53 protein-coding genes (1 of these 53 running past the window's edge) are annotated in these 57,671 nt (G+C 51.4%); 33 read left to right on the top strand and 20 right to left on the bottom strand.

The annotated features are described in order from the left end of the window. Positions 1–26: 26 nt before the first annotated feature. Positions 27–1,097, bottom strand: a complete 1,071-nt coding sequence (locus tag ABYT30_RS01155; protein WP_373077454.1) for a Rieske 2Fe-2S domain-containing protein — start codon at positions 1,095–1,097, stop codon at positions 27–29. Positions 1,098–1,428: 331 nt separating this feature from the next. Here ABYT30_RS01155 and ABYT30_RS01160 point away from each other — a divergent pair, with 331 nt between their 5' ends. From ABYT30_RS01160 to ABYT30_RS01190, 7 genes are all read left to right on the top strand, one after another. After that, on the top strand, positions 1,429–2,220 hold the full coding sequence (locus tag ABYT30_RS01160) for an SDR family NAD(P)-dependent oxidoreductase (RefSeq protein WP_373077452.1): 792 nt from the start codon (positions 1,429–1,431) through the stop codon (positions 2,218–2,220). Positions 2,221–2,234: 14 nt separating this feature from the next. Further along, positions 2,235–2,729: a nuclear transport factor 2 family protein gene (locus ABYT30_RS01165; protein WP_373077449.1), complete on the top strand. Its 495-nt coding sequence runs from the start codon at positions 2,235–2,237 to the stop codon at positions 2,727–2,729. Positions 2,730–2,783: 54 nt separating this feature from the next. After that, a complete protein-coding gene (locus ABYT30_RS01170) occupies positions 2,784–3,698 on the top strand; it encodes a TIGR03619 family F420-dependent LLM class oxidoreductase (protein ID WP_373077447.1) in 915 nt (304 codons plus the stop codon). A gap of 30 nt (positions 3,699–3,728) precedes the next feature. Beyond that, on the top strand, positions 3,729–4,199 hold the full coding sequence (locus ABYT30_RS01175) for a nuclear transport factor 2 family protein (RefSeq protein ID WP_373077445.1): 471 nt from the start codon (positions 3,729–3,731) through the stop codon (positions 4,197–4,199). Between the two features lie 50 nt (positions 4,200–4,249). Further along, a complete protein-coding gene (locus tag ABYT30_RS01180) occupies positions 4,250–4,696 on the top strand; it encodes a nuclear transport factor 2 family protein (RefSeq protein ID WP_373077443.1) in 447 nt (148 codons plus the stop codon). 26 nt (positions 4,697–4,722) lie between these two features. Further along, positions 4,723–6,393, top strand: a complete 1,671-nt coding sequence (locus tag ABYT30_RS01185; RefSeq protein WP_373077442.1) for an FAD-dependent oxidoreductase — start codon at positions 4,723–4,725, stop codon at positions 6,391–6,393. A gap of 397 nt (positions 6,394–6,790) precedes the next feature. Further along, positions 6,791–7,552, top strand: coding sequence for an SDR family NAD(P)-dependent oxidoreductase (locus ABYT30_RS01190; RefSeq protein WP_373077439.1), 762 nt, complete (start codon positions 6,791–6,793; stop codon positions 7,550–7,552). A 67-nt stretch (positions 7,553–7,619) separates the two neighbouring features. Here the strand turns inward: ABYT30_RS01190 and ABYT30_RS01195 are convergent, their stop codons facing one another. Both ABYT30_RS01195 and ABYT30_RS01200 read right to left on the bottom strand, forming a co-directional pair. Further along, positions 7,620–8,525 (bottom strand): oxidoreductase, encoded by a 906-nt coding sequence (locus ABYT30_RS01195; RefSeq protein ID WP_373077437.1) that lies wholly within the window; start codon positions 8,523–8,525, stop codon positions 7,620–7,622. A 637-nt stretch (positions 8,526–9,162) separates the two neighbouring features. Continuing rightward, positions 9,163–10,257 (bottom strand): NAD(P)-dependent alcohol dehydrogenase, encoded by a 1,095-nt coding sequence (locus ABYT30_RS01200; RefSeq protein ID WP_373077434.1) that lies wholly within the window; start codon positions 10,255–10,257, stop codon positions 9,163–9,165. 232 nt (positions 10,258–10,489) lie between these two features. On the opposite strand from ABYT30_RS01200, the gene ABYT30_RS01205 reads away from it, so the two are divergent. Further along, positions 10,490–10,936 carry a DUF4334 domain-containing protein gene (locus tag ABYT30_RS01205; RefSeq protein ID WP_373077431.1) on the top strand — a complete coding sequence of 149 codons (447 nt, stop codon included), beginning with the start codon at positions 10,490–10,492 and terminating at the stop codon, positions 10,934–10,936. Positions 10,937–11,020: 84 nt separating this feature from the next. Here the strand turns inward: ABYT30_RS01205 and ABYT30_RS01210 are convergent, their stop codons facing one another. The 7 genes from ABYT30_RS01210 to ABYT30_RS01240 form a co-directional block, all read right to left on the bottom strand. After that, the gene (locus tag ABYT30_RS01210; RefSeq protein ID WP_373077428.1) at positions 11,021–11,251 is read right to left on the bottom strand and encodes a lipoyl domain-containing protein; all 231 of its coding nucleotides are present in this window, start codon (positions 11,249–11,251) and stop codon (positions 11,021–11,023) included. A 10-nt stretch (positions 11,252–11,261) separates the two neighbouring features. Further along, on the bottom strand, positions 11,262–13,295 hold the full coding sequence (locus tag ABYT30_RS01215) for a thiamine pyrophosphate-dependent enzyme (protein ID WP_373077425.1): 2,034 nt from the start codon (positions 13,293–13,295) through the stop codon (positions 11,262–11,264). A 588-nt stretch (positions 13,296–13,883) separates the two neighbouring features. Continuing rightward, entirely contained in the window at positions 13,884–14,720 is an 837-nt protein-coding gene (locus ABYT30_RS01220; protein WP_373077423.1) for a helix-turn-helix domain-containing protein, read from the bottom strand. A gap of 86 nt (positions 14,721–14,806) precedes the next feature. Further along, the gene (locus tag ABYT30_RS01225) at positions 14,807–15,694 is read right to left on the bottom strand and encodes an enoyl-CoA hydratase/isomerase family protein (protein ID WP_373077421.1); all 888 of its coding nucleotides are present in this window, start codon (positions 15,692–15,694) and stop codon (positions 14,807–14,809) included. Between the two features lie 23 nt (positions 15,695–15,717). Then, positions 15,718–17,181 (bottom strand): amidohydrolase family protein, encoded by a 1,464-nt coding sequence (locus ABYT30_RS01230; RefSeq protein ID WP_373094910.1) that lies wholly within the window; start codon positions 17,179–17,181, stop codon positions 15,718–15,720. A gap of 9 nt (positions 17,182–17,190) precedes the next feature. Beyond that, positions 17,191–18,540, bottom strand: coding sequence for a CoA transferase (locus tag ABYT30_RS01235; protein WP_373077416.1), 1,350 nt, complete (start codon positions 18,538–18,540; stop codon positions 17,191–17,193). A 155-nt stretch (positions 18,541–18,695) separates the two neighbouring features. After that, positions 18,696–19,376 (bottom strand): SDR family NAD(P)-dependent oxidoreductase, encoded by a 681-nt coding sequence (locus ABYT30_RS01240; protein ID WP_373077415.1) that lies wholly within the window; start codon positions 19,374–19,376, stop codon positions 18,696–18,698. A gap of 358 nt (positions 19,377–19,734) precedes the next feature. Here ABYT30_RS01240 and ABYT30_RS01245 point away from each other — a divergent pair, with 358 nt between their 5' ends. From ABYT30_RS01245 to ABYT30_RS01295, 11 genes are all read left to right on the top strand, one after another. Beyond that, complete coding sequence (locus tag ABYT30_RS01245) at positions 19,735–21,099, top strand: wax ester/triacylglycerol synthase family O-acyltransferase (RefSeq protein ID WP_373077412.1); 1,365 nt, start codon at positions 19,735–19,737, stop codon at positions 21,097–21,099. 34 nt (positions 21,100–21,133) lie between these two features. Next, on the top strand, positions 21,134–22,135 hold the full coding sequence (locus ABYT30_RS01250) for an alpha/beta hydrolase (protein WP_373077410.1): 1,002 nt from the start codon (positions 21,134–21,136) through the stop codon (positions 22,133–22,135). A 521-nt stretch (positions 22,136–22,656) separates the two neighbouring features. Beyond that, positions 22,657–23,931: a cytochrome P450 gene (locus ABYT30_RS01255; protein ID WP_373077408.1), complete on the top strand. Its 1,275-nt coding sequence runs from the start codon at positions 22,657–22,659 to the stop codon at positions 23,929–23,931. A 10-nt stretch (positions 23,932–23,941) separates the two neighbouring features. Next, positions 23,942–24,262, top strand: a complete 321-nt coding sequence (locus ABYT30_RS01260) for a 2Fe-2S iron-sulfur cluster-binding protein (protein WP_373077405.1) — start codon at positions 23,942–23,944, stop codon at positions 24,260–24,262. 113 nt (positions 24,263–24,375) lie between these two features. Continuing rightward, positions 24,376–24,969 (top strand): TetR/AcrR family transcriptional regulator, encoded by a 594-nt coding sequence (locus tag ABYT30_RS01265; protein WP_373077402.1) that lies wholly within the window; start codon positions 24,376–24,378, stop codon positions 24,967–24,969. 198 nt (positions 24,970–25,167) lie between these two features. Continuing rightward, positions 25,168–26,589: an SRPBCC family protein gene (locus ABYT30_RS01270; protein ID WP_373077400.1), complete on the top strand. Its 1,422-nt coding sequence runs from the start codon at positions 25,168–25,170 to the stop codon at positions 26,587–26,589. Positions 26,590–26,801: 212 nt separating this feature from the next. Further along, positions 26,802–27,404, top strand: a complete 603-nt coding sequence (locus ABYT30_RS01275) for a TetR/AcrR family transcriptional regulator (protein WP_373077397.1) — start codon at positions 26,802–26,804, stop codon at positions 27,402–27,404. A gap of 196 nt (positions 27,405–27,600) precedes the next feature. Then, complete coding sequence (locus ABYT30_RS01280; RefSeq protein WP_373077395.1) at positions 27,601–28,044, top strand: hypothetical protein; 444 nt, start codon at positions 27,601–27,603, stop codon at positions 28,042–28,044. Between the two features lie 20 nt (positions 28,045–28,064). Then, a complete protein-coding gene (locus tag ABYT30_RS01285; RefSeq protein ID WP_373077392.1) occupies positions 28,065–28,538 on the top strand; it encodes a nuclear transport factor 2 family protein in 474 nt (157 codons plus the stop codon). 22 nt (positions 28,539–28,560) lie between these two features. Continuing rightward, positions 28,561–29,280, top strand: a complete 720-nt coding sequence (locus ABYT30_RS01290; protein ID WP_373077390.1) for a dienelactone hydrolase family protein — start codon at positions 28,561–28,563, stop codon at positions 29,278–29,280. Positions 29,281–29,333: 53 nt separating this feature from the next. Next, on the top strand, positions 29,334–30,080 hold the full coding sequence (locus tag ABYT30_RS01295; protein ID WP_373077388.1) for a hypothetical protein: 747 nt from the start codon (positions 29,334–29,336) through the stop codon (positions 30,078–30,080). 19 nt (positions 30,081–30,099) lie between these two features. On the opposite strand, the gene ABYT30_RS01300 is transcribed toward ABYT30_RS01295, so the two are convergent. Together ABYT30_RS01300 and ABYT30_RS01305 are read right to left on the bottom strand one after the other, a co-directional pair. Continuing rightward, positions 30,100–30,510 carry a nuclear transport factor 2 family protein gene (locus tag ABYT30_RS01300; protein WP_373077387.1) on the bottom strand — a complete coding sequence of 137 codons (411 nt, stop codon included), beginning with the start codon at positions 30,508–30,510 and terminating at the stop codon, positions 30,100–30,102. Between the two features lie 52 nt (positions 30,511–30,562). Next, on the bottom strand, positions 30,563–31,348 hold the full coding sequence (locus tag ABYT30_RS01305; protein WP_373077385.1) for a sugar phosphate isomerase/epimerase family protein: 786 nt from the start codon (positions 31,346–31,348) through the stop codon (positions 30,563–30,565). Between the two features lie 315 nt (positions 31,349–31,663). Here ABYT30_RS01305 and ABYT30_RS01310 point away from each other — a divergent pair, with 315 nt between their 5' ends. After that, on the top strand, positions 31,664–32,035 hold the full coding sequence (locus ABYT30_RS01310; RefSeq protein ID WP_373077382.1) for a VOC family protein: 372 nt from the start codon (positions 31,664–31,666) through the stop codon (positions 32,033–32,035). Positions 32,036–32,157: 122 nt separating this feature from the next. Continuing rightward, positions 32,158–32,919 carry an SDR family NAD(P)-dependent oxidoreductase gene (locus ABYT30_RS01315; RefSeq protein WP_373077380.1) on the top strand — a complete coding sequence of 254 codons (762 nt, stop codon included), beginning with the start codon at positions 32,158–32,160 and terminating at the stop codon, positions 32,917–32,919. A gap of 30 nt (positions 32,920–32,949) precedes the next feature. Here the strand turns inward: ABYT30_RS01315 and ABYT30_RS01320 are convergent, their stop codons facing one another. Beyond that, a complete protein-coding gene (locus ABYT30_RS01320) occupies positions 32,950–33,870 on the bottom strand; it encodes an NAD-dependent epimerase/dehydratase family protein (RefSeq protein ID WP_373077378.1) in 921 nt (306 codons plus the stop codon). Positions 33,871–34,061: 191 nt separating this feature from the next. After that, positions 34,062–34,721: a TetR/AcrR family transcriptional regulator gene (locus ABYT30_RS01325; RefSeq protein WP_373077376.1), complete on the bottom strand. Its 660-nt coding sequence runs from the start codon at positions 34,719–34,721 to the stop codon at positions 34,062–34,064. A gap of 305 nt (positions 34,722–35,026) precedes the next feature. Between ABYT30_RS01325 and ABYT30_RS01330 the strand changes: the two genes are divergently transcribed. Further along, entirely contained in the window at positions 35,027–35,839 is an 813-nt protein-coding gene (locus tag ABYT30_RS01330) for a TauD/TfdA dioxygenase family protein (protein WP_373077373.1), read from the top strand. An 83-nt stretch (positions 35,840–35,922) separates the two neighbouring features. On the opposite strand, the gene ABYT30_RS01335 is transcribed toward ABYT30_RS01330, so the two are convergent. The 3 genes from ABYT30_RS01335 to ABYT30_RS01345 form a co-directional block, all read right to left on the bottom strand. Then, entirely contained in the window at positions 35,923–38,265 is a 2,343-nt protein-coding gene (locus ABYT30_RS01335) for a TonB-dependent receptor (RefSeq protein WP_373077370.1), read from the bottom strand. A gap of 184 nt (positions 38,266–38,449) precedes the next feature. After that, complete coding sequence (locus ABYT30_RS01340; protein ID WP_373077368.1) at positions 38,450–40,678, bottom strand: TonB-dependent receptor; 2,229 nt, start codon at positions 40,676–40,678, stop codon at positions 38,450–38,452. Positions 40,679–40,759: 81 nt separating this feature from the next. Then, a complete protein-coding gene (locus ABYT30_RS01345; RefSeq protein ID WP_373077367.1) occupies positions 40,760–42,430 on the bottom strand; it encodes an FAD-dependent oxidoreductase in 1,671 nt (556 codons plus the stop codon). A gap of 309 nt (positions 42,431–42,739) precedes the next feature. On the opposite strand from ABYT30_RS01345, the gene ABYT30_RS01350 reads away from it, so the two are divergent. Beyond that, a complete protein-coding gene (locus ABYT30_RS01350; RefSeq protein WP_373077365.1) occupies positions 42,740–44,434 on the top strand; it encodes a hypothetical protein in 1,695 nt (564 codons plus the stop codon). Positions 44,435–44,491: 57 nt separating this feature from the next. Next, positions 44,492–45,874, top strand: coding sequence for a hypothetical protein (locus ABYT30_RS01355; protein ID WP_373077364.1), 1,383 nt, complete (start codon positions 44,492–44,494; stop codon positions 45,872–45,874). A gap of 82 nt (positions 45,875–45,956) precedes the next feature. Here ABYT30_RS01355 and ABYT30_RS01360 read toward each other — a convergent pair whose 3' ends face one another. Beyond that, entirely contained in the window at positions 45,957–46,724 is a 768-nt protein-coding gene (locus ABYT30_RS01360; RefSeq protein ID WP_373077362.1) for a GntR family transcriptional regulator, read from the bottom strand. 399 nt (positions 46,725–47,123) lie between these two features. On the opposite strand from ABYT30_RS01360, the gene ABYT30_RS01365 reads away from it, so the two are divergent. From ABYT30_RS01365 to ABYT30_RS01400, 8 genes are all read left to right on the top strand, one after another. Beyond that, complete coding sequence (locus ABYT30_RS01365) at positions 47,124–48,497, top strand: aromatic ring-hydroxylating dioxygenase subunit alpha (RefSeq protein ID WP_373077361.1); 1,374 nt, start codon at positions 47,124–47,126, stop codon at positions 48,495–48,497. Between the two features lie 11 nt (positions 48,498–48,508). Then, positions 48,509–50,287: a thiamine pyrophosphate-binding protein gene (locus ABYT30_RS01370; RefSeq protein WP_373094913.1), complete on the top strand. Its 1,779-nt coding sequence runs from the start codon at positions 48,509–48,511 to the stop codon at positions 50,285–50,287. 171 nt (positions 50,288–50,458) lie between these two features. Then, positions 50,459–51,619 (top strand): CaiB/BaiF CoA transferase family protein, encoded by a 1,161-nt coding sequence (locus ABYT30_RS01375; RefSeq protein WP_373077356.1) that lies wholly within the window; start codon positions 50,459–50,461, stop codon positions 51,617–51,619. Between the two features lie 40 nt (positions 51,620–51,659). Continuing rightward, positions 51,660–52,826, top strand: a complete 1,167-nt coding sequence (locus ABYT30_RS01380; protein WP_373077353.1) for an acyl-CoA dehydrogenase family protein — start codon at positions 51,660–51,662, stop codon at positions 52,824–52,826. A 32-nt stretch (positions 52,827–52,858) separates the two neighbouring features. After that, positions 52,859–53,752 carry a CoA ester lyase gene (locus ABYT30_RS01385; RefSeq protein WP_373077351.1) on the top strand — a complete coding sequence of 298 codons (894 nt, stop codon included), beginning with the start codon at positions 52,859–52,861 and terminating at the stop codon, positions 53,750–53,752. After that, positions 53,749–55,020: an acetyl-CoA hydrolase/transferase family protein gene (locus tag ABYT30_RS01390; protein ID WP_373077349.1), complete on the top strand. Its 1,272-nt coding sequence runs from the start codon at positions 53,749–53,751 to the stop codon at positions 55,018–55,020. The genes ABYT30_RS01385 and ABYT30_RS01390 overlap by 4 nt, the downstream gene beginning before the upstream one ends. Then, positions 55,020–55,787 carry an enoyl-CoA hydratase/isomerase family protein gene (locus ABYT30_RS01395; protein WP_373077348.1) on the top strand — a complete coding sequence of 256 codons (768 nt, stop codon included), beginning with the start codon at positions 55,020–55,022 and terminating at the stop codon, positions 55,785–55,787. The genes ABYT30_RS01390 and ABYT30_RS01395 overlap by 1 nt, the downstream gene beginning before the upstream one ends. A 51-nt stretch (positions 55,788–55,838) precedes the next feature. Continuing rightward, on the top strand, positions 55,839–56,471 hold the full coding sequence (locus tag ABYT30_RS01400) for a carboxymuconolactone decarboxylase family protein (protein WP_373077347.1): 633 nt from the start codon (positions 55,839–55,841) through the stop codon (positions 56,469–56,471). Positions 56,472–56,853: 382 nt separating this feature from the next. On the opposite strand, the gene ABYT30_RS01405 is transcribed toward ABYT30_RS01400, so the two are convergent. Beyond that, on the bottom strand, positions 56,854–57,147 hold the full coding sequence (locus ABYT30_RS01405; protein ID WP_373077346.1) for a type II toxin-antitoxin system RelE/ParE family toxin: 294 nt from the start codon (positions 57,145–57,147) through the stop codon (positions 56,854–56,856). Further along, positions 57,147–57,386 (bottom strand): type II toxin-antitoxin system ParD family antitoxin, encoded by a 240-nt coding sequence (locus tag ABYT30_RS01410; RefSeq protein ID WP_373094916.1) that lies wholly within the window; start codon positions 57,384–57,386, stop codon positions 57,147–57,149. The genes ABYT30_RS01405 and ABYT30_RS01410 overlap by 1 nt, the downstream gene beginning before the upstream one ends. A 104-nt stretch (positions 57,387–57,490) precedes the next feature. On the opposite strand from ABYT30_RS01410, the gene ABYT30_RS01415 reads away from it, so the two are divergent. Continuing rightward, on the top strand, positions 57,491–57,671 hold the beginning of the coding sequence (locus tag ABYT30_RS01415; RefSeq protein WP_373094919.1) for a PaaI family thioesterase. Its footprint extends 227 nt past the window's final position; the window shows 181 of its 408 coding nt (coding positions 1–181); it begins with the start codon at positions 57,491–57,493; its stop codon lies off the right edge, out of view.

The raw sequence follows: 57,671 nt of genomic DNA on the forward strand, positions 1-57,671 counted from the left end.
GCCTATTTCAACCTACTCTCGACTGCTTATTCCGCGGTGACGTCCGTGACAGGGATTTCATTCGCGGCGGCTTCTTCGCGGATTTTTTTCATCATGATGCGGCGCGCCATGACACCGGCGGCATCGGCTTTCAGGATAATAGGGTTATGCTCAAGGAAGTTTGTCGACAAGCCCATATCACGCTGCTGGGCCTCAACCATTGGCCCGTCTTGCGTTTCGAAAACATTTTTCATCGTGGCCGCGATCATCTTGGTCATATCGTCATTACCATGAAGATAGTTACGACCTGACGCCCAAAAGTAGTGACTTGTTGTCTCAGTTTCCGGGGTGATTAAATGGGCATTCGGGGTTCTTACCCCCTCTTCGATATCGGTGCCGTGATCCCACCAAGCTGTATCAACAAACAGCACGCCTGGCGCGTCCCAGCGAGCATGACCTTGACCCTCGACATCCTCAGCATCGCCACTCATCCCAAAATATGGACGCTTAGCCGCATCGACATGGTAGTGATGACGCCACAACATTGACCAAACGGTATCACCCTCGCGCTTCACTTTATTGGTGAAATCAGAAAAGCTGGAACCCTGATGAATATCTGGGTGCAAATAGTGGATATGGCTAAGGTCGAGCAGATTGTCAGAGATGAGCTGGTAGTTACCCTTAATATAAGAATAACCCTGACAACAAGTGTACTTTTCCTTGTCCTCAAGAAATTCAAATACTGGAATATCATCCGGATTAGCCAGTGCCGGATCACCCATCCAAATCCAAATAACAGAATAACGCTCAACTGCCGGGTAAGCTTTGATACACGCTCGCGCCCGCTGACTCTCTTCATCGTGCGGGGCATCAACACAGGCACCGGTGCCATCGAATTTTAGACCGTGGTATCCGCACTGAACGGTATCACCAATACGCTTACCCATTGATAGCGGCACAAACCGGTGTGGACAGCGATCTAAAATAGCCGACACATCGCCATTGGCATTGCGAAACATCAAGACTTGTTCGTTGCAAATCTTGCGACTAACGAGGGCTTCGTCGTCAAGCTCTGGGGCATTGGCCGCGACGTACCATATATTCTTTAAGAATGGCATGATGCTCTAGCGCTCCTTAATTAGTGTTATCTGGGGGGGGCGTGAAGTGCACAAACTGGTGTGACACACCACATTCTATTTCGACCAATATTATGTCGAAGCACATCCAATTGCAATGATACTGGTGCATTCTTTTCGATCTTACCCCCGCCCCTGCAAACACGCAACTGATCTATACGCCTTTAATGATATGAGTCCTGTGCATTGCATATTAGCAAAGCTAAAGGTACAGTACTGTGTTGCTGGCATCCACAAAGTGCAAAGTTGCGTAATATCGCCGCGCCGCCTGGACCAGCATTAATCACTGCCTCGCACCGCACTGAGGGACAATATGAATAATAACGCGAATCGTTTAACTGGCAAGGTCGCCATTATCACCGGCGCAAGCACCGGCTGCGGCCCAGTCATGGCCAAGTTATTTGTAGAGCAAGGGGCTCGCGTAATACTGGCCGCACGACGAGAAGAGTTAGTACTCGAAGCTGCCGCCAGTATCGGCGAGGGCGCGATCGGCATGCGCGTAGACGTAACCAAAGAAGCAGACGTTGCCGCCATGGTGGACCGTGCCATGCAGGAATACGGTCAAGTCGATATCATGCTCAATAATGCTGCCGCCCCCGGCCAAGACAAGTGGGTATGGGAGCAAACCCTTGAAAACTTCAACGATACTATTGCTATCGACCTAACCGCCGCCATGCTGTGTACCCGTGAAGTACTCAATCGCTCCATGCTCGAACGCAAAACGGGAACGATAATTAATTTTTCATCAACCGCGGGCTGGATGGGCATGGTCCGCAAGACCCATTACACTGCAGCCAAGGCAGCGCTTCGCGCACTGACAAAAACCATTGCGCTAGAAGTCGGCCCGCACAATATCCGCTGCAACTGCCTCGTACCGGGCAGTATTGAAACAGAGCTGTGGAAGAACTGGGGCAAGCGCATGGCCGCAGAGCAAAATCTCGATTACGAAACGTGGAAAGCCCAAATATTAAAAGACTCGCCACTACGCGCTATCGCTCAGCCAATAGATATAGCCAACCTCGCACTATTTCTCGCCAGCGATGAAAGCCGGATGATCACAGGTCAATCTATCAATTGCGACGCTGGCGGCTATATGGTCGGGTAACTGGAGATCACCTTATGCAAACATCACCAAAACTGTCCGTGGAAGAACGTTTACTGGCTCTTGAAGATCGGCAAGCCATTTATCAAGTTGTATGCGGCTATGGCTACGCCGTAGATGGCCTAAACGCAGCGGCCGTCGGCTCATGCTATGTCGACGACGGCGTTTATGCGGTAGGTGACATAGGTAAAATGGAAGGCCGCGATACAATTGAAGCCATCACCCGTGACCCCGGCCACCTCGCCTATGTCAGCGCAGGCTGCGCCCATATGTCCACCCTGCCCTATGTAGTGATAGACGGCGACCGCGCGGTAGCTACCTGCCATACCATGGTCAATATGCATGGTGATAATGGTTTTTTCATCGGTCGCTTAAGTGCATCGCGCATTGAGCTGGCCAGACAAGAATGCGGCACGTGGAAAATAGTCCACCGCCAAAATTACATGCTTGACGGTAATCCCGAGGCGTCGAAACTGCTAGGCCGCTTAAATGATGGCCCCAAAGCAACCTAAGATAGCCCCGACCGTCATTAACAACTAGCACTGGCTAGAGATCAGGAGAAGCAAATGAAATTTACCATGGGCATGCCGCTGGGCGATATCACTGCAGGCGAATACCAAACACCCTCGGCAATCAAGGCGATCGCAAACGCGTTAGAAACAGCAAATGTTAACGCAGGATACTTGACCGACCATCCAGCCCCTTCCGCCGAATGGTTACACAATGCTGGCGGCCAGGGCCACGATGCCCTTGATCCCTTTACGACGTTTGGCTTTGTCGCTGCGGCAACGACCAAATTGATGCTGCACACTAATATCTTAGTCATGCCCTATCGCAACCCCTTTCTTACCGCTAAGTCTGCTGCCACCCTTCAGGTAATTTCCGAGGGGCGCCTCATTCTTGGCGCCGGTGCCGGCTATCAAAAAGTTGAATTCGAAGCCCTTGGCGTCGACTTTCACAAGCGCGGCGTTATTTTTGACGAAGCACTTGAAGTGATTCGCATGGCCTGGGCCGGTGGCAGTGTTGTTAAAGAAGGTCGCACATTTAACGCAGCCGGCAATGAACCTCGCCCGACGCCAGCAGTCAAGCCGCCAATTTGGATTGGTGGTGGCAGCGGCAAAGCCGTTGAACGCGCGGCCAAGTGGGGCGATGGTTGGAGCCCGTTCTTCTCAGCACCAACCATGTCTAAGGCCAACCAGGAATCAGGTATCCACACCGTTGCGCAACTGGGCGAAAACATCGACAAACTTAATGATATGCGCGCCAAGCTCAACAAAACCGGGCCTTTTGACATTGCCATCGGCGCTCAAGCAAAGCTCGACTTCAAAACCCGAGCCAGCGCCGACACGTATTTAGAATCCGTTGCAGAGCTCGCCGAAGTCGGCGTGACTTGGGTGATGATTGAACCGCCCCACCCAAACCGTGAAGCCTATATTGAAAACGTGCAGTGGTTTGGCGAAGAAATTATTGCGCGCCTTTAATCCCGCAAAACTTATTTGGTGAGGTAGGTAATGACAAATGCAACCCCATTGTCAGGTATCGACAAACTGAATGCACTAGAAGAAATTTACTTGCTAAAGGCCCGCCGCGATCGCGCGGCGGACACCAAGGATTGGGCGCTGTATGAATCTTTACACGCGCCTGATCATCGCTCAGATAATGGTGACTACGGCACCTGGTTATCTGCCGCAGAAATGATTAGCAATGTAAGTAAAAGCATGGAGAACCTGACCACCATGCACCACTCCCACTCCCCAGAAATCGAATTTGAGTCCTCAGTTAAGGCTAAAGGCATTTGGGCAATGACGGGACTGTCTATCTGGCAGCAGGGAAATACGGAGCATTGGTTCAGAGCATTTGGCCACTATTTTGAAACCTATGAAAAGCGCGGCAACAAATGGTTATTCACCAGTCGTCGCCTCACCTACTACCACACCAGCCGCTCACAAGGCGCTATCTTTCCGCCCAAGCTGGACAACTAATCGACTTTGATTAGTAGCAGCGCAATAAATATAACTAGGGGATAACAACAATGATTGAATTTTCTGTTTTAGACCAACTTCTCGCCAAAGAGGAAATAAAACTACTGAAAGCCCGCCGCGACCGCGCGGTAGACACCAAAGACTGGGACCTCTATCGCTCACTACACGCAGATGATCACGTTTCCCACAACCAAGGTTTCGAACGCTGGGAAACAGCGGATATCATGATCGAAAATGTTAAGGCCCTGCTCGGCGAAAACCGCACCACCGTTCACCACTCGCACACCCCTGAAATCACCTTTGAGTCATCGACTAAAGCCAAAGGCATTTGGGGTATGGAAGACTTAATCTTCGACACCGCTTCCGGTGAACTACTAATCCACGGTTTCGGCTTTTATCACGAGACCTACGAAAACCGCGACGGCAAATGGCTCTTCACCAGCCGCCAACTCAAGCGTACCCTAGTTAGAGAATGCCCAGAAACCAATAAAGCGTAAACCCACCGCACACAGAGGATGAGTACATGGAAAGCTTCGACGAAACCTTTGACTTTGTCGTGATTGGCAGTGGCGGCGGCTCGATGTGCTCCGCACTGGTGGCCCGCGAAGCTGGTAAATCTGTGCTCATTCTCGAAAAGACTCCGCTGATCGGTGGCACCACCGCACGATCTGGCGGCGTCATGTGGATCCCAAATAATCGCTTTATGAAGCGCGATGGTGTCGACGACAGTTTCGAAAAAGCCACTACTTATCTCGATGGGGTGATCGGCGACAGTGACGACACCCCCGGTGCCAGCCGCGAGCGACGTCACACCTACCTAAGGGAAGGCCCGCAAATGGTCGACTTTCTGGTGGGCCAAGGCATAAAACTCAACCGAATTTCTTATTGGCCCGACTACTATGACGACCAGCCCGGTGGATCAGAACAAGGCCGAACCGTGGTTGCCGAGCTGTTCAACATCAATGAATTAGGCCCATGGAAGACAAAACTTCGGCCTAATTTTTTATCAATGATGAGTACCTTGGACGAAATGCTAAAACTGCGTTTTCTTAAGCAGTCCTGGGAATCAAAAAAAATCGCAATGGGCGTTGCTCTGCGAACAATTGCCGCCGTGCTAACCGGCAAGCGCTATGTTACCGCTGGCGCCGCTTTGCAGGGCCGTATGCTACAAGCCGCACTCAAGGCAGGCGTCGAATTGCGCACCGAGTCAGCCGCTAGCGAGTTAATCGTCGAAAACAACGTGGTAACAGGCGTGGTCACAACAAAGGACGGCAAACCTCATCGCATCGGTGCCCGGCTTGGCGTGCTAGTGAACGCCGGTGGTTTTTCACACAATCAAGACATGCGCGACAAATACCAGCCCGGCACCTCAAGCAAGTGGACAATGACCGCAGAGGGCGATACCGGTGAAATGATCCTTGAAATGATGCGCCACGGCGCCGCCATCGCCCAGATGGAAGAAATGGTCGGCAATCAAATCTCCCTCGCACCGGGCACCGAAAACGACGCAGTCAAACCCGTTGTGCAGGGGGTCACTGCCGCACCCCACGCTATCCTAGTCGACCAGTCTGGCGTTCGTTATATGAACGAGTCGGGTTCCTACATGGCCTATTGCAGGGGAATGTTAGAGCGCAATCGCACAGTTCCCGCAATTCCAAGCTGGGCCATAATGGACAGCCAGTTCATCAAGAATTACATGCTCGGCAACACCATGCCCGGCGCTAAAAAGCCGGCAAAATGGTTTGAAGAAGGCTATTTACGCAAAGCGGATACTATCGAAGCCCTAGCTGAAATGCTAAAGATTCCTCCAGCCGCATTACGCGGCACAGTAGATCGCTTTAACGGCTTTGTTGCGAATAACCACGACGACGATTTTAAACGTGGCGATCGCGCTTACGATAGATGGTTGGGTGATAAATTCCACGCTAAAAATGCATCGCTGGGCGCCATTAGCGAAGGTCCATTTTACGCGGTTCCAGTCTTGCCCGGCGACGTGGGCACCTACGGCGGCGTGGTTACCGACAGCCAAGCACGTGTCTTACGCGAAAACGGTTCTGTCATTGAAGGCCTTTACGCGACGGGTATTTCAACGGCATCGGTCATGGGACGAGTCTATCCCGGTGCAGGATCCAGCGTAGGCCCCTCCTTTGTTTGGGGCTACGTCGCGGCCAAAAGTGCCGCCGCTAAGCCATAAGCTTTAAACCTCTCGCCCCCGGCGTCGTCGGGGGCCCTAGCCTAGACGCCAGATAAAGCGCTTAAATCCAATCATGGCGCAATATCTCGCGCTGAAACAATTGCAGAATCGACACCAAACTTTGAATTTAAGACCCTAGGTTCTCTCACCACATCCACCCCCGACCACCCAGACAAACATGGGAAAAGTCGGTTTCACCTGTTTGCAATATTGCCATCCAACGAAGGCCGTAGAGATTGCCAAAAATCCAAAGCGAATTTTTAAGATGCAATCGCTAGCGCATAAATTGACAACCCGTTAGTTTTTTAGTAGCTTAAAGTGTTAATTCGAAAATTACATCATGTGTTATTAAATAAATAATCCCACACATACTCATCATAGTTACAAGGATAACAGCGTGGAAATTTCTGGAAAAAAAGCCATTGTCATCGGTGGCGCCTCAGGCATGGGCTTGGCAACTGCAGACATTCTGATAAAAAACGGCGCCAGCGTCGCCATGCTAGATCTCGGTAGTTCTAATGGTGCCGAGTTAGCCAAAGAGCGCGGCGCTATATTCAGAGAGTGCAATATATTGGATTTTGAGCAAACCGAAGCATGTCTTCGCGAAGCCGCTCAAGCCCTTGGTGGGCTAAATATTGTAGTGACAACTGCCGGCGGAGGCATTGCCCAGCGCACGCTGTCCAAAAAGGGGCCGCACCCCATGGACAGCTTTATGCACGTCGTCAATTTAAACTTGAACGCAACGTTCAATATTTGTCGCATCGCTGCCGACATAATTAAGGATGAAACCCCGAACGAAGATGGCGAACGCGGTGTGCTAGTGAATACCGCTTCCATAGCCGCATTTGAAGGGCAAATTGGCCAGATCGCCTACTCTGCATCAAAAGCGGGTATCGCTGGAATGATGCTCACCATGGCCCGGGATCTAGGCAGCTTTGGCATACGGGTAATGGCGATTGCGCCCAGCCTCTTCTCCACCGGTATCACTGCCGGCATGCCAGAAGAAATGTCACTAGAATTAACTAAGGATGCGGCGTTTCCAAAACGCATGGGGCGCCCGCATGAGTACGCACTGGCAGCCAGAAGTATTATCGAAAATCCAATGCTGAACGGCAATACCCTGCGCTTAGATGGCGGCATCCGCTTCGCACCGAGATAATCTAAAGCGTGACAGCAAGCGCCCCAGCATGTCATTTCAAACAATGAAGTACTGGGGCTATAGTATATTAGCCTTCCGCCGATGAGAGGTAGTGGATACCACTCAAGCTCTCGGACAAAGTCCAGAGCTTAGCCGCGGCGGCGCCATCTTTTGCAGCAGGATTCAGCTTCGCTTTACCGGGTTTTCCGGCAATTTCAAATAGCCCACGCGGCCCGTAGTAGTCACCACCAGCAATATCATCGGCACAGGCAGCATGGAGTATTGGTCGGGCAGCGTCTGCTGCGGTCGGAATAATTTTCTCTAGCTGCGAGTTAAACCAAAGGCCTAACCCCGATTTGGGCTGAAGTGCGTCAGAACGTCCGGCGTTAGTATTAGCAAAGCCAGGATGCGCTGCCAAAGCGATAATATTGCTGCCGCTGGCGTTGAGCCGTTTGTTTAACTCCACGGTAAAAGTCATAAGCGCGATTTTACTCCGCCCATATCCCTTCATCTCTTTGTATTCTTCCTTCTCCCAGTTGAGGTCATCCAACACCAGTTTCGCAAAGCGATGCGCGAGGCTACCGACATTAACGATTCGGCACTCCCCGTCAGTCTTAAAATGCGGCAACAGCTGCCCAACCAAGGCAAAGGCGCCGAGATAATTAGTGGCGAACTGCATTTCGTGGCCAAGCTTATTGCGCTCAAAGGGCATCGCAACAATGCCCGCATTGTTAACCAAAAGATCTAGCTTGCCAACTTGCTCCACACAGCTTAAACAAAATTCACGAACCGAATCGAGATCAGATAAATCTAAACGAATAATTGTCGTCATCGCGGTCGGACATTCCGATTTCAACTCCGCTTCAGCGTCCTTGGCCTTGGTCAGGTTTCGACAGGCCATCACCACATGATAGCCCTTCGCCGCCAACACCTTAGCGATGGCTAAACCTAGGCCTGAGTTAGCCCCAGTGACAACTGCTACTCGATTAGACATATAAATTTCCCAGAAAATAATGTGGTGCGTGAGGGCACCAGTTCAAGAATTAACGAATTATCAGTTAAAATATACACGAGAAAGGAGGCGCTGGCACCTGCAATTTCGTGCTCATGCGCTCTGTTGTGCAAGGAATAAGGCAGCAACTCGGAATAGCAGCACGCAGAGCTAAAAATGACGATACTCCGCGGAATACTACCAACTACTAGCGTAATTTTATTCGCCTGAATAATGCCTACCATGGCACGGATATCGATAGTAATAGCGTCATCGCTAACATCGTTTGTGCCGGCAAAAATATCCACCGCGCGCGGACCTAGGACGACCACGCTGCGTTAGACCCGCAGCAAAATTTGGGGGCATACTTTGCCGCTGAAGCCACGATCGATCTTTGCGCATCAAAAAGCTGGCGTCGACAAGCTGTCACAGGTCCGTAATTGAGTCACCGAGAAAAACGACCTACAGGGCTTGGCTTGCTAGGCTAATCGCGCCATATTTGGGCGCAAGACGGCAGACACCTGGAACGTCCGTGATCTACCTTACCGGCTCAGCTTTTTTGAATGCCCAAAATTTTCGAAGAAAAATCTTGAGCATCTACCAGAATAATTATTCTATAGTGTAACCCGACAGCAAACACTTAACGCATAAGCAATACCGGCTTGACCACCTTGCCACTCAAGCTATCGTTAACTGCGTCATTGACCTGCTCGAAGGCATAACGCGTAACAAGCTTTTCCACTGGCAAGCGGCCCTCCTCATAGTATTTAAGCAGTGTGGGAATAAACGTTTTTGGCACTGCGTCACCTTCGATGACACCGCGCACTCGGCGACCAGTAAACATCAGCATATTTAAGTCTAAATTTATCGATGCACCGGGCTTTGCCACACCGACGCAGGCCAAACTGCCCTGGGACTTCAGCGCAGTAAACGCGCTCTCCACCACCGCCGCCACCCCGGTTGAGTCAAGCGCATAATCGACGCCACCGAGTTTCAATAATTCATCTCCGAGATCGGCAACCGAGCCTTGAACGACGTGAGTTGCGCCCAGCTCCTGAGCCAAGTTCAATCGGCTGGGCATTAAATCAACCGCGATAATGGGTGAACAGCCCGCAATTTTCGCCGCCATAATTGCCGACAAACCCACCGTACCACAGCCGAGTACTGCGATACTTTTACCAGCCTTTGCCTCCAGCGCCAGCAGCACGGTACCGGCGCCAGTCTGCACGCCGCAGGCCAAGGGCGCCGCTACCTCTGCCGGCACAGACTCCGGCAACTTAATCATATTTTGGGTAGAAGCAATGGCGTGGCTAGCCATACTCGACTGCGCAAAAAAATGTCCGGTAATCGGACTACCATTTTGGCTGATGGGGGAGCTACCATCCAAGCGCGTTCCATTCATTAGGAACACCCCACCGAAATGACAATAGCCCGGAGCATGATCGCGGCAACTTCCGCATTTACCACAGGAACCAAAACTCACCAATACTCGGTCACCGACAGCAAAATCGACAACACCTGCACCCAGTTGCTCAATGCGACCAACACCTTCGTGGCCCAGCACCGCGGGAAGCGGAATTGGGATATCCTGATCTCTCGCCGCGATGTCAGTATGGCAGACACCGCAGGCCTCAATTTTGATTAGGACCTCGCCGGCACCTGGCCCCTGTAAATCACAGGATTCCAACGCAAACTTCCCTTCTGCCTCATGTACGACCGCCGCGACTATTTTCATTGCCCTGCCATTTATAAATGTAAATGCGCAATTTCTAGGTTTTACGCTGTAGACACAATGGACCAGCACGACAATGTAGGGACTATGGCGCCAAAGCAATCCGCATTAGCGCAAACCGGTGTTTTTGCAGTATCTGCGACCACAAGCTGGCGCCTCAGGCACCCTCTCAGTAGATTCACTTTGCTATAGTTTCAAGATTACTCATCCATCCCCATACTCTTAGGAGACCGCAATGCCCGCAAGCAAAACACTTCTGGCCGATGCGACCGACAAAAAAGCACTGAGCATTGATCAACTCAATACCATTTATGATCAGCTGGACACGGTTTGCTGTGAAGCAATGATTGGTCAGTGGCGCGGCATGTGTTTTAACACTGGGCATCCTGGGGAACAGAAACTCGGTGCCATAGGCTGGGCCGGAAAAGAATTTCGCAGTCTCAATGATGTGTCGCCAATCATGTGTGCTGACGACGCCGGCAAACTGAGCCCTAGTTCGATTATGGGCGCAGCAAGCTTACGCATGGTTGAATTTCGCGGCTCGACAACCGCCACCATGGTTTACGACCAGCATCCCATCTTTGATCACTTTAAACGTATTGACGACGATACAGTACTCGGCGTAATGGATGCCAAAGGTGAGGCGCTACCGCTTTATTTTTTGCTGCAACGCTGTAAATAACGCCAAGCAAAGTTAAAAAGCGTATTCTTCGCCCATAAAAAAAGCGGCTAGATTGTAGCCGCTTTTTTTGTGCATCGCGTAAATTTACACGATTTCGCCAATCTCAGTACCAACCGGATAGGTTTCACCGGCCGCTAATTTCTGAGTCAGCTTACCTGAGGCAGGCGCTTCGATTTCCTGAGCTGACTTGTCTGTTTCCAGCAAGTAGATTGGGTCGCCTTCAGCAACCTCGGCGCCGTCATCGACCAGCCATTCTGCCAAAGTACCTTCAGTGGTAGACATCTGTAGCTTTGGTATTGTTAATGGAGTTGACATTCGTATCCCCTTATTTAAACAGTTCGCGCGCCCGTGCTGCGATCGTGCCAGCATGGGGTATTTGTGCGGTTTCAATGATTTTAGAGTAAGCAATTGGCGCGTAAGCTGCGCCGAAGCGCGAGGCCGGCGCTTTCAGTTTAGTGAAAAGCTCCTCGTTAATGGTACTCGCAATTTCGGAACCCAGACCACAGAACTCAGTAGCAGCATGAACCACTAAGGCCCGGCCAGTCTTTTCAACTGAAGCTAGAATACGATCGTAATCCAAAGGTAGCAAGGTGCGAAGATCAAGAACTTCAGCGCTGATTCCTTCTTTGGCGAGCTCTTCTGCGGCAGCTAAGCACTGCGCCACTTGCCAGCCATAAGTGATCAAGGTGATATCCGATCCTTCGCGCTTCACTTTCGCCACACCGAGCGGAATGCGATAGTCCCCAACAGGTACTTCTTCACGGGTGGTGTAAGTCAGCATCATAGACTCAAACTGAATACACGGATCTTCGTCGAAGATACAGCTCATCAACAAGCCCTTGGCTTCAGAAGGCGTACTTGGGTAAACAATTTTTAAACCTGGGTTGTGTAACAACATCGCCTCAGTTGACTGAGAGTGCTGTGCACCAAAGCCACCAATACCACCCCCGGCAATCATTCGCACGGTCATGGGTACGTGGGTCGTGCCACCAGACATATAGCGCTGTTTGGCCGCGTGGTTGGTGATCTGATCCATACACACGCCGACAAAGTCACAGAACATGATTTCAGCAACAGGGCGCATGCCAACCAGAGCAGCACCGGTCGCCGCGCCGATGATTGCTTGTTCCGCGATGGGCGTTGGGCGGATACGCTCACCCCATTTAGTCTGCATACCTTGAAAACATTTAAATACGCCGCCTGGATCGTCGCCGATATCTTCACCGAGACAGAATACTTGATCGTCAAGTTGCATCGACATATCAAGGGCGTCCTGAACTGCTTCAAACATCGCCATTTCACGAGTTTCACCGGTGTGAGGCGCTTCAGCTGCACGCTTTTCGCGCTGGCCACGGTGAGGCACTACAGATGCGTCACCGTATACGTCCAGCAGCATTTCGTCTTCGCCGCTGACTTCGCTCTTCATTGCCCATTCGATCGCTTCTTTGACTTCAGCCTTAGCGGCGCTGTCGATTTCAGCTAGCTCTTCTTCAGTACAAATACCCTCGGCCAACAACTTTGCTCGCGTTGCCGGTACTGGCCAATCCGCTTTTGCAGTAACCAGCTCCTCTTTATTGAGTAGGTGGCTCCAACCTACACCAGCATGAGGCCCTAAACGCAAGGTCATTGCTTCAACAAAAACGGGGCCTTTACCGTCGCGCACATCGTCAATAATCGACTTCATGCCATTGTGGAATTCAACTGGATCATTACCGTTGAGTTTTACGCCTCTGAAACCTAAGGCCTCAGCGCGGTCTGTGAAATTGGCACTCGCCGTGTACTCAGGGATCGGAGTGTACTCACCGATCAAGTTATTTTGGCAGAGGAATATAACCGGCAGCTTCCAAACACCAGCAAGGTTCATTGCTTCATGTATTGCGCCGATGCTAGTAGCGCCGTCACCGAAATTGACGATGGTCACCGCTTTGGTGCCGCGCATTTTACTCGCCAAGGCAAGGCCGTTGGCAATCGGCGCGCCCGCGCCAACAATCGCAGTAGTGAGCATCGAGCCAGACGACGGATCCGAGATATGAGGTGAACCGCCTTTACCCTTGTTCACGCCATCGATGCGCCCTAGCGCCTCAGCAAACAGGCCTTTCAGTGGTACGCCTTTGGCAACCTGGTCGTGAATACCACGGTAGATTGTAACCATGTGATCGTCATTCGTGATCAATGGTGCAATCGACGCAGGAATGCCTTCCTGACCGGTCATAGGCCAGTAGGTGAACTGGAACTTACCGCTCGACAAGCCCGCCTGAATACCTTTATCAACCTCATGGATCCGTGACATCTGGCGATAGATCTCGCGCAGTGTGTCGTTAGCTATATTAGTGTTATTGGACATAGTTTCAGCTCGCATCAATACGTCTCCTGGTTGACTTGGGTGTCATCTACAATTTAGTTTCATGCACGTATATTGGCCAGGTATCTATGTCGAAGCTCATTTACTTAGCAATGATTTCAACCTGGAAAGGGATCGCCCGCAATTATTCTTAGCCACAAACTATACAACAATGCTGTTCATGAGTATAGAAAGAATAAGCATCATATCGGTTTTTAGAGCAGCCGCAAGCAAGCTCTCAATAGCGTTTGAGGGCGGCTAGAAAGTCAGCTTGTGCCTAGCCCGACCTCACCTAATTATGTACGCAGTAAATCAGCGCTGCATACACCAACGCAATGCACATGGATCATAGCATTAATTGATTTAGCAACACAATTCCAGCAGCCAGATTGCGTAAACCATCCAAAAACCCCAGAAAAATTATTCTCTGCGGCGAAACCTGGCGATAGGACGCGACTCTTCCGAGCCCTATACCCATAGCGATGAGCAGTATAATTATTAGTTCACTATCGCGTAAATACACCAGAGTATGGTCGAAATATATAAGGAGCCCCAGGATATAAGCGGCGAAAAACCTAATATCGATGAAATATGATTGCGCTTTGGTTAATAAGAAAGCAAAGGGTGCTTCAGGACCTCATCTTTTAACAAACCGAAGTCGTAAACTTCATCCTCTGGATAAAGGGTGATAATACTGAGATGAGGCTGAGAGGCAAAGGCACTCGGCCCCAATGCCCCGGCCATGGTGCCTACGCTAAAAAATCGCTTTAACTCGCCGGCAACATTAATCTGCACTCGAAAACTCGCCATTGGCTCGGTATGTGCCGCCCGCAGCCGCCAGTCGACCGGCACACCTGGGTAGGCCTGCAAGCGCTTTAAAGTTTCTTCGGCGCGTCCATCACCCGTCAGCAACGCGGATTGCTGAATCGACATTAAGATCGCCGAGAGCGTATCGGCCCAACTGCCCCCCGCATTTTCTGCGCCGGCTTGGGCAAACAAAAAGTCATAAAAATTACTGACTGACGCCAATGCTTGCTCATCAACTACCTTGCCATAAAATTTAACCCAGCCGCGATTGACCATCAGAATATTGGCTGAGCCATCCACGACCGACGCAGGATAGGGATCAAGAGTACGCAAATGCATGGTCATCGCTTTGCGCAGCCATTTTAATTCAGGGGCATTGAAGTCGACCGGTTCCTCGTTCGGGGCATAGCCCGCCGCAATCAATAAGTGATTTAAATCTCGCCTCCCCAAGTTCAGAACCCGGGCAATATCCAGCACCAAACTTTCGCTGGCACGACTACTGCCATTTTCCAAGCGGCTGATATGACGAGGAGAACTACCTAAACGGCCAGCCAATTCCTCCTGGCTAACGCTATGCACGCTGCGCCAAAATTTCAAAAATCGGCCAAAAGCCAATTTTGTATCGTTATTCTGCATTTACATTTATACCCATACTTTAACGATCCCATGCACGCTGACTCGGTTACGAAAACACCAAGCGTATTTATACTTTTTCATTTGCGTCAACGATCTAGGATTTCGTCAATCAAGCCCCAAGCCAATGCTGTTTGTGCGTTGATCCGTCGCCCCGCCAGTACCATCCACGCCACGCGTTGCCTGCCGATACGCCGCGCCATACTTACCGTGCCACCAGCCCCGGGTATAAGGCCGAGCTGCAACTCCGGCAACTGAAAAAAGGATTTTTTGTGCGCAGCAACATGCCCGGCGAAAGCGGGCAGTTCAATACCCGAACCAATACAGGCGCCGTGCACGTCAAAACGAAGACGCGCACTTAAGGCAGCAAGCATTCGCGCCGGACTATGCACCGTCCTAACCCAATGCGCGGTGGCAGTATCCGGCGCAGAGCCAAACTCACGCAGCTCTCCTCCAACACTAAAACAACTGCCCTTTGCCCGAAAACGCAATTCTGTGATCGATTCATCAGCCTCAAGCAGCTGCAGCGCCTCAAGCCAAGCATCGCGCATTTCAACGCTAATCGCATTGCGGCTCGACACTCTATTCAATATCGCTTCGAGCATTGCGCCGTCGCGATTCAGCAATAGCGCATCACCCGCCTCTTGCAGGGGCATTGCTTCAGCTGTGTGAGCGACTTGCCACGCGCGAAACTCGGCGCCACCTTGCAGCGCAGCGTAAGCCATAGACTCGACATCCAATGCCTGAGCTACCGGCAGCAATTCGCTGGTACGCAATACTTGCACCAAGGTCATTGCGGCAATTGGCCAAGTATTGATTCGCTGCTCAAGTATTTTCGCCGCGGACAAATCCGCAACGATCACATCTGCAGATTGAGACTCGCCCTCACCATAAGCAATCACTGGGCAGGGCTGGCGCCCTAACCACAGAGGATCGCTGGGCAGTTCAGCCAATGATATTAAAATCGCTTTTTGCATATTTTGTTTCCGCCTGAGCGATCTTAGGAAGCCAATTGCGTTGCCGCGGCATCATAAATAATTTGACCATCACATAGTGTGAGCGCCACATGACGAGCGTCCAAGTCCAACTGCAATTGCTCCCAAGGTAGCGCCAACAAGCACAGGTCTGCCACTTGGCCGACTGCCAGTGCGCGAAGGTCGCCCCCTGGTTTCTGTAATTCGCCACCAAACAAATTCAAGGCTTGCAGTGGCGATAACGTTTCTTTGCGGCCTATCTCAACATCACTAGGGGTGCGGCGCGCGATGGCAGCGCGCATTGACGACCAAGGATCCGTGCCGCCGTAGGGCGCATCACTGCCCGCCGCTAATGCCACCCCCGCCCGCAAAAAGCTCGCGCCGCGATATAACAGCGGCACATCATCAACATCGACATCAACTAGGTATTGGTCGCCACGTTCAGCAATAAAATGGGGCTGAGTGACCACGGTTATACCCAACTCCGCCAGTGCGTCTAACGCGTAATCATCAGCGATGGCCGCATGCTCAATTCGGTCGCCGGCGCGCACGCCCGCCTCGCGCAGAGCCAATATCGCAAAATGCAGTTCCACAAGGCTCACGCAGTGAAATGCCGCCGATCGGCCATGTTGGTGCGCCGTCGCGATTCGCGCAACTAAGGCATCTAATTCCGGCAGAGTCACTTCGCGCAGGTAAATTTTAAGGGGACCGAGCGCCATTCGCTTGGGCTGCGTCGCCACCAACTCATGCAATTCTTCATTGCCCATCACTAATAAACGCTGACGCAATTCGCCCGCGTTCATCGCCGCTTCCAGCGCCGACCAACTCGCACGGCCATTTGTCGCGCCGGTATCGGTTAATCCAGTAACACCGAAAGCGGCTAACTCGTGCGACAGATCGCGCAAAATGGGACGAACCTTAGCGAGCCGCTCACCAAGCCAAGCATCAAGGTTGTAAAAACGACCACTTAACTGGCCGTCATCACCCCGTTCAGCGCCATCTGGCAATTCAATTTTTTCATCAATAGCCAACTCAGACAGTGCGCAAGAGTTCAATATCCACATCATGCCACTGCGGTGCTGAATACGAACTGGCCGATTACCACAAACACGATCCAACCACTGGCGGTCGATTCGCTTACTAACACTGTCGTGAAAACCCACGCCTCGCAACCAGGTCGATTTAGATTTACAGTGTTTCAGCAAAGCTGCTTCTAGCTCTACCTCATTATTGACCTGGGGCGGGCCACACACCACTGAGGCACGCGCTGCTGCCGTAGCGAACAAATGAAGATGGTGATCGTGCAAACCCGGCAGCAGCAAATTACAGCCCGCTTCAACTATGGATTCACCACTTAACGGGACTAATTGCTCAGCTAATGCCGTTATTGTACTGCCGCTAATTCGCACATCAAAAACGCCACGCCCCAATAATTGGGCACGTCTAATAAGTAGCGAACACTCACTCCTAGAATACAATTCCTGACTCACGACGCGCCCTTATAAAAATTCATTTAATACTTTCTCGGTATCCGCACCCAGCTCAGCGGCAGCCACCGTCACAGCGCGCGCCCAAGGCGGTGCGATATCACCTGCTTTTTCAGCTGCTAGCTTATTAACGCCACTCGCGAAGCTAGCGCCTGCCGTCACTACATAGTTCACGGTTCGATGTAGCGAAATATCCAGTAGCTCACCGCCGCCACACTGCCACGAAGAGTAGGCTAACAATGCCGCGTGTAAACCGGTGAGGGGATCGGCTATCGCATCACCACAAAATACCGGATCGCCATGTGAACCGCCCATTAACCAAGACAAGCCAGCCGCCACACCGGCGTCGTCACCGTAGGCAATCCAATCGCCCATCGGCGCCTCACGACCATAGCCAGTAATACTTAACCAGGTCATACCGGGGTTTTCCGCGATAAGCTCTGCCGCCACTATACCTAGCTGTAACAATGCGCGGGGGCGCGCGGCTTCAATCACAATATCGGCTTTCGCAATTAGCGCACGCAGTATTTCTTGATCCGCAGTGTCACGAAAATCCAGTGCAACACTCTCCTTCCCGCCATTCATTAAGTCAAAAAACTGCTTTGGCCCATTGCGCGCACCGTCTGGGCGGGAGCGGCTCTCTACTTTAATAACCCGCGCACCACACTGCCCCAATATCTGGCCACACAAAGGCCCTGCCCACAGACCACTTAAATCGATGACCAACGGGGGTTCGCTTCGCTTAGCAACAGCGGGCGCAAAGCGCTTAGCGTAAAACCATTGGTCACAGCGCACCGGTGCAGCCGCCGAGGCAAGCGCCAAACCCAATACCCGGCCGCGCTCCAATAAATAGCCCGTTTGATATTTGGCGAGCAATTCGCCGAGCTCAGCTTCCGCGACTTCGGCGAACTCCAACCATGCGGACAGTAATTCACGGTCGTCATCCCGCGCCAAATTTAGCGCGATGACACCGTCGGCAGTATCATAAAGGGTACAAGCGCCACCGGCAGCGCGGCGACCATGACGCTGTAAGTTTGAAATTGCGGCGCGCTCACCCAGCAAACGATAGGCGGAGAAGTGCGGATCCAGCTGCGGCACCAAACTCGCCAACGCCAACCACGCCCCTTGAGCGCACGCTGCAAGCGGCGCTGGGCAAACTCTCGGTAATTCATGGGCATAACCACTTAAGCACATGGCGCCCGACGCAGCCCACAGCAATCCAGCAAACCTATCGTCGCGTATCGGCAGCTGGATCTGATTGCAAGCAAGGGAATCTAACAGCCGTCTAGCGTAAATCTCCGGCGTTAGCTCTCCACCCGAGGTGGATCTACGATTTGTGGCATTGCGGGATTGCGAAGACATGCGCCATCATACTGACAAGGTGGCTAATGATTCAATCTGCCAGGTAATTGAAGCTCGCATACGATTAGCGCGTTGACGGGACATCTGAAGAGCGAAGAATGAAAGCGTGGTCAGCCCCCACCGTCTTGATGAGAGCTGAACCCAAGTACCGGAAATTACACTCGACCAGTGACCGGAATTAATGCACCAGTAACCGCTTCGGCCTGTTTACTGAGCAAGAACAGGATTACATCAGCCAGTGCCTGAGGGCTCACCCAAGCAGAGAAATCAGCATCCGGCATATCAGCGCGATTCGGCGCCGTATCAATAACACTGGGCATAACCGCGTTCACGGTGATGTTCTTAACTTTCAGTTCTTCCGCGAGAGCTTCGGTAAGACGTGCTACGCCAGACTTAGACGCCGCATAAGCGCCCATACCAGCGGCAGCCTTCACCGCCCCAGCAGCACTAATATTGACAATACGACCACCTGCTCCAGGAATATGTGCCAAGGCTGCCTTGCTAGCATTCACTGCCGTGCGCACATTCAGCTGGTACATGCGATCCCAGCTATCGATAGCGCCATCAGCCAGTGTTTCCCAGCAAAAACCGCCAGCAATATTCACCAGGGCGTCGATGCGGCCATGTTTTGCGGCAATCGCCGCAAAAGCCTGTTCAGTTGCTTTGGCGTCAGACAGATCTAAGGCCGGTGACGACAATACACCGGCAGCCGGTTCACCACCTACGCAGTCTACAGCGACGACAGTGGCACCAGTCGCTGCCGCAGCGGCAGAAACCGCTCGGCCCAAGGTGCCGAGGGCGCCCGTCACAACAATGACTTTATCTTTCAGCTCCATTATATACCTCTGTTTACATATAGATTTCAGGCCACATGACCTTAATTTAGTGCGGCGAGGGAGTAAAATTTAAACACCTCACCCGTACCCAAAATTCGCGACATTACCGCTGTTGGCTTAGATTGAAATCGGCATTATTTGCATATTCCTTAACTCGCCGAATTATACAACAATGCTGTACAATGTCCACCGAGTGACGACCACTACAGATAGCTGCAGCACTATGGAATTACGGCGCGTATCACGGCCACAAACCGGAGCATACCGCGCACTCATGCAACACCAGTACGTTAAACATCCGCGACGCAGCCCACCCAATCTTTATTTTTAACAAATGTGTTTATATGGATTTAACTTTATGAAACGACTTTCACTAGCTGACGACACCTTTTTACGCCTTGAAAGCCGCCAGCAACCACAGCATATTGGCATGTTGATGCTGCTTGAACCCGGAAAAGACGCCCCCGCTGATTTCGCTATGCAAATAGCGGAAAGACTGCGCCAATCCAACAAAGCCGAAGCCCCTTTTAGCCTTCGCCTTGAGCGAAGCAAGGGCTTACACTACTGGACGGAGGACAAGGAGTTCGACCTCGGTCATCATTTTACGCATATTTCGCTACCAAAGCCGGGACGGATTCGCGAGCTACTCGCCATGGTATCCCGCGTCCATAGCGGACACCTTGATCGCGCCTATCCATTATGGCGGATATACTTAATTGAAGGCCTTGAAGATGGCCGCTTCGCCGTGTATTTAAAAATCCACCACTCCATGGTTGACGGTGTATCTGGCATAAAAATGCTGCTTAAATCCATGGCAACAACTCCAGAAGCCTCATTGGCCTTGCCACCGATATGGGAAACCCCCACAAAAAAATCGCGCACCTCAGCCCTGCCTATACCCGCAGCCGCTAACAGAGGTTTATCAGCACTGCTCGCTGCCGCCCGCAGCAGCATCAGTTCCGCTACGCCGGTCTGGCGCGAATTTCGCACTAATATTCGCGACCTTAAGGACAAAAACCCCGACGTAGTAGTTGCTGGGCAAGCACCACGCTGCCTATTCAATCAAAATGTGAGCGCGACTCGCCGCTTCGCTGCCCAGTCTTATTCGACTCCGCGCATCAAAGCCGTAGCCACGCACTATGAGACCAGTTTAAACGATGTTGTACTCGCGATGTGCGGCAGCGCGCTGCGTCACTACCTTCAGGATCTCAACGCGTTACCCGGCAAACCATTGGTTGCGGCAGTGCCAGTGTCGATGCGCGGCAAAGGCTCTAAAAGTAAATCAAGTAACGAAGTAGCATTCACCCTGACTCAGCTCGCAACAGATATTGACGACCCTGAGCAGCGCCTCATAACCATCAAAAACTGTATGAACTACAACAAAAAGCAATTGCGCGAATTATCCCCAGGGCAAGCAATGGCGCACGCCACACTCAAGCTTATCCCTGGCCTCCGCTCATCAGCTGACTCCACCTTTATGAATTTAGTCATTTCACACATTCCTGGCCCACGGCGGGATATGTACTGGCAGGGCGCAAAGCTCAGCGGACTGTATCCGATGTCCCTACTCAATCATGGCGGCGCACTAAATATCACCTTGGTCAGTCGCTACGACTTTGTCGACGTTGGCCTCATTGCCTGTCGAAAAGCAGTACCCCATGTTCAGCACCTACTCAAATACATCGAAGACGGTTTGTGTGAGCTGGAAGCCTGCATTAAATAAACACACAAAATTCGGCCTGGAGGCCAACGACATTATGACAATAACAACACACCCAAAAAGCAGCACAGCGCCAGAAATTGGCTCCGGCATAATGTATAGAGACATTCCTATTTGCATTCGCAGTCGCACTACATTGTGGTTTCTAAAGTTGGTACTAAAGCCAATGATGCGCTTTATGCTCAGAGGTAGTACCGGCCGAATTGCCAAAGTACAGCTGCAAGTAGCAACGCTAACATGCCCTGACAGTTCAGGCTTACCACTGAACTACGATATCGTTGGCAATGTGCCAGGGCATGTCATTGGCAGCCTGGACGACACCAGTCGACCGGTAGTGCTATGGCTGCACGGCGGCAGCTTTTTACTGCCCGCCGCACCCAATATGCACATGGTGATGGTAGCCAAAATATGTAAACAGCTCGGCGCTGACAGCTTTCTGCCCGACTACCGATTAGCGCCGCAGGCGCAATTTCCCGCGGGACTGAACGACTGTGAATCCGCCTATCGCGCACTGCTTGAACTTGGCTACCCAGCTTCGAAAATTATTTTGGGCGGTGATTCCGCTGGCGGCAATCTTGCTCTAGGCTTACTACAGCGCATCCGCAAAGCAGAATTAGCCATGCCAGTATGCACCATTGCGGTATCACCGGTCACCGAAATGGGCCGCATTCACTCCCCTCCATCGCGCCCCAATCTTGCCAAGAAAGATCCCTTGCTGCCGATATCAGCCCTGCCCCGAGTTGCCGAGTTATATGCGGGCAGCTGGGACACCGCCGACCCAGAGCTATCTCCGCTGTATATGGATTGCACGGGCTTAACACCAATTTACTTTTTGACCAGCGACAATGAAATACTTATGGATGATACCGTGATGCTAGCCCAGCGAATGATCAAGGCCGGAGTAAATACCACCTGCCAAATATGGCCAACACTGCCCCACGCTTTCCCGCTGTTTGAAGCGCAACTGCGCGAGGGCGCCCACGCACGCAAAGACATTACAAACTTTGCCCAGCAGCAGCTAGATTCCGCTAAAAGTTAAGGCCACATTTTGTGGGCCATTAACACATAGCGGGAATGCGTTTACTAAACATATGCAAAAAAACGCCAAACGCCATAGACGCGTGCGGCGCTCCTGCAACGGCAATTAGCCGTTTATTCAAGCATAAATAAAGCCCTGCCATCGATAAGCTATCCCGCGCAGGGCAGCCTTGGGCAACGCTACTCCTTCTTTTGCTTACTCCAAGCTATCCACCTCAGATTATATTTTTTTATTTAAAATACAATCAGATACAAATATCTTGCCACACCGAAAATCCGCTCCCCGACCTTCATTTACTCGGTCTCAAAACGGCGGTCATCGGCGTCAAGATTAACACCCAGTCACAATTCTACCCTTGACACTGCAACCCCCTACGACCCTATAATGTGAACCATTGTAGTTCATAAGTTGTAGCGACCAGCCCCATCTCTCTACCGCATAGTGACCATAACAAAAATGAACCCAACGCTGACGTCATGCCCTGCGTCACCAAGATACTGTTGCGAATAAGGAATTGTATTATGAGTAATTTTGACACCATCGACTTCTTCACCGACCCCTCGCTCGTGGTTGACCCAATGCCCTACTTTGAATATTTGCGCAGCAAGGGACCCATTACCCCTTTGCCGCTGCGCAACACCATGGGCGTTACCGGCTATGAAGAAGCGGTTGCTATTATCAATGACCCCAAAACATTCTCTTCGGCCAATGCAGCCACAGGCCCGATCCCTGACTACCCGTTCACCCCCGAAGGCGACGACATCAGTGAAATGCTCGACGCCCACCGCCACGAAATGCTTGCTACAGGTATGGTCGTCGCCAAAGATGGTCTTGAGCACGCCAACCACCGCGCGCTCTTAATGCGCTTATTTACACCAACTCGCCTGAAAGAATCCCAAGAATATTTATCAACACTGGCCGGCGAACTCATTGACGACATGATTGATAAAGGCCACTGCGACCTAATCAGTGAATTCGCCACTCCCTACGCCACCATGGTTATCGCCAATTTACTGGGTGTGCCGGAAGATGATCGCAAACTGTTTTGTGAGAAATTAGGGCCACCGCCCGGCGTTGTCGGCGAAGACGTGAGCTACGAAGAAGTCACTGCTCAGGGCTTTATGTTTTTGTTTGAATACTTCGCGGGCTATATTGCCGAACGTCAAGCTAGCCCCTGCGGCGATGTGCTCAGTGACCTAGCGACATCCAAATTCCCCGACGGCACCACCCCCGAAGTGATGGATTTAGTTTGGCTTGCCGCCTTCCTGTTTGGTGCAGGCCAAGACACTACCGCACGTTTACTCGGTGCATCATTAAAGATATTTGCTGAGCATCCGGAGCTGCAGGAACAAGTACGTGCAGACCGCTCACTGATTCCCGCATTTATTGAAGAAGTCGTGCGCTTTGAAGGCCCCGTGAAATGCGCATCAAGATTAGCAGTGAAGACGACAACCGTCGCTGGCGTTGAAATTAAAGCGGGCACGACTTTAGCCATGTTTTACGGCGCTGCGAATCGCGACCCCCGTAAATTTGAAAACCCCAACGAATTCCGCCTAGACCGCCCCCGCAGCCGCGAGCATATTGGTTTTGGCCGTGGCGCTCACACCTGCGCGGGTATGGCCTTAGCCCGTGCAGAAATCACTGCCTGTCTAGAGCAAATTCTAGATCGCGTCGGCAATATTCAACTGTCTGAAAGCAAGCATGGTAAAGCCAGCGATCGCCACTTTAGCTACGAACCCATTTATACTCTGCGTGCACTGAAGAGCCTGCACCTTGAGTTTACAAAGATTAAATAGGAGTTATTTTATGCCGAAAATAACCGTTATTACCCGCAGCGGCGACTCCCAAGTGGTCGACGCAGAACTCAACCGCTCCCTTATGGAAGTGGTCAGAGATGATGGGATTGACGAGCTAATGGCACTTTGTGGCGGCTGCTGCTCCTGTGCCACCTGCCACATTTATGTTGATCCCGCTGACGCCGACCGGTTACCACCGATCAGTGAAGACGAAAACATTCTGCTCGACAGCTCCGAGCACCGCAAACCCGAGCAGTCACGACTCTCCTGCCAGATCCGTGTCACCGAGGCCCATGAAGGCCTGCGCGTCACGATCGCCCCAGAAGACTAAGGGCTTTTGGTATTTAGCTGCCTTTCGACTAGAATAGGCAGCTAAATACCTTTGCTAGGAATTATGAGAATGGTCATTTCCCTTGGGATTCCATTACTCAAATTTGATATTTAATGCCAAAAAAAATTTTCCGCCCCCAGTTTTCTACCGCAACCGATGCCCGCGTTCTGCAAACCCGAGACGCCTTGCGCCGCGCACTATTAGAACTACTTCAGCATAAAAGTATTGAGCAACTCACTATTCGCGAAATCGCCGCGAGTGCCGGCGTTGGCTACACCACCTTTTTTCGCCATCACCAAAGCAAAGAAGCGCTCCTCGACGATATCGCCGCAGACGAAATTAAGCGTTTAATCGAGTTTGCACTTCCGTCACTGGATATGGAAAACATCAGCTCAGCCTCACTGGCGCTGTGCAGTTATGTCGCTGATCATCGCAGTCTTTGGACCTCACTACTCACTGGTGGCGCTGCGGCAAAACTACGCGAGGAGTTTAATCGCATCGCCCTAGAAATAGCCGCGCCTGAAGATCATACCGGCAATTGGTTGCCCGCTGAGGTTGGTGTCATTGTGGTTGTTAGCGGCACTATTGAATTACTGACCTGGTGGCTACGCCAGAGCAAGCCCATTTCAGTAAAGCAGCTTGCTGCGATCCATGAACGACTTATCGCGTCCCCCACCGTACGTGCCAATTTACCCCCCGCAAATTAAGCCCCGCCATATACCCGCGATCACAGCACCCCACTCGCTAGACATCGCTATTTTGCACTAGGTGCAAAATTGTAGACAAATTAAGCAGTCGCACAGTAAGTGATAGACAGCACCCAAACACCGCCCTAAGATAAGACGCTACTAATCAACAATACTGTACAATAATAAGCGAGTCTGCGCGCTCTTTCGGAGATCCCTATGAGCCCCACCAATACCACTGCAAATAGCACAATTCCGGCACTAAACATTGATGAAACCTCGACGTGGCCAGACAGCTGGCTAACCATGCCTCACGGCATTCGCGTAGGCCGGTATATCGACCCCGCCTTTCAGCAATTGGAGTATGAAAAGCTATGGAGCAAAGTATGGCAAGCCGCCGCCAGACTTGACGAAGTTCAGGAGCCAAACGACTACACCGTCTATGAGATTGGTGACCAAGCCGTACTTATTGTTCGCGTTGACGAAAACACCATCAAGGCCTACCACAATGTCTGTCCGCACCGCGGCACGGCATTGGCCGAAGGCGCTGGAACCTTCCCCGGCGGTCGTATTATTTGCCCCTTTCACGGCTGGCGCTGGGATGCGGCGGGACAAAATCACTTCATTTTAGAGCAGCAGGAATTTCGCCAAGGAAAACTCTGCAATAGTGACGTATCACTTAAAGAGCTAAAGCTAGAGATTTACGCGGGCTTTATTTTCATCAACTTCGACGCCGCCCCCCAGCCCTTTGAGGAGTTCATCGCCCCAGTAAAACCGTTTCTTGACGGCCTCGCCATCGGCGAAATGGGCAACTACTGGTGGAAGTCCATTCCAATTCCGTCAAACTGGAAAGTTGCGCAAGAGGCTTTCTTTGAAACCTACCACGTACCCGCTACTCACCCACAGCTCGAAAAGCCCGCCGCCGCCGTAATTTACGGTGAAGACGAGGTTAAAGACTTCCCGTTTAATCACCGCAACGTGGCCTACGACGTCTACCCCAATGGTCACGGCCGCTTCTACGCCGGCGCAAACACCGCAATGGCAGGTAAAGTACAAGTCGAAAATGATGCCGATCCCGTCGACGTGATGGCCGATCGACTCCAGCTATTAGTCGACGGCATGGATGCGCAGGTACTGCAAGGCGATATCGATGTATTGCGCACCTTGCGTGGCAAACCGATCCCAGAGGGGTCAAGTCTGGGCGGCGAATACGTTAAAACCCTATACGCCCACGCCGCCGCAGAAAATCGCCCTATGCCGACACCAACGCCGGAAATTCTCGGCATGTGGGGCGGTGAAGTATTTATTTTCCCCAATATCATGATCCTACCCCACGCGGGCAATGCCATGATTTATCGAGTTCGCCCCAATGGCAAAGATCCCGATAGCTGCCACTTCGAAATCATGTCTACCAAAACCTATCCAGCCGCTGATAAGCCGCCCCGGGCTGTTATGACGCAAGTAACAGACCTTGATGACCCCGAGCAGGTACTGCTTATTCCACGCCAAGACTTGGGCAATATTCCAAGGATGCAAAAGGGCCTGCACTCACGCTCTATGCGCCAAACCTGGCTGGCTAGTCACCACGAAAAAATGATCCTTAATATGCACCAAGAGATGGATCGCTACCTGCAGTCATAAGCTGGACAAACTCCACCATCTTAATGTGTACTGAGCACCCAAAGCTCAGTACACATTTCACCGCCGGCGGCGATTTTAGACTTAAAAATGCTATTATCGCCGCATTTGGCCGGCGCCGATTTGGGTGGTATATCAAACCGCGCAAGCCCCGCTAAGCAAAACGCAATACGATACCGCCCAGTGCCGTATCGTATTGCCACAGGAGTCTGCCTATGAAAGCCGTGCGGAAAGTGGATGATAAAAATAAAACCCGCGAAGCCATTCTCAATGCTACCGAGACGATCATGCGTGAAGATGGTTATGCCGCCGTTAGCTCACGACGCGTTGCCGCCGAAGCCGGGTTAAAGTCCCAGTTAGTACACTACCATTTTGGTACCATGGACGAATTATTTTTGGCACTGTTTCAACGTGCCGATGCTCAGAACTTTGATCGTCACATGCAGCTTATGACCGCGCCAAACCCTTTGTGCGAGTTATGGAAATTAAATACCGACCGCAAAGGTATGGGACTTATATTTGAATTCATGGCGCTGGCAAATCACCGCGAAGCGCTACGTAAGGAAATCGCACGCGCCAATGTTCGAACCCGCAGCTTACAAATCTCAATACTTAAGCGCGCGCTTGACGAGAGTGGCGTCCCCCTCGATAAATTCCCCCCCAATGTACTGTCACTGTTAATGGCGGGCGCCGCCCTTGAACTCGTCACTGAAGCCAGCATAGGCGTCCATGACGCCCACAGCGACACCCTCAAATTTGTCGAAAACTTACTGCAAAGCATCGAGCCAATACACGCCACGACCAAAACAGTTGGTTAGTATTAGCAAAGTAAGTTAATTTTCTACAGTTAGCTGCAAAAATTTCGGCTCCGGCCCATGCTACCGGCGCTAGCTATGTCTTGCTTTTATTTAGGCGTTCGCTTAAATTTATTCAAGACAATTAAATAACAATAAATTAGCGCCAATAATAAATAGCACTTGGCATACCCCACCCGAGCTATACGGGAACATTGCAATGATGGATATCGACGCAATAAAAGCCAACTTTAATAAAGACATTGGCAATACCGAACTCTGCGCCAAAGTATTGGATTACTGTGACATTTTTAATCGCACGGTCAAACGCGCTAAACAAGCTGGATTTACAAAAGCGGCATGGGCACCCTTTGCCGAGCTCGTCGACGTTGCAACATTTCAACGCGTGGGCCATCAATGCGAAGTCATGAACTGGTCAGAATACACTGACTTTGTCAGCCAGTTTGCGGCGGCACTGGAGTGGGAGGGCAATTTTCGGCGAGTGCAGGAACGCGGCAATGTGGTTTACCTCGAACTGACCGAGCGCTGCTCCATTGGCGACCATGTCGATGTATCCAATACCATGACCGTTTACAAATTTAATGACCACGGCAAGCTGTGTCACCTAGATGTATATTTACAACAAAAGCCAGCCCAAGTTTAAACCACTATCAGGGCCTAAAAATGACCATAGACGAACTATTAGCGCGGGAATGTATCCGCCAGACCATGGCCAACTACACCATGGCGGGTGACCGTTTGCGCATTGACGATTTTGCCGCGGTGTTCACCGAAGATGCCATACTGGAATCTGACGGTGTGCCGGCCACCGACGCTTTTCGCTACGAAGGCCGCACTGCCGTTGCCAATTGGCTAAGTCGCTGGAGCGAGCCTCGTGAAGCCACCAGTAGCAGCCAACAAGCCAGCTTCGTTCGCCACCACCTTTCAACATCGCAAATCGAATTGACCGCAAGCAATGAAGCCAGAGCGCGCACCTACTGGGTTGCCTACACGGATATTGGGCCAGATCATGCGGGCTACTACCTCGATCAATTTCGCAAGTCAGGCGAGCAGTGGCTTATCGCCCACCGCAAAGTTAGGTTAGATTGGCGCTCTCCGCAGAGCCTTTTTGCGACCGCGGTCAAACGTACTCAGTAAAGCATCACCCCGGGACCCGAAAATGAAAACAAAAAAAATAGAATATCATCACAATAGCGTAAAGATGGTCGGCTATTTAGCCTGGGATGAAAACCAAATCGGACTCTGCCCCGGTATTGTCGTTTTCCCGGAAGCCTTTGGTTTGAATGATCACGCTCGCCAGCGCGCGGAACGGCTCGCCAAGCTAGGGTATATTGCCCTTGCGGCGGATATCCACGGCGATGGCCAAGTTTTTGATGACATGGCCAGCCTCGTACCGGCAATTCAAACGATGTATAACGATCGGAAAGAGTGGCGCGGCCGCGCCCACGCGGCGCTTACTGCACTACTCAGCCAAGCCAATGTAGATAAACACAACACGGCAGCTATCGGCTTTTGCTTTGGCGGCGCCTGCTGCTTCGAACTCGCCCGCAGCGGCGCACCCCTGGCTGCCCTTGCGACCTTCCACGCCGGACTTATTCCAGAGCAAGACGGTGACGCCCGCATCACCGCCAAGATTCTCATCTGTAATGGTGCCGACGACGGCGTAATCAATCGCGACGCATTAAACGCCGTCACTGCTGAATTAAGCCGCGACAAGGTCGACTGGCAATTAATTCATTACGGCGGTGCAGTACACAGTTTCACGGACCCTGATGCCGACACCCGCAACTTACCCGGCTTCGCCTATTGTGAACGAACCGAACAGCGCTCGTGGGCGCTCATGCAGCAATTATTTAGCGAAGCCTTTGCTCGCCACTAACGAGTTCCTAGAGTCGCAGATAGGCCACCAAGTTAATTTGTATAGGCATATACATGAGCTACCAACTCAAGGGCACACCGTCTAGCCAATTACCTGCGGTACAGGCTAGCGGCCAAGGAGATGTAAGCCGGATTTTTACGTCCATGGCGGCCCGGGAAAGTAGTGGGCGCGACGCCGACTATCTCGCTTGGCACTCCCTAGATCATCGCCCTGAGCAATACCGCATCGCGGGTTTGCGACACTCAATTCGCTTGGTCTCAACACCGGCCTGCCGTGCTGCCCGCGCATTTAGCGAGCCAGCTTATGATGCCGTTGATCACGTGATGACCTATTTTTTTACAGAAGATGCCGCCTTTGATAAATACGCCGCATTAAGTAAAGCACTTGAAGGTGATCGCCGCCCATTTCGCCTGCCGACGGTGAGTGCAAATTATTATAAGCTCACAGGCAAAGTGGCCTCAGAGAAAGCCATTGCGGGCGCCGATGTCATTCCTTGGCGCCCAGCGCGTAGCGTCTACCTAATATTGGAACAAGGCGAGGTTTCACCAGCACCTCTTTGTGCCACGGAAGGCGTAGCTGGTATTTGGTGGCATCGCGGCAGTCCGGCTCCCGCCCTAGGATTCCCTGACAATAGCGGACTGCAACTCAGTTATTGCTTTATCGATGGCGAACCATTGGCCACTGCTCAGCGCCTGCGCGAAATTCTCGCGAAGCGCTGGGAAACAAATCCAATTACACCACTACTCGCCGCACCGTTTCAGGTAGTGGAGCCCTTTTACTGGGACAAATATTTACCGTAAAAAGTCACGCAGATAAGGCCTATAAACCTTCCGCAGACAATAGCGGATAAAGAACTTCATCCGCTAATTTCGTGCAAAAATATTCATTTACTTGGCGAATCCTGCCGTCCCGCAGGGTAAACACCATACAATATTCATTACAATAGGACTCACCATTAAAGAGTACACCGTTGCCAACAAATTCCACTACGACTTTGTCGCCGTCGGCAATAACCGTTTTTATATCAGGCTCCATCCCGGCGGGCATTAATTTTCTAAATGCCCCTATGGTCGCGAGAATCGTATCGTGGGTTCGCACCCCAGCAAAATTACCAAAGCCTTTTGCTAAGGTAAACGTGTCCTCGGCAATACAAGGTGCAGCCGCAACGGCATCGCCTTTGCCCATGGCGTCGATAAAATTGAGTACGATCTGTTTATTATCATTTTGCATACATTGCCACCCTCATATTATTTTTTTAATTTCCATTTAACTCGACAGTATTTTACGTCAACGTCGCTATTAATTTTTTTGCACACGCTACCACATGACGAATACGCTCGTCAGCAGGACGACCAGCGTTTTGCGGAACCTCTAGCTCAATTAGCATATTGCTCGGCAATGCTGAGAGTATTTCAAACAAAGGAAACCGCCCCTCACCCGGCGCCAATCTAGCACCCATGGCTTCGGCTCCATAATCGCTACACGCCCTAAGATCTAGGCTGTCGCAGAGCTGGAAGTTATAGAAAAGTTCGGGGCTTAAATCTGCCACATCAGCGGCCGTACCACCAGAACGAATCAGATGTAACACGTCCACACTAAGGCCAAGATTAGGCGCATTCAGCAAGCTAACTAATTTAACTGCTTCCGGCAAAGAGTTCCACGCCGGAGACAACGCCATAAACTCAATTGCAACTCGCAAATCAAAACCCAAACTTCGCGAGCACAACTCGCCAAGCAACTGGCTCACCCTTTGCTGATCATTATCAAGTACAACAACAGAAATTCCCGCTGCACCAATATCGGCCGCAATATCTAAACCCGGAATTAGATCTTCAATTTTGGTATTAGGAAGAAGAATAAAAGGATCGACATTGCCGACTTGTATTGCGGTGTCACGAAGAGCGGCTTTAAGCTCAATGTTGTTTTTCGACGTCACAAGAGGAAACTGGTTTGGGTCACCGAAACCGAATAAGGACACGCTCTGGCAGCCATGCTTAGCAGCAGCCTTAACAAATTCGACTGGGCTTAACTCCATGGCCGTCATGTGATGAATACCAAACCGCCGCATTACCATTTCTCCAGTTAGTCAAAATTTAAGTCGCATGCACAAATATCAACATTAAGCCAGCGAAGCTCTGACCACGTACAATGCAGACTCAACAGCAAATAGCGAACGCAGATGCGGTAGTAATAACACGCAACAAAAGGTAAGCTCGATAGGATTGTAGCGTAAAATAATAAAAAATATTATTTATTATAATTAACAATGACTTAATTTTTAGTCGAACCAAAGAAGCAGGCTTTATTCTTATAAAATTGCCGTTTTACCACAATCTCACTAACTCATCCCACTTAAAAATACGATTAGGAGACTCACAGAAAAATGATTTCTCATTTTAACTTAGGCACCAATGATTTAGCCCGCGCAGAACAATTTTACAATGAATTACTGAGCATCTTTAATGCCCAGCAAGCCTATAAAGCCGAGCGAACTGTGCTCTACGCTTTAGGTGAAGGCAGTGCTAAACTCGCCATTAACAAGCCCTTTAACGGCGAACCCGCAACGGTTGGCAATGGCTCAATGGTCGCCTTTTCTGCCTCAGGGCCAGAGCAAGTAAAGGCCTTCCACAGCAAAGCGCTGGCCCTTGGTGCCACATCCGATGGTGAGCCCGGTGAACGTATGGGCGGCCATTTATACGCGGCCTATGTCAGAGATTTGGATGGCAATAAGCTCGGTATTTTTTGTTCGCCCTAATCAATGAACACATCTACCGCTACTGCGCTAGATGTTCCAAATGCGCAACTCACTTTCTACAATATAATGATATCGACCTAGGATGTGAGCTGTTACAGTTTTGCAAAAAAAAGACCTTCAATATGCAATTATTACTCGCCAAAAAAGTCGCTATTGTCACTGGTGGTGCCAGCGGTATCGGTCGCGCCACAGTTGAATTATTTACTCAGCAAGGCGCCAATGTCGTCATCGCTGACATTGATTCACACCAAGGTCAGGCCTTAGCCGCTGAACTTGGTGACGCCACAGTATTCAAGAAAACAGATGTCGCCGACCCCGAGCAAGTGAAAGCGCTAGTGGATTTTGCGATCGACCATTTTGGCGGGCTAGATATCATGTTTAATAACGCCGGTATATCTGGTGCCGTCCACTACAGTTTTCTTGAAGACGATCTCGCCGACTTTCACAAAGTGATTGATGTAAATCTATTTGGCGTCATGACGGGCTGCCAACACGCTGGCCGCTATATGGCCAAACAAGGTTCCGGCTCAATCATCAACACCTCTTCGATTGCCGGGCTGAAACCTGGCCTACCTTTAATTAGTTATCGCGCTGCCAAGGCCGGTGTTATTCATTTCACTAAGTCGATCGCGAGGGAACTCGGTGAATACAATGTCAGGGTCAACTGTATTGCACCGGGCCACATCCCTGCCGCCCAAACCTTTTATGACATGGCAGAAATGACCAGCCGCATGCAGCCATTACAGAGACAGGGACGACCCCATGACGTCGCCAATGCTGCACTCTATTTGGCCAGCGAACTGTCGGCGCAGGTCACTGGCTTAGTCTTGCCCGTGGATGGTGGCTCTAATTTAGGTGGCCCATTAGAAAAACGACAAAAATAACTCCCAAGGCCGGCGATTATTGTCTAGAGGCTAAACGTCAGTCGCTGACGCTTTTGCGGAAATGAGCCGATCGGGGTGACGGGCTTCGATCATTTTACGAAAGCCCTCGCGCCACGGCACTTGGGTGCGCCCCAATATTTCATGCATATAACTCATATCAGGCCATAACGGTGTGTGCGCCTCTGGCGTGTATAGAAAAATCGGTTTCACCCCAACCAACTCCCCCATATAAGTGCAGTAATCTTCTGCGCTCACCGTTTCACTACCACCCCAGTTAACGGTAATTGGCGGTAGCGCCGCAACTTCCATTGCCCTGATACCAAGCACAACATAATCATCTTCGTAAATCGGGTTGTAATTATTCGGCCGATCAGGGTGGAGGCGAATAGGCTTACCCTGCAATATCATGTCGAGACGATCACAGGGCGCACCGCCCTCAGGCCCATATGTTGAGCATATACGTATGATTGTGAGGGGAATCTTAAATTGATTTGCCACCCAGGTGCAGACCTGCTCCCCGGCTATTTTTGAGAAGCTGTAATTGGCACGCAAAGGTGCGCCTGGTGCATCAGCCTCCGTCAGTGGCTTCCCCTCATAGCGATAAACCGAGCCTGTTGAGCAGTACACAAAGCCTTTCGCGTTGCGGCAATGCAGTAGTAAATCACCTGAGCATTGCGCATTAGTTTGCACACAACGTCGCCAATCATTAGCTCCGGGATCTACTGCGGCATGAAAGACATAACTAAAATCCGCTGGCAGCGACGAAAAATCACCTAGCGAGATATCTAGCTGTATCGGCTTAATACCCGCCGCGATTAATTTTTCGCGATCACCTTCTTTACTGAATCGCGCCGCACCCCATACTTCATTTTGTTTAGCGAGCTCGCGAGCAATAGGAAAGGCAATTTTCCCCGTAGCACCGGTGATCAAAATTTTTTCACTCTTCAGCATAAGCCCCTCGCTCGCCGTTACTTATAATTATGCGACTGCTTAAATTGTAGGGGGCGGCCGAAAAAATGCAAACGGAATAGCGCAGAGGAATTCTTAAGCAAGACGATAGAGACTACCGCTATTGCGAAGTGAAATTTAGACCACCACAGAAACACTTAATTTGAGTTCTTAAATACATACCCGCGCCAGAATTACACCGGCGCTTTTTCGTCTAGCAATTTTTGTAGACTCGGGAAAGCTTCAGCCTTCAGCACGCCGTGCATAAATAAACGAAGCACTTCACGACGCATGCGCTCGGCCATGACTTGACGCTCTTTTTTTGTCTGCGCGTGGGAGCCAACCCAAACTGGCCACAAGAAATACCCTGCCAGCACAATCACCGACAAGGCCTCCACATCAATACCGTCTTGGCTGGATTCTGTTTCAGCCAACTCCTTGGTAGATTCTTTAAACTGTCTAAAGAATATATCTTGACCGGGATCGTCGGCGGACAAGACTTCGAACAACCAAATACGACAAAGCGACGGGTTTTCGACAGAAAAATCAACCAACTTGGCGATTGCTTCGTACACCGGCCGCTCTTCGTCACGCCCCTCCCAGTGACCGGTATCATCAACACCTAAATCGCCAAATACAGTAGTCGATAGATGCTCACTCACCCAGGCGACGGTTGCCTTAATCAGGTCTTCACGGGTTTCAAAATGCTGGTAGGCCGTACCACGGTTAATGCCGGCAAGATGCGCTACCTTTGACAAACTCAGGGCATCAGGGCCGTCAGAGGCCAACACTGTGCGCGCCGCCGCCAAAATTGCTTCCCGAGTTTCACTTTTATTCCGTCTACGAGCCACCATACCTCCAACAAATCATCGCCACTGTTGATTTCAGCGCAAATTGTGTGCCGATACACTATGCAAGTCAACAAACCATACACTTGCTACTGAACTTCGTCGTTTTTATAGGCAAAAGCATCTAATTTTCACAATTTAACGTGATATTCTCTAAAACCTTTCCGACCAAAATACCGCTTATTAAGCAAATAGATCCCCAGCAAAATTCAAACACCCCAGCACACACAATAAGCACCACTGTTGACTATAATATAGCTTTACACTACCGTTAATTCTCATAAATTTATCGAAATTTGCAGAGGGTCAAAATGAGCCTTATCACAAGTAATCTCACACCCAATATCGGCGCTGAAATTAAGGCGGATCTCAACACTCTGCTGGGCGGTACTGCCGCCGCTGAAATCCGCGACATACTTGAGCAGCGCTGCGTTATTGTCTTCCGAGAACTTGGCCTAAGTGATGAGCAGCAACTGGCTTTCACTGCCACCCTCGGCGAAGTCATTCTCGAAGGTGATGAGGGAATTTATAAAGTCACTCTAGACGTCAATGAAAACGCCCACGCCGATTATTTAAAAGGCGCATTTTATTGGCATATCGACGGCACAACACTAACCGTGCCTATTCTTGCGTCCCTTCTCAGCGCGTGGAAATTGTCAGAAACAGGCGGCGACACAGAGTTCGCCAATACCTATGCCGCCTACGATGCATTGCCTGAAACCGACAAAGAGGCGTACTCAAAGTTAAAAGTGGTCCACAGCTTGGAAAACGCGCAGCAGTACGTTCAGCCCGAGCCAAGCTATGCCGAGCTTCAGGCTTGGCGCCAAGCACCATCGAATACTTTACCCCTAGTTTGGAATCACAAATCCGGCCGAAAATCTCTAGTGCTTGGATCAACAGCGGCATATATCGAAGGAATGGAATATCAGGAAGGTCGCGCACTACTATGTAAATTACGGGAATGGGCAACTCAGCCACAATTTGTATATCGCCATAAATGGACCGTCGGTGACCTCGTTATTTGGGACAATACTGGCACCATGCATCGCGCAACGTCCTACCCTTTAGACAGCGGGCGGATGATGCACCGCACTAAATTGGCAGGGGAAGAGTCATTCGCTTAAACCAAGCAGCACTCGCGCTAAGTCAGCACGTACAATTCAGGCGTATTTAAACAGCGACTCGCCTAAACGGGCGAGCTTTTCAATTACCAACGATAAGCCAGTGATACCCCGTAGATACGATCAGCGCCAACTGGCAAGCTATGCACTATATCGCGACGGTCATTTGCCACCGACAACGGCGTCATCATCACCACGTAGCTTTGGGCAAATACATTATTCACGTAAGCCGCAAGTTCAAAGGCATTCTCCGCGCCAAGCCAGCCAAAGCGTAAATCCGTAATACCGTACCCCTCCTGGATTGTGGTCGGTTGCTGCTCATTGGTAAATTGAACATCATCCTGCCAGCGGGTATTAATCTGACCGTATAAAACATTATCAACATCAATGAGCATATGCTCGTAACGAGCATTGATCGACACTGTGCGCTTCGGCGCATTCGCTAGCACACCACCGGCGACGTCTTGGGCATCACAATTACCGTCGCCATCACTATCAATCGCGCCGCCCTCATCAGCACGCTGCCCCGCAAAGCACTGCGTAACAAATTCATTAAAAACCGCGCGGTTAAATAAGACAGCGCCGCCAACAGTAAGCGCTTCAAATGGTCGAGCTTGAAACTCGATTTCCACGCCGCGGGTTTCAAGCTCGCCAGCGTTATCCAGTCTGTGCGCCACTATCGAGCCGGTAGTTTGCAAGTCGCGTATCTGCGCTTGAAAATCCTCAAAATAGGTTAAAAATGCGGCGACGTTTAATTCAAGTCGATTATCAAATAAACGTGATTTAAGGCCAAACTCATAGGCAAGGGCCTTTTCTGGGTCGACAGGATTATCCAATGCCGCCTGTTCATCCTCCCCCGCCAAGTCAAACGTTGCCCCACGATAGCCGGTAGAAATTGAGCCATAGGCAGTAATGTCATCAGCCCAGTCATAAAGCAGGGCGATTTTACCGGTCACGGTTTTATCGCTAGTCGTAACGCTGGGGGAAGAAAAACTACTGCTCTGTAGTTCAGTTCCTGTTCCGGTGTAAGACAATTGCGCGCTGGTATCGAGCACCACAGCCACTGACTCATCGATGTATCTCGCGCCAGCAGTTACGTGCCAATCATCGGCAAGATGCCAGGTACCCTCGGCAAATAGTCCGAGGTTTTGAATCTCGACCACCGCGTCGCGAGTATCATAATTATTGACCGCATCGGCACCGCCAAGGCCATCGCCAATTCCGGCGGGAATCGCAATCGGCACAAATGTCCCGGCCACCAAAGTGGCGGGCAAATCAGTGATATCCCGATCGTAATCTTCCTTCACCCAGTTATCGAACCACAGCACCCCCGCGGTATATTCAAAGCGTTCATTATTCGCAGAGGTAATTCGAAATTCCTGGGTAAAGGTTTCGATATCAATTTCAGTTACATTTGAGCGCAAATGGCCACGCTGACCATCTAAGCCGTAAACCGTAATATTGTCATGGTTATTTGCTTCACGAAACGCTGTCACTGAGCTCAGAACAAAACTGCCGACATCCCAATCTACACTCAAAGAGGCCGCGCTTGTTTTAGAATCAGAGAAGTTATTCCCGTGACTGCGGGCCTGACGATTATGCTCACCAAATTCGATGGGGGCACTGCGTTCTCGCAAAGACGGATTGCCATCTCGGTAAGTCATTAAGCCAGAATGACCATCCTTAACCTGGTGCTCTAAATTTAATCGCAAGGTCAAAGCCTCAGACGGGTCCCAGCGCAATTTACTCCGAAGACCAAAAAAAACAGAATCTGGTTCATTGGTATTCTGCTGAATATCCTCTAGGTGACCGTTACTCTGCTTGCCGTAGGCCGTTACACGCAGCCCAAGCCCCTTACTGAGCGGGCCACTCACGCTCGTCTGAAGCTTCATAAAGTCACCGGGGAAATTTTCCGGTTGTTCAAAACTTGAGCGCACACGGGCCTCAAACTCCGGCGACGGGTCTCGCGTAATCACATGCACCAAACCCGCCGACGCGTTCTTACCAAATAAGGTGCCCTGGGGACCACGCAACACCTCAATTCGCTCAATATCAGCAAAATCAAAAGTAGCTAGGCTATTGCGCGCCAGCACGACACCATCGAGCATTACCGACACATTCGGCTCCACCGCCACACTATAAACATTGGTCCCAACGCCGCGAATATTCACCGCACTGTTGATATAGGCATCTGACGAAAAGCGTAGCGAAGGCACCACTTTAGTCAGGTCCTGAATACTATTAATTTCATTGTTCTCAATTAGCTCACGACCAATAGCGGTCACCGCCATCGGTACATCCTGCAGGTTTTGTTCACGCTTTTGGGCCGTCACAATCACTTCTTCGAGCTGGGCGCCCCCAGAATAGGCATCAGACGCAATGAGAAAGCTAAAAGCTAGGCATAGTTTAGAGTAATTTTTTTTTATCATTATAAGTCCTCAGCCTGAAACCACTGCTAATCACACATGCAAGCAACATGGTTCAGAAAATCGTCTAGTAATTGCGCTTCTAAGCTAACGAGTTGCGCTAATAGCTGAACAAAGCGGCAGACTGAAGCCTGCCACCGGATCGATTAAACCCACTAGCACCACTTAGAAAGAGTAAGCAAGGCCATTAAAACCTTACTTCAAAGTCCACCCCGTAGGTCATTGGTTCTGCATACATATTCACGTCGAATCCAAAGGTTGAATAAACATTTACACCATTTGTGTAGTAGGACTCGTCTGTAATATTTTTACCCCAGACCGCTATACGAAGCTGAGTATCGCCGGGGCCAGCAATATCATCTAGCGACACCCGCGCATTCCAAACTTGGTAGCTCTCCTGATCATTTCGCTCAGGCTGCGGCGCTAGGAAATTATAATTATCTTTAAACGCCCAATCCAAACGGGCCTTAAACAGACCAATATTTAATTGCGACTCATAAGCGGCAAATATATTGGCACTGGTTCTCGGTGTATAAGGGAAGTTCGTCACACCAGACAAGTCCAGTATTTGCGAGGGGTTTGCAGGATTTGGTGAGTCATACTCAACATAGTTAGGCTTGGTATAGCCCCAGTTAGCGCCGATTTGTACATCCGTGCTGATCTGCGCCAAGGCCTCGACCTCCGCCCCATAAATATCAACCACCCCCGCATTACGCACCGTATTACCGAGGGTCACTGCATCAAAATTATTTACGCGCTTATCGTCATAGTCGCTATACCAAAGTGCGGCATTGACCCGCACACGCTCATAAATATCTGCTTTTACACCAAGCTCATAGGCCAACAAAACTTCTTCGTCATAACCCCGATGAAAAGTAGTCGGCTGGGAATTGGTATCAACATTGGTATCGCGGACATTAAATCCCCCTGCCTGGAAGCCGGAGCTCACTTTAAAATAGCTCATAACCTCGTCAGTCCAGTCGTAACTAATTGCAGCCATCGGCGATATATTGTCAAATTTCTGCTGCGCCGTGCCAAACTCAATTGGCGCGGCACCGCCACCGGGTATGACCCGCTTAGTCATTTGCTGATCTTCTTCGGTATAACGCAGCCCTGCAGTTACATCTAATCGCGCCGAGATGTAGTAGGTCGCTTGGCCGTAGAGCGCCCAGTTTTTATTCGTAAAACTTGCCTGATTGCCATTTAGTGAGCCAAACACCTCTAAGCCTTGATCTACAGTGCCTTTTTCTTCCATGTAAAAAATGCCTGCGGTGTAATCCAGTTTACTATCCAAGGTCGCGCCGGTTAAGCGAAACTCCTGAGTGAATAAATCCACTGTTTGCTCATCGATGGTTTGCAAAATAGACAATGGTGAGCCGTCGGAATCAGCGGTCGAATAATTTTCCATCTCCCGTCGTGCCGTGATCGATTTAATCTCCATATTGTCGGTAAGACTGTAATCAATATGCAGCGCCTGGCCATTAACCTGTGTCTTTGCTATGTGCTCGCCGTTGACACTCACCGAGTCAGGTCGGTCGGTGTGGTAGCCAATGGCATACGGCGCCAGCATGCCGCCCGCAGTTCTATTTAAATTTACACCCGTGGTCCACGGTGTTCCCGGAGCTTCATTAATATTTGTACGATCAAAGGTATAGAGCACTTTCAATAAATCACTTGGGTCCCACAGCAGGTGCGCCATATAGGCTGCGCGATCTTTGGTATCCAGCTCGCGGTTCGGTGCGCCGACCATATCATTGTCAGTCAAACCATCACGATTTAATTTTGCCGCTGAGACTCTTGCACTCAAACCACCAATAGAACTTCTCTTATCGGTAAGCGGTATATTCAACACACCCTTTAAATCGTTTTGACCATAATCACCAACGGTCAGCGCCAGCTTCCCTTCAAATTCATCGGTGGGCTTTTTGGTAATGAAATTTACCGTTCCACCCATAGTGTTACGACCATAAAGCGTACCCTGCGGGCCACGCAAAATTTCAATACGCTCTATATCGATAACATCCAGCATGCTGCCAACGCTTTTCGACAACAGCACATCATCGATATAAAGCCCTATAGCTGGGTCGTAGCTAACGAGGGTTTCGTTTTGCCCCATGCCACGCATGTTTATACCGACCCCAGACTTACCGCCTTGAAAGGTATTTACCACTAAATTGGGTGCGAAATTACCAATATCTGAGGGGTTGCTTATACCCATGTCCTGGACGTCTTCTGCCGTCATTGCAGTAATGGAAATTTGGGTATCCTGAACCGACGCCGATCGGTGCTCAGCGGTTACCAGAATTTCTTCTAGTACTTTTTCCTCTGCACCCAACGCCGGATAAGCGCAAGAAATAGTTAGTGCTAAAAAAGATAACTTAAACGTAGAGTTAGTTTTTAAATTTTCTTTGTTCATAACGCTCCCTTTTTTAATTTTTATACTCAAATCACAAACTAAATCTTATTCCCCACCCTTAAAGCGAAAGGAATACCTTACTTAATTACTCCCCGCTGCGTGATTAGCAGCCACAAAGCCCCACACAAACGTCGGGCCAATGCTCGAACCGGCTCCCGGATACACACGCCCCATAACAGAAGCCGTAGAGACCCCTGTCGCATACAAGCCGGGAATCACTGAGCCGTCTTCCCGCAATACGCGTGCGGAGGTATCCGTTACCACACCACCGTAAGTGCCAACATCACCGGGCACCACCTGTACCGCATAAAACGGCGGCTTACTTAACTCACCAAGGGTTTGCGAGGGCTGATGACAGAAATCGCCAAGCCAATTGTCATAGGCGCGCTCTCCGCGCTGGAAATCTTCGTCATAATTATTTCGAACAAAGCCATTAAAGCGGTTTACGGTCGCTTCCAATTGCGCTGCACTCATACCTAGCTGCTCAGCCAAGTCGGCAACACTTTGTGCCTGTTTGAGATAGCCCTCGTCGTACCAGCTTTGCGGCTTTTTACTGCCCGGCATCGTTCCGGCCAGCATGTACTTTTTCATGTACTGGCTATCAAACACCGCCCAGCTCGGCACTGCTGGCACGGCTTTATTGCGTGCCAGCATTGACTTGCAGTACGCCATATATGAGCCGCCTTCATTCATATAGCGTTGGCCAGTCTGATCTACCAAGATAGCGTGAGGCTTGGCTGTTAGGCTTTGCGCTGGCGACTGAATCTCACCCTCCTGACTACCCGGAGGCAAAGTACATTGATTGCCGACCATTTCATCCATTTGCGCAATTGCGGCGCCGTGGCGCATCATTTCTTCAATCATTTCACCGGTATCGGTCGGTGCAGCACTGGTCCACTTAGTGGATGTACCTGGCTGGTATTTGTCGCGCATACGCTGATTGTGGGCAAAGCCACCTGCCGCCACCAACACACCAAGCCGCGCACTAATCCGCCATGGCTTGCCGTTTTTTACAGTGAGCACGCCGCGCACCACGCCGTCGTCGACAATCAATTCACTGACCGGCGATTCACTGCGCACATCAACACCCCTGCGCAAAACGGCTTGCAACATTCGCCCCTGCAAAGCCGCACCCGCAGATACAAACTGCTTACGCGCCACTTTCGCGTAAATCGTACGAGCAATAACTTTTAACAGCACCTTGGTCGACCGCCAAGCACGCTTGAAATTCGGCAGCAATAGCGCTTCTTCCAGGGTTGCGGGCATGGTCAAAAAACCGGGTCGAAGTTTTTCTCGCCACGGTCCTAATTCATTAAGATCAAAAAGATCAGCAACCACACAACGGCCTACTTCGAGACCACCCGGCCGTTCATCATAATAATCAGGCCAATAGGAAACGCGATTGAGCTTGATACCTTGCTCAAGTAAAAAGTCGACCATCTTAGGTGCTTGGCGCAAGTAGGTGTGGCGACGCTCCGGAGTGGAGCCGGGGGTATCTCCCGCCTCCGCGGCCAAGCCGTCAAAATACTTCGCGGCGAGTTCAAAGCTATCGTCAATGCCGTCGCGTTTTAAAAAGCGATTATTCGGTATCCACATCACACCACCAGCGCGCGCCGTGGTGCCGCCGACCAAATGGGACTTTTCCAACATCACAACGCGCTTGTTTTTCGCCGCCATCTGCAGGGCTGCGCACATTGCACCACCGCCACTGCCGACAATAGCAAAATCCACAACCTCATCGAAATCCGCCAACTTACACCTCGATTAACACTTTGCTTTGACTATTATTTTTACTGTGGCACTGCGCCCAACAGAAAAGCCGAAACAGCGATCCAGTTGAGTCATTTTGTTTGATAGGGAACCATTTATGCAGTCGCCTAGAAACCTTATTGCGCCCACGCCTACAAGTCAACACTGATGTGCACTTAAGGATGTGTAGATCCAGCCATTCACCGACACCTCGCCGTATTGCGCAACAGTGATGTCTACTTTATATTGAGGGTCACAAAAGCATAAAAAAAAACAAGGCCTGTGCCATAACAGGCTGCCGGAGAACGCCCAATGCGCATCACCACAAGCCCCAATACAGCACGTATAGCCAGCCTACTACTTGCCTGCGGTGTCATTTCCACCGCCCACGGCCAAGCACTGGACCCCAACAAATCACCAGCGCTGTGTGGCGACCAAGACTTGCCAGAGGCGGGCATTCAAGGTGATGTAAACACCGCGACGGTTAATTGCGGGCTAACACTATTGAGTAAAATAGACTTTGGTGGCAGCGCCCAAGGTTCAGGGTACTGCGCCTACGTGCGGGTGCCGGGGTCCATGCCCTACACTGGCAGCGCACTATATGCCTACAGCCTTGCCGACCCACTCAAGCCAGTTAAAACCGGTGAAGAACCGTCTATAGGCGGTTCGGAAAGTATCCGCGCCAAAACCGTCGGGGATCGCGCAGTATTAGTCGCTGGTAACGGAGTGTATGAAATTGGCGAAACCGGCAAAGGCGACTGCAAATTAGAGAAAAAAGGTGAAATCGACTGGCCTAGCGCGAATTCAGATCTTGGTCTTTATGTCGCCGCCACTAGCTCCCACGAAATTGCAATCAGCCACGACGCCAAGCGCGTGTATTCAGGCTTAGGGTTTGTCGTAGCCGATATTAGCAATTTAGACCTAAGCGAGACCTGGTCGGTCAGAAACTGGACTTGCGAAATGAATGCGCAAACGATGTTCGTCGCTGGGGGCCAACCCCCACTCTGCGAACAAGTCGCAGGCCCAGACTACCCCCGCCAATACTCTCACTCTTCTGACGACAACCTAGAAGGTACATTGTGGTATGGCGCAAACCAAGCCGGCGACAGCTTACCTGAGCTTATCGATACCCAAAACGAATTAGTACATCAACTTGGCGACATTGGCATCCAGCAGGCCGAGCCGCCTACCGCGCGCATTGTCGATATTTCAAATAGCCTCGGCCAAAAAGCAAGTCCACCGAGTATAGAAATCAAAGACACCCTCGTTTACTTTCCAGGCCACAGTATGAATTGGTGGCGCACCAAAGACGGCCGTGAATTTATCGTTGGCGCCAACGAAAATGTTGGCCAACCGGTCGATAGCTGCCAAAGCTATCCACGACCCACTTCACTGGGCAATAGTTTAGAAGCCTATATCGCCGAAGTTACCGGCGGCGTATTTGATAAAACCAAATACGAAAGTTATCGCGCCAACCCGCAACTCACCCTGGCCATTAACCGGCCTGAAAATTGCGAAGCCGCAACCGCGTCGGGGACGACCCCTAAAATTACCGAATACTCCCTCTACAACGAAAACGGCGCAGCCATGCTCATGGTGGAATACGGCTCAGGCGGACTGCGTATTTTTGACCTCCGCGACGGCGACAAGCCAATAGAAGTTGCCTATTTCAACGACGGCAACGGCCACGTCCACTCCGGTGTTTTTCATTACAACGACAAGAGCGGCATCATATACACCTCCGGCAGCCAAGCAGTGAATGTCCTAGAATTACAGCCCCAAGTCATTGCCGCGCTGGGCCTACCCTACCCGACTGACCCCGAATACCCGAGGAGCAGCGCCAGCGGCGAGACGCCTAAGCCTAATCCAGGCACCGGTACTGGCAGCACCGCCAAACGCTCATCGGGCGGCGGCTCCACCTCAATCGGTGCGGGGTTATTCTTGCTAATGGCATTGTTAGCACGCAATTTCGGCGCGCGCCGCAAACAGTGTAAGCACACGCGCTAAGTGCCCAGCCGCACCAAAAACACTATTTATTGTGCAGCCAGCCTTTCGCTGGCTAGCATGCCACTCCCGGCGATAGCTCACTCCTTCGGCAGCCTTTACACCTTACCGGTGCCGGTGTGGCTGTATGTTTATGGCGCAACAGCGGCACTCGCCTTGTCGTTTCTGATCATCGGCTATTTCGTTACCACACCAGCTCAGGCCAAGCGCAACTTCAGCGTATCTCGGTGGCGGCCAGTGCACGCACCGGTACTTGTCACCGCTCTGCAACTACTCAGCGTCGGGCTATTAGCCCTCACAATAATTAGCGGGTTGATCGGCAGCAACAACAGCTACCTCAACTTCAATATGACCTTTTTTTGGATCATCATTCTGTTGCTGTACACCTACTGGGTCGCGGTATTTGGCAATAGCTACAACACCTTAAATCCATGGCAGATAGTGACAAATAGTATCGATCGCGCCATACCCAATGCGTTTTCTGGACGCCGTCCCTACCCGCCAGCACTGGCGTATTATCCCGCGCTACTGCTGTATATGGCACTGATTTGGATCGAACTATTTGGCAAAACCAAGCCGCTATCACTGTCACTCATTCTCATCGCCTATAGCGCCATTAATTTTCTTGGGGCGTGGTGGTGGGGCAGTAAAAACTGGTTTCACTACGGCGATTTATTTAGTGTTTTTTTTCGGGTAATGGGCAAGTTAGCCCCACTCGAATGGTCCCATAAAGGCGTGCGCCTACGGCAGCCTTTTATCGGCCTACTCGACCAGCCCTGCAGAGATTTAAGCCTACTACTTTTTATTCTTTTTATGCTTTCGTCCACGGCTTACGATGGCCTACATGAAACCGAGCTGTGGCGAAACCTATCGCGGGAAGTCAGTAATCTGTGCATAACGGCGCTTGACACCACCATGCGTGAATCGCCCATTTTATACTCCAGAATCTATCGAAGCTTCCAAGGCTTCGCCCTGCTAATCTCGCCGTTCATATATTTGGCAATCTATTTAGCACTTTTGTTTATCACAAAAAAACTTACTCGCACCGATCGCCCGCTTTACTCCCTCGCGCTCGAACTCGGCTATTCACTTGTACCAATTGCTTTTGTTTACAACCTTAGCCATTACTTTACTCTCGGCTTATTCCAAGGGCCGCGAATTTTTAGACTGGCCTCTGACCCTTTCGGCTACCACTGGAATCTTTTTGGTACCCAAAACTGGTTTGTTTCGCCAATAATGATCGCCGCTGATACCGTCTGGATAATTCAAGTTGGCCTCATATTAATCGGCCATATTATCAGCGTGTACCTGATGCACCTTGTGGCATTGCGGGTATTTAACAGCGGTCGAATGGCGCTAATCAGCCAAATCCCACTGCTCGCCTTAATGATGTTGTACACCGCATCTGGTCTGTGGATTTTATCCCTGCCAATTCAGTCCTGAATTGCACACAGCACCGCGATGACTAGATCTAGAGAGTAAGGTCTTAAGATTAAAGCGGTGTACTACTCGGTATAAGCTCCGCTCACACCTTCACTCTACGCATGGTCATCGAGTGCTGAAAACGCGAGGCTGGGTGAGTATTGATTGTAAGTTGCGCAATAACATCATCCGCCGTTTTGTACGCGCGGCGAACTTCAAGCGCGGCCGTTGCCGGCGCCACGTTTAAACCTTCGGCAAGCGCTGGCGACACTAATGTCGCAGAAATTTGTTGCTGAACCTCGGCAACACTTTGCCCAAACATATCTTCTATCAAGGGAAAAATGGGGCCATTATGACGGGGTAGCAAGCGGCCCACCGCAGCAAAGGCACGATTAATATAATATTCGGTTAAGCAAAATGGCGAATCGATTTTTTCAGAATGCCGATAGCCTCGCACCTCCAGCCACTCTTCACCAGCTGCTAAACCCGTTCGCGCCGCCAGTCTTGCATCAATCACTACCGTTTTAATCGACTCAATAACAAAGCGCGTGCCTTCGGCAAAAGCGACTAAATCATTAATCGACATCACCTGCTGAATATCCGACTCCGTAGAGCGCAGCGGAATAACCACGGTGCCTGCGCCTTGCCGGGACTCCACAAGGCCGCCCTCGCGCAATATCCGGAGAGCCTCTCTCACGGTATAACGACTCACCGAAAATCGCTCACACAAACGATCCTCGGTGGGCAGCAGAGAGCCAACCAAATAGACGCCGCTCAAAATCTCATCTTTCAATACGCCGGCCAGCTGCACATATAAGGGGCTGGGTTTACCGCCCGCCGCGCCGGACTCAACGGCTGCAGACTTTAGCAAGCTATTGCGCCCTACACTGCTCCTGCTATCGGATTCCATAAACGTTTGACCTTTACCCTAACTGATTAAATTGCTGCGCGACGCACGGCAATCACCCGCCACAGCGCGCCGAGGCAGTGCAATCGCGCCATTATGCCTAGCAGACCCCGGATTGCCAATCTAAGCAAAAAGCCGCCAAAACCGGCTGCCCGCGTGAATTCCGCACCACTGACATACCAAAACTATGACGACAACACACCAGACAAATAACAAAATAGCACATATTTTTGTACGTACAAATATAAATTACAGCTCTCATAAGCATTAAATAAATTGATTAAGCCTAAATATTGTGACAAATTATATGTATGGACATATTTTACTCGACGCTTTCAATATATCGAACAAAGAGAGGACGCCATGAGTGACACAGGCAAGAACAGCCCAGCGACTGAAGCGCTATCCGAAGCCGTCCAGCTCGACGTAACGGCTTACACATCGCCAGAATACGCAAAAGCTGAACAGGCCAAACTGTGGCGAAAAGTCTGGCTACAAGCAGGCCGTATTGAAGAAATTCCAGAGGTCGGCAGTTTTCTCACCTACAACCTTCTTGATGACTCAATCATTATTGTACGTACTGCTGCCGACAAAATTCGCGCTTACCACAATGTCTGTCCCCATCGCGGGCGCCGATTAATCGACATCCCCAAAGGCAATCTCAACACCAAAGGTATAAAACAGCAGTTCGTGTGTGGCTTTCATGGCTGGCGCTTTAATTTAGAAGGCGACAACACCCACATCATCCACAAAGACGACTGGAACAATTCACTCACCGATTCTTGCACCAGTTTAAGCAGCGTCAATGTCGACACCTGGGGTGGCTGGTTGTGGATCAACATGGATCCAGACTGTGAATCGCTGCAGGATTATTTGGCGCCGGCCGCTGGCATGCTCGATCCCTTCGAACTGCAAAATATGCGTTTCCGCTGGCGCAAATGGGGTGTATTCGATTGCAACTGGAAAGTTGCCATGGAAGCTTTTAGCGAAACCTATCACGTGCAAATGACCCACCCCGAATTTAATAAATACGGTGAATTCCGCGGCTGGGCTAAGGTGCAAGGCAAGCACAGTAATATTGGCTATGAAGCGCCAAAGAACATGGATCAAAACCAATCTGCAAAACTGCGGCTTGGCACCAATGCCGACCCTCGCATCTCCACCGCAGAAATGCAGCGCTACACCTGGGACAAGGCAAATACCAACACCACCCAAACCCTCGTTGATGCCGCCGAGCGCCTCGTTGACGAATTACCCGAAGGTACCCCGCCCGGCGAAGTTCTACAACACTGGTTGAAAAGCGCCCGCGAGTTTGATGAAGCCCGGGGCGTCGTTTGGCCCACCGTAGACCCCGCCCATGTTGGCAAAAGCGGTACGGCGTGGCAGATATTCCCGAACTTTCAAATTGGCCACGCGGTGAATAACGCCCTGTGCTACAGCGCTAGGCCCTATAACAACGATCCCGACAAATGCATTTTTGAAGCAGCGGTATTCGAGTTATTCCCAGAAGGCGGCGAACCCGAGACCGAATGGGAGTACTGCCCAGCAACGGAAGAAGCGTGGTGCTATGTGCTGTCTCAAGATTTCGCCAATATGGCGGCCGTACAGCAGGGCATGAAGTCCTATGGCTTCAAAGGGCCAAGACCCAACCCTTATATGGAGCGCGCCATCGTTAATTTACACCACCAGCTATCCCAATACCTGGGTGCCGGCAAACCAAAATCAATCGATAAATAAGGTCTATCACTATGTACTCAGATGAAAAGAGCCCAGCACCTGTAGCTGCAAGCGGCGACAAAAAAACCATCCCTGTTTACGAGCGCATTCTCGAGCTGTTTGAAGCGGAAGGCGTGAAAGCACTATTTGGTATTCCTGACCCCAACTTTGTGCACATGTTTGTCGCTGCAGAAAAGCGTGGCTGGAAAGTCGTCACCCCCCACCATGAACTCGCTGCCGGCATGATGGCCGAGGCCTATGCCCGGATGAACGGCACCCCCGCTTTGTGTATTGCCACACTTGGGCCCGGTATTGCGCTGGCGTCTGGCTCCATGATGAATTCATTGGTTGAAAACTCGCCGGTCATTTACATCGGCGGCCAACGCGCCCGGGTTACCGAACGCCGCGTTCGCCGCGGTCGAATCCAATTTATTCAACAAGAAGACTTGTTCAAAAACTCGGTTAAATACAGCACCAGTATTGAGTACGCAGACCAAACCGATGAAATCATTCGTCACGCCCTGCGGGTTTGCCAATCTGGCACACCGGGTCCGGTGTACATTGAGTACCCCTCTAACGTCATTCTCCAAGAATTGGATGTCCCGGCCGCCCTGCCACCCAAAGATTATCGCCTAGTTGAGCCCGGCGCCGATGCCAATATGGTCGCCAAGGCCGCCGAACTCATTAAAGCTGCTAAGTGTCCTATCCTACTCGTCGGTCACGCTGTGCAATGCACCCGCGCCGGCGCCAAAGTAAAAGAGCTGGCCGACCTCATGGGCTGCCCTGTGTTGCAGACCTCCGGCGGCACTGCCTTTATCGAAGGCTTAGAAGACCGCACCTTCCCCTATCTGTTTGCGGAAGTGGCGGATGAAATCGTTGCCAAATCTGACGTCGTGGTTGCGATTGGCACCGAGATTGGCGAGCCGGTGCATTTCGGTCGCGGCTACCTCTGGGCCGAAGGCAACACCGATCGCACATGGATCAATGTTGAATTAGACCCCGAGGCCATCGGCCAGAACCGACCAATTGAAGTGCCGCTGGTTGGCGACCTAAGGACGGTTGTACCCCAGCTTTCCGCCGCACTGAAAGACAGCCCCCGCGCCGAGCACCCAGAACTGCAGCGTTGGATTAATGAAGACAAAGAGCGCCTGCACGCGCTTACCCTGCAAGATTTCAGCACCGACAGTGGCCGCGTTCACACTGGCCAGTGGGTTATCGAAAGCACCAAGGCCATGCCCGAAAACGCCATTCACGTTCGCGACGGTGGCTGTACCGTTATCTTTACGTGGACCTATTTGCAGAGCAAACCCCGCGACGTTATCTGGAACCAAAACTTTGGCTGTCTGGGCACCGGCCTGTCCTACGCCGTAGGTGCATGCATCGCGGACGGTGGCAAGCGGCCGGTACTGTTTACCACCAGTGACTCCGCCTTCCTTTACCACATTGGTGAACTGGAAGTTGTGCAGCGCTTTAACATGCCTATGGTGATCGTGGTTGCCGTCGACAATGCCTGGGGACTGGAAGTAGGCGTTTACAAACGCACCTTCGGCCACGGCAACACCACCGAACCCGGCGTGCATTGGAGCAAAAATGTTCGCTTCGACAAAATGGCCGAAGCACTGGGTTGCCAAGGTATGTACGTTGAAAAGGGTGAAGATATTAGCAAGGCCGTTACCGAAGCCTTTGCCAGCGGCAAGCCTACCGTTATCCACGTGCCAATCGACCCTGTCGTTAACCACGGCGGTAACGAAAACCTAAACACTCCTAACTACGATCGCTTCCGCACTTGGTACGCCGAAGGGCAGCAGTAAGCGAAAAAATAAAACCAACGCAGCACTGTCAGCCGCGCCGTTTCGGCGCGTCGCAGTGGCAGGCGTCGGCGCTAAATTGACCTATTGTGACGACGTTGTTTTCGTCGCAACTGTATTTAGGTGAACAAAAACTAGCGCGTTTTTGGCGCCACTTGCTCGGAGTGAAATCTCGTGGAAAAATCCGGCCCCCTCAAGGGTATAAAAATTGTTGACCTCACCGCTATGGTGATGGGTCCCTACTGCACTCAAATCCTTGCGGACATGGGTGCCGACGTCATTAAGATAGAACCCCCAGCGGGGGATAACACCCGCTACGTATCACCTGGGCCGGCGCCCGGCATGTGCGGCGTGTTTGCCAATGTGAATCGCGGCAAACGCAGCATCGTCCTAGATTTACGCGCCGAAGCCGATATTGCCACGCTGCGTGAATTGATAAAAACCGCCGATGTTTTCATCCATTCCATGCGCGCCAAAGCCATAAGTAAACTCGGCTTTGGCTATGATGACGTTGCCGCGCTCAAGCCAGATATCGTTTATACCAACTGTTACGGCTACGGACGGCGCGGCCCCGATGCGGATCTTCCCGCCTACGATGACACCATCCAAGCGGAATGTGGCCTCCCTTATGTGCAAGGCTTGCTCACCGGCAAAGCCGACTATGTTGGCACTATTGTCGCCGACAAAGTTGCTGGCTTAACCGCCGTTTACGCGACGACCATGGGCCTACTACACAAGGAGCGCACCGGTGAAGGCCAAGAGGTTGAGGTCAGCATGTTTGAGACCATGGCCTCGTTTATGTTGGTAGAACACGCCGACGGCGCCATGTTTAATCCGCCACTTGGCCCCGCTCACTATCACCGCGCGGTCGTTAAAAATCGTCGCCCCTACCAGACCAAAGATGGCCAAATTTCTGCGCTTGTCTACAACGACAAACACTGGTCATTGTTTATGGAGGCGGTAAAACCAAGCTGGGAAAGCCCTGAGTTCGCAACCCTACAGCAGCGCGCAGCTAGAATTAATACCGTTTACGGCCTGTTGGCAGACACCTTTCTAGAGCGCACCACCCAAGAATGGCTAGAGCTGCTGCGCAAGCTCGGCATTCCCGCCGCACCACTGCGAACCACCGATGAACTATTTGATAATCCGCACCTAAATGCGGTTGGTTTTTTTGAAACACTGGATACCCCCTACGGCGAAACCCGCTTCCCCGGCGTACCGACGTGGTTTTCAAAAACACCGGGTAAAGTTGCCAGCCCAGCGCCGACCTTGGGCGAGAATACTCAAGAAGTTTTGGACGAAGTCGCGCGTAGCAACGCCACCTCAGCCAAGTAAATTGACCTGCATCGCATTGCATTTTTAAAGGAGTGAGTTCGTGGATTTTTCTCTCACCGATGATCAGCAAAATATTCGAGACGCGGTGCTCAAACACTGCTCTCAGTTTCCAGACGAATACTGGCTAGCGCGGGATAACGACGGCGTCTTTCCCCACGAGTTTCACAAGTCCATGGCCGACGCCGGTTGGCTCGGCGTGGCCATGCCCGAATCAGTCGGTGGCGCCGGTCTCGGTATTACCGAAGCCGCCATAATGATGCAGGCCGTGGCCGAATCCGGCGGCGGCATGACCGCGGCCTCAAGTATTCACGGCCCCGTATTTAGCATGCAGCCGGTTGCTATCTTCGGCACCGAAGAACAGCAACAGCGTATGATTCCACCGGTGCTTAGTGGCGAACATAAAATCTGTTTTGCCGTGACCGAACCCAATACCGGACTCGACACCACCAAGCTCAAAACTCACGCCGAAAAGCGTGAAGGTGGTTATATGGTCAACGGCGAGAAGATCTGGATCTCGGTTGCCCAAGTCGCGAATAAAATGATGATTCTCGCGCGCACCACGCCACTGGATCAGGTCAAACGCAAAACCGAAGGCCTCTCGCTGTTCTTCACCGATATTGATCGCAGCAAAATTGAGATTCGCAAAATACCCAAAATGGGCCGCCACGCGGTGGACTCCAATATGTTGTTCATTTCCGATTTTTGGATACCGGAAGAAGACCGCATCGGCGCTGAAGGCGACGGCTTTAAAATAATCCTCCACGGCTTGAACCCAGAGCGAATTTTACTTGGCGCCGAAGCCGTTGGCCTAGGTCGTGTTGCCATTGACCGCGCCGCCAAATACGCCAAAGAACGCATCGTCTTTGACCGCCCCATTGGCATGAACCAAGGCATCCAACACCCCCTCGCCAAATGCTGGGCGCAATTGGAAGCCGCCAATCTGATGGTCATGAAAGGCGCCACATTGTTTGATAAGGGCAAAGACTGCGGCGTCGAAGCCAACGCCGGTAAATACCTCGCCGCTGAAGCTGGCTTTGAAGCCTGCCACACGGCACTGTCGACGTTAGGCGGTATGGGCTATGCGCAGGAATACCACGTTGAGCGGTATCTACGGGAGATTTTAATTCCCCGCACCGCACCAGTTAGCGCACACATGATTTTAAATTTTCTTGCCGAAAAAGTGCTGGGCCTCCCCAAGTCCTATTAATATCCGGCGATTGAATAAAAGGAATATCAGTAATGACGCCCACACCGCAAACCTTTAACGCCCGCTCTTGGCTGTTCGCCCCCGGCGACAGCCAGCGCAAAATAGAAAAAGCCAGCGCTAGCGCCGCAGATATCGTTATTTTCGATTTAGAAGACGCGGTCGCGGAAGATGCCAAGCCAGCGGCTCGCGAGATGATTTCAGCATTTCTCGCCAGCCAAGCCCAAAGCGACAAACACCGGCTCTGGGTAAGAGTGAACCCACTCGACGGACCACACACCCTCGCCGATTTAGCGGCAGTGATGCCATCGCACCCCGGTGGGATCATGCTGCCAAAAACTTACGGCCCGCAAGATGTTGTGGTACTCGACCACTACCTGTCGGCACTGGAAGTTGCCAACGGTATCGAGCAGGGTTCGACGCCGGTACTGGCATTGGTCACAGAAACCGCCGCCGGCATGTTCACCACCGGCGACTACAAAGGCGCGCCGCGACTCGTTGCCATGAGCTGGGGCGCAGAAGACCTCGCTGACGACATCGGCGCCAGTGAAAACCGCAATCCCGACGGCAGCTACGGTTTTACCTATGAACTCGCCCGCAGCCTGTGCTTACTCGGCGCTGCCGCTGCCGGTGTCGCCGCAATTGAAACGATTCAAGGCGACTTCCGCGACCTAGAAACCCTGCGCAAGCGCGCCGAAAAAGTGCGCCGCGACGGCTACCGAGGCATGCTGGCGATTCACCCCGCGCAGGTCGACGTTATAAACGCCGCCTTCACACCCAGCCCAGAAGAATTTACTGCCGCCCAGGAAATTGTTGATCTGTTTGCTGCCAATCCCGGCGTCGGTACCATCGGCTACAAAGGTGCGATGTTAGACCGCCCTCATCTTGCCCGCGCACAAGCGCTACTGGCCTTGGCGAATAAATCATGACCGTGCATGTCAACGCCGAGCAATTAGATCTCGGCCAGTTTCTACGCCCCGGCGATCACATCGTCATCGGTCAAGCCTGTGGCGAACCGACCACACTGGTTGAAGCACTTATAGCCCAGAGCAGCGCGATACCTGAACTATCAGCGTTTATTGCGACGAGCTTTTCTGGCCTGTTTACCCCAGAATCGACTCAGCACCTGACCATGTCGAGCATGGGTGCCATCGGCGCACTGCGCGCTCTGACCAAGGCGAATAAGCTCAGCATCATTCCCTGCCATGTCAGCCAAGTCGGCCCCATGATTAGCACTGGCATCATTGGCTGCGATGTCGCCTTTATACAAGTTAGCCCCGCCGATGAAAACGGCAATCATAGCTTTGGCCTCATCAGCGACCATGTTCAAGATGCTGTTGCCAAAGCCCGTGTTGTCATCGCCGAAGTGAACGACCAAGTACCCTACACGCATGGAGAGTTTTTGCATGAATCAGAAATCGACTGCGCCGTGCACGTCTCTCGCCAGCCTGCGGAAGTCGGCGCAGCAAGCATCAGCGACAATGACGAAAAAATCGCGGCCTTTGCGGCCAGCTATATCAACGACGGCGCGGTAATTCAAACCGGTGTCGGCGCGGTGCCAGACGCGATTTTACGTTTATTACGCAACCGTAAAGACCTAGGCGTGCACTCAGGTATGCTTGGCGATGGCCTCGTCGAACTGGTTGAAGCCGGTGTAGTGACTAACGCCCGCAAAGCCATTGACCAAGGGGTCTCAATCAACGGAGCCTTAATCGGCACGCGGCGTCTTTTTAAATTTGTACACCGCAATCCCGTCATCCGAATGTGCAATGCCAACCACACCCACAACCCCGCGGTACTCGCGCAACTTGAAAATTTGGTCACCATCAACTCCGCCCTTGAAGTTGATCTCAGCGGCCAGGTAAATGCCGAACAAAGTGGTTCGGCCTATATGGGTGGCAGCGGCGGCCAAGTCGACTTTGTCCGCGCCGGGGTTCGCTCCCGTGGCGGCCACTCGATTATCGCCTTACCGGCAACCGCCAAAGGCGGCAGTATCAGCCGGATTACTACAAACTTATCTGGGCCAGTTACCACCGCCCGCAGCGATGTCGATATTATCGTGACGGAATTTGGTGCCGCTGAGCTTAGGGGCCAAAATGTCGCTGAGCGCAGCCGCCGCTTAGTCGCCATTGCCCACCCGGATTTTCAAGAAGAACTCGCGCGCGCCGCGCACACCATGCAACAGAGAGGCTTCTGATGACAGATGCAGTTTTATTCGATGCCCGCGACGACGGCATTGCCATTATTACCCTGAACCGTCCTGAGACCCGCAACGCTTTGGGCAAAGAAATACGCGAAGGTTTATTCGCGGCCTGGGAGCGCTTTGAACGCGACCACGCGCTGCGGGTTGCCATACTCACCGGCACTGGCGACAAAGCCTTTTGCGCGGGCGGCGACCTTAAAGAGATGGTCGACACCGGCATGAAAGTGCCACCTAGGGATATGTATGCCATGCCCTATGACACCGTTGAATTATCCAAGCCGACCATTGCGGCGGTAAACGGCGTGGCCTTTGCGGGCGGTTGGATGATCGCCCAAGCCTGTGACCTCTGCGTGGCCAGTAGCTCGGCAAAATTTGCGGTCACCGAAGTGAAAGTCGGCCGCAGCTCGCCCTGGGCCTCCCCCTTAATTCACATGATTCCCCAGCGCATCATGATGGAGATACTGCTCACCGGAAAACCCATCACCGCACAACGCGCCTATGAAATTGGCCTAGTGAATCGCTTAGCTCAACCAGAAAACTTAATGGCGACCGCACTAGAATTAGCGGCAGAAATTCTCGACGGTGCGCCACTGTCTGTTAAAGCGGCCAGAGAAACCGTGATGATCTCCACCGAAATGGGTCGCTCGGCAGCACTTAAAGCCGCCCGCCACGCCTCTGAATATTGTTATAACAGCGAAGACGCCCAAGAAGGCCCTAAAGCCTTTGCTGAGAAACGCCGGCCCCAGTGGAAGGGTCGCTGATTCGCAGCGAGTGCCCTGAAAACCATTTAACACAGCTATTCGGAACACCCTATGCCCAGCAATCAAGCGCCAAAGATAAACCCGCTATTACCACCGGATTGGAATGAGGAAATTCTTGACGCACTGGGCGCCTTCCCCGGCAGCTTAAATTTTGTCATGGGCAAATGGGCCGAACAAAGCGAGGACCAACGCGGGCTAAACACCTTAGGCATGTTCGCCCACTACCCCGAATTGGCCAAGGCCTTTATGACCCTAAACAGCCACGTTGCCGCCAATAGCAGCCTGCCGGTTAGGGGGCGCGAGCTGCTCATATTGCGCACCAGCTGGCTGGTGAAATCCGAATACGAATTTGTACAGCATCTTATACTGGGCCGCCGCGCCGGACTCAGCGAGGCCGAACTTGAACGCATTCAGCTTGGCCCCAAGGCCGAAGGCTGGAGCAGCGACGACGCCGAACTCATCAGCGTTGCCGACGACCTATACCACCACACCCGCGTCAGCGACGCGACGTTTGCAAAACTCGCCACGCGCTTTAGCAACAAAGAGATCATGGACATGATCTTCTTAGTCGGCAGCTACACTGTACTCGCCATGGGCGTGGGAAGTTTTGATATCACCATGGAATCTGGCCTAGAACCACTGCCAGAAGAAACCCGCGCACGGATGTTTGCGCAGGCAAAATAAATCGCCCATACCTTGCACAACAGACCATGACGGCTACATGCCGTCATGCTTAACTCCCCGCCCCGTCATTCTGAACTTGATTCAGAATCCAATACCACCAAACTCCCACCACCCCACCCACCGTGAACAGCAGCCTAACTCCCACTATCACTCCGGCGAATTTTATAACTCTTTGATCTTTTTAAAAAACCCGATATGATCAGGGGAAAGGAATGTTAAACAGAAATAAAGGGACAGTCTTCGTTTGCTCGGCGCCCGCTCATCGCGATTCAGCCACCTTCTTGAATTCCCTAAATTTTTTCAAACAACATTAAAGCTCGCTTCTTGACAAGGGGCCAAAGTGATATATGGCCTGAGTCGTTATAATAAACTGTTATGGGTTTTAGAGGTGCTGTTCCACATCCATGCTGTTGTGGAGAATGCGGATCACGACAATCTTGGATTCTGTGCCGGCTCGGTAAAAGATGATATGACTGCCTTGGCTAAACTTTTTGTATCCTGGCTTTACGTCTTCCGCATCGCGGCCAATCTCCGCCTGTCGAGCAAGGAGCCTAAAAGCATCGTCAAGTTGCTTGAGGTATTTGTCGCGCTGACGCTTTCCCCACTTCTCAGTGGTAAAGCGGCCAATATCAATTATGTCTTTTCGAGCGGCGGAGGTGAGTAGGAATGGAAGCATTAGTGAACTTCGTTATCCAGTTCGGCAATAACACTTTCAAGCGAATACTCCGCTATCCCACTTTGCTCGCCTTCATCCAAGAGGCGCCGCAATCTTTCAAGTTTGCTCTCGGTCTCTTCAAGCAAGCGCAATCCTGCTCGAACCACTTCGCTAGCGGAGCCATAGCGGCCATTTTCAAGCTGGGCAGCAATGAATTCATCAAAGTGGGGGCCAAGCGTAATGCTGGTATTTCTAGCCATGGAGAGCCTCCTGTACCAAATATTGGTATATTCTGCCAAAACACCCATAACAAGGCAAGGCGGCGCGGCTGCTTGTGGCGTTATGCGTATGGAAAAAACAAACTATGAGTAATATCCCAGTAGGATTTGAGCCAATTTTCAGAAGCAGTCCATATTTGGAGTTATTAGGCCCAATATTTAATAAGAAAACGGGAAATGGATTGGTAATAGGATTACGAGCTGAAGAAAAGCATTGTAATGCTAGAGAACAAGTACATGGTGGAGTTTTTAGTAGCCTCGCCGATA

The organism is Zhongshania sp. (genome assembly GCF_041623545.1).
Classification (GTDB): Bacteria; Pseudomonadota; Gammaproteobacteria; order Pseudomonadales; family Spongiibacteraceae; genus Spongiibacter.

Bases quoted from the DNA above. Each gene is read 5' to 3' on its own strand.
- ABYT30_RS01155 (WP_373077454.1), bottom strand. From the start codon at position 1,097: ATGCCATTCTTAAAGAATATATGGTACGTCGCGGCCAATGCCCCAGAG.
- ABYT30_RS01160 (WP_373077452.1), top strand. From the start codon at position 1,429: ATGAATAATAACGCGAATCGTTTAACTGGCAAGGTCGCCATTATCACC.
- ABYT30_RS01165 (WP_373077449.1), top strand. From the start codon at position 2,235: ATGCAAACATCACCAAAACTGTCCGTGGAAGAACGTTTACTGGCTCTT.
- ABYT30_RS01170 (WP_373077447.1), top strand. From the start codon at position 2,784: ATGAAATTTACCATGGGCATGCCGCTGGGCGATATCACTGCAGGCGAA.
- ABYT30_RS01175 (WP_373077445.1), top strand. From the start codon at position 3,729: ATGACAAATGCAACCCCATTGTCAGGTATCGACAAACTGAATGCACTA.
- ABYT30_RS01180 (WP_373077443.1), top strand. From the start codon at position 4,250: ATGATTGAATTTTCTGTTTTAGACCAACTTCTCGCCAAAGAGGAAATA.
- ABYT30_RS01185 (WP_373077442.1), top strand. From the start codon at position 4,723: ATGGAAAGCTTCGACGAAACCTTTGACTTTGTCGTGATTGGCAGTGGC.
- ABYT30_RS01195 (WP_373077437.1), bottom strand. From the start codon at position 8,525: ATGTCTAATCGAGTAGCAGTTGTCACTGGGGCTAACTCAGGCCTAGGT.
- ABYT30_RS01200 (WP_373077434.1), bottom strand. From the start codon at position 10,257: ATGAAAATAGTCGCGGCGGTCGTACATGAGGCAGAAGGGAAGTTTGCG.
- ABYT30_RS01205 (WP_373077431.1), top strand. From the start codon at position 10,490: ATGCCCGCAAGCAAAACACTTCTGGCCGATGCGACCGACAAAAAAGCA.
- ABYT30_RS01210 (WP_373077428.1), bottom strand. From the start codon at position 11,251: ATGTCAACTCCATTAACAATACCAAAGCTACAGATGTCTACCACTGAA.
- ABYT30_RS01215 (WP_373077425.1), bottom strand. From the start codon at position 13,295: ATGCGAGCTGAAACTATGTCCAATAACACTAATATAGCTAACGACACA.
- ABYT30_RS01220 (WP_373077423.1), bottom strand. From the start codon at position 14,720: ATGCAGAATAACGATACAAAATTGGCTTTTGGCCGATTTTTGAAATTT.
- ABYT30_RS01225 (WP_373077421.1), bottom strand. From the start codon at position 15,694: ATGCAAAAAGCGATTTTAATATCATTGGCTGAACTGCCCAGCGATCCT.
- ABYT30_RS01235 (WP_373077416.1), bottom strand. From the start codon at position 18,540: ATGTCTTCGCAATCCCGCAATGCCACAAATCGTAGATCCACCTCGGGT.
- ABYT30_RS01240 (WP_373077415.1), bottom strand. From the start codon at position 19,376: ATGGAGCTGAAAGATAAAGTCATTGTTGTGACGGGCGCCCTCGGCACC.
- ABYT30_RS01245 (WP_373077412.1), top strand. From the start codon at position 19,735: ATGAAACGACTTTCACTAGCTGACGACACCTTTTTACGCCTTGAAAGC.
- ABYT30_RS01250 (WP_373077410.1), top strand. From the start codon at position 21,134: ATGACAATAACAACACACCCAAAAAGCAGCACAGCGCCAGAAATTGGC.
- ABYT30_RS01255 (WP_373077408.1), top strand. From the start codon at position 22,657: ATGAGTAATTTTGACACCATCGACTTCTTCACCGACCCCTCGCTCGTG.
- ABYT30_RS01260 (WP_373077405.1), top strand. From the start codon at position 23,942: ATGCCGAAAATAACCGTTATTACCCGCAGCGGCGACTCCCAAGTGGTC.
- ABYT30_RS01265 (WP_373077402.1), top strand. From the start codon at position 24,376: ATGCCAAAAAAAATTTTCCGCCCCCAGTTTTCTACCGCAACCGATGCC.
- ABYT30_RS01270 (WP_373077400.1), top strand. From the start codon at position 25,168: ATGAGCCCCACCAATACCACTGCAAATAGCACAATTCCGGCACTAAAC.
- ABYT30_RS01275 (WP_373077397.1), top strand. From the start codon at position 26,802: ATGAAAGCCGTGCGGAAAGTGGATGATAAAAATAAAACCCGCGAAGCC.
- ABYT30_RS01280 (WP_373077395.1), top strand. From the start codon at position 27,601: ATGATGGATATCGACGCAATAAAAGCCAACTTTAATAAAGACATTGGC.
- ABYT30_RS01285 (WP_373077392.1), top strand. From the start codon at position 28,065: ATGACCATAGACGAACTATTAGCGCGGGAATGTATCCGCCAGACCATG.
- ABYT30_RS01290 (WP_373077390.1), top strand. From the start codon at position 28,561: ATGAAAACAAAAAAAATAGAATATCATCACAATAGCGTAAAGATGGTC.
- ABYT30_RS01295 (WP_373077388.1), top strand. From the start codon at position 29,334: ATGAGCTACCAACTCAAGGGCACACCGTCTAGCCAATTACCTGCGGTA.
- ABYT30_RS01300 (WP_373077387.1), bottom strand. From the start codon at position 30,510: ATGCAAAATGATAATAAACAGATCGTACTCAATTTTATCGACGCCATG.
- ABYT30_RS01305 (WP_373077385.1), bottom strand. From the start codon at position 31,348: ATGCGGCGGTTTGGTATTCATCACATGACGGCCATGGAGTTAAGCCCA.
- ABYT30_RS01310 (WP_373077382.1), top strand. From the start codon at position 31,664: ATGATTTCTCATTTTAACTTAGGCACCAATGATTTAGCCCGCGCAGAA.
- ABYT30_RS01315 (WP_373077380.1), top strand. From the start codon at position 32,158: ATGCAATTATTACTCGCCAAAAAAGTCGCTATTGTCACTGGTGGTGCC.
- ABYT30_RS01320 (WP_373077378.1), bottom strand. From the start codon at position 33,870: ATGCTGAAGAGTGAAAAAATTTTGATCACCGGTGCTACGGGGAAAATT.
- ABYT30_RS01325 (WP_373077376.1), bottom strand. From the start codon at position 34,721: ATGGTGGCTCGTAGACGGAATAAAAGTGAAACTCGGGAAGCAATTTTG.
- ABYT30_RS01330 (WP_373077373.1), top strand. From the start codon at position 35,027: ATGAGCCTTATCACAAGTAATCTCACACCCAATATCGGCGCTGAAATT.
- ABYT30_RS01335 (WP_373077370.1), bottom strand. From the start codon at position 38,265: ATGATAAAAAAAAATTACTCTAAACTATGCCTAGCTTTTAGCTTTCTC.
- ABYT30_RS01340 (WP_373077368.1), bottom strand. From the start codon at position 40,678: ATGAACAAAGAAAATTTAAAAACTAACTCTACGTTTAAGTTATCTTTT.
- ABYT30_RS01350 (WP_373077365.1), top strand. From the start codon at position 42,740: ATGCGCATCACCACAAGCCCCAATACAGCACGTATAGCCAGCCTACTA.
- ABYT30_RS01355 (WP_373077364.1), top strand. From the start codon at position 44,492: ATGCCACTCCCGGCGATAGCTCACTCCTTCGGCAGCCTTTACACCTTA.
- ABYT30_RS01365 (WP_373077361.1), top strand. From the start codon at position 47,124: ATGAGTGACACAGGCAAGAACAGCCCAGCGACTGAAGCGCTATCCGAA.
- ABYT30_RS01370 (WP_373094913.1), top strand. From the start codon at position 48,509: ATGTACTCAGATGAAAAGAGCCCAGCACCTGTAGCTGCAAGCGGCGAC.
- ABYT30_RS01385 (WP_373077351.1), top strand. From the start codon at position 52,859: ATGACGCCCACACCGCAAACCTTTAACGCCCGCTCTTGGCTGTTCGCC.
- ABYT30_RS01390 (WP_373077349.1), top strand. From the start codon at position 53,749: ATGACCGTGCATGTCAACGCCGAGCAATTAGATCTCGGCCAGTTTCTA.
- ABYT30_RS01395 (WP_373077348.1), top strand. From the start codon at position 55,020: ATGACAGATGCAGTTTTATTCGATGCCCGCGACGACGGCATTGCCATT.
- ABYT30_RS01400 (WP_373077347.1), top strand. From the start codon at position 55,839: ATGCCCAGCAATCAAGCGCCAAAGATAAACCCGCTATTACCACCGGAT.
- ABYT30_RS01405 (WP_373077346.1), bottom strand. From the start codon at position 57,147: ATGCTTCCATTCCTACTCACCTCCGCCGCTCGAAAAGACATAATTGAT.
- ABYT30_RS01410 (WP_373094916.1), bottom strand. From the start codon at position 57,386: ATGGCTAGAAATACCAGCATTACGCTTGGCCCCCACTTTGATGAATTC.